The 57,261-nt window shown below is 44.9% G+C and carries 57 protein-coding genes; 31 read left to right on the top strand and 26 right to left on the bottom strand.

Annotated features, from left to right (window positions below):
• Positions 1-73 precede the first annotated feature (73 nt).
• The 5 genes from JGK14_RS02725 to JGK14_RS02705 all read right to left on the bottom strand — a co-directional run bounded on the left by JGK14_RS02725 (position 74) and on the right by JGK14_RS02705 (position 6,739).
• Positions 74-1,723: an ABC transporter substrate-binding protein gene (locus tag JGK14_RS02725; RefSeq protein WP_293217968.1), complete on the bottom strand. Its 1,650-nt coding sequence runs from the start codon at positions 1,721-1,723 to the stop codon at positions 74-76.
• 407 nt (positions 1,724-2,130) lie between these two features.
• A complete protein-coding gene (locus JGK14_RS02720) occupies positions 2,131-3,603 on the bottom strand; it encodes an adenylate/guanylate cyclase domain-containing protein (RefSeq protein ID WP_293323857.1) in 1,473 nt (490 codons plus the stop codon).
• 70 nt (positions 3,604-3,673) lie between these two features.
• Positions 3,674-4,018 carry a slr1659 superfamily regulator gene (locus tag JGK14_RS02715; RefSeq protein WP_293187071.1) on the bottom strand — a complete coding sequence of 115 codons (345 nt, stop codon included), beginning with the start codon at positions 4,016-4,018 and terminating at the stop codon, positions 3,674-3,676.
• Between the two features lie 46 nt (positions 4,019-4,064).
• The gene (locus JGK14_RS02710; protein WP_293187070.1) at positions 4,065-4,643 is read right to left on the bottom strand and encodes a DUF6272 family protein; all 579 of its coding nucleotides are present in this window, start codon (positions 4,641-4,643) and stop codon (positions 4,065-4,067) included.
• 152 nt (positions 4,644-4,795) lie between these two features.
• Positions 4,796-6,739, bottom strand: a complete 1,944-nt coding sequence (locus JGK14_RS02705; protein ID WP_293189261.1) for a PP2C family protein-serine/threonine phosphatase — start codon at positions 6,737-6,739, stop codon at positions 4,796-4,798.
• Positions 6,740-7,295: 556 nt separating this feature from the next.
• Between JGK14_RS02705 and JGK14_RS02700 the strand changes: the two genes are divergently transcribed.
• Positions 7,296-7,874, top strand: coding sequence for a hypothetical protein (locus tag JGK14_RS02700; protein ID WP_293187068.1), 579 nt, complete (start codon positions 7,296-7,298; stop codon positions 7,872-7,874).
• A 259-nt stretch (positions 7,875-8,133) separates the two neighbouring features.
• Here the strand turns inward: JGK14_RS02700 and mnmA are convergent, their stop codons facing one another.
• Together mnmA and JGK14_RS02690 are read right to left on the bottom strand one after the other, a co-directional pair.
• Positions 8,134-9,225 (bottom strand): tRNA 2-thiouridine(34) synthase MnmA, encoded by a 1,092-nt coding sequence (gene mnmA, locus JGK14_RS02695; protein ID WP_293189263.1) that lies wholly within the window; start codon positions 9,223-9,225, stop codon positions 8,134-8,136.
• 159 nt (positions 9,226-9,384) lie between these two features.
• A complete protein-coding gene (locus JGK14_RS02690) occupies positions 9,385-9,576 on the bottom strand; it encodes a hypothetical protein (RefSeq protein ID WP_325314735.1) in 192 nt (63 codons plus the stop codon).
• On the opposite strand from JGK14_RS02690, the gene JGK14_RS02685 reads away from it, so the two are divergent.
• The 3 genes from JGK14_RS02685 to JGK14_RS02675 all read left to right on the top strand — a co-directional run bounded on the left by JGK14_RS02685 (position 9,565) and on the right by JGK14_RS02675 (position 12,786).
• Positions 9,565-11,223 carry an NAD(P)H-hydrate dehydratase gene (locus JGK14_RS02685; protein ID WP_293187065.1) on the top strand — a complete coding sequence of 553 codons (1,659 nt, stop codon included), beginning with the start codon at positions 9,565-9,567 and terminating at the stop codon, positions 11,221-11,223. The two genes, JGK14_RS02690 and JGK14_RS02685, sit on opposite strands and share 12 nt — an antisense overlap.
• Before the next feature lie 289 nt (positions 11,224-11,512).
• The gene (locus JGK14_RS02680) at positions 11,513-12,043 is read left to right on the top strand and encodes a peptidoglycan-binding domain-containing protein (protein ID WP_293187064.1); all 531 of its coding nucleotides are present in this window, start codon (positions 11,513-11,515) and stop codon (positions 12,041-12,043) included.
• A 212-nt stretch (positions 12,044-12,255) separates the two neighbouring features.
• Complete coding sequence (locus JGK14_RS02675) at positions 12,256-12,786, top strand: peptidoglycan-binding domain-containing protein (RefSeq protein WP_293187063.1); 531 nt, start codon at positions 12,256-12,258, stop codon at positions 12,784-12,786.
• A 640-nt stretch (positions 12,787-13,426) separates the two neighbouring features.
• Here the strand turns inward: JGK14_RS02675 and JGK14_RS02670 are convergent.
• The 4 genes from JGK14_RS02670 to JGK14_RS02655 all read right to left on the bottom strand — a co-directional run bounded on the left by JGK14_RS02670 (position 13,427) and on the right by JGK14_RS02655 (position 17,484).
• The gene (locus JGK14_RS02670; RefSeq protein ID WP_293193989.1) at positions 13,427-14,629 is read right to left on the bottom strand and encodes a HEAT repeat domain-containing protein; all 1,203 of its coding nucleotides are present in this window, start codon (positions 14,627-14,629) and stop codon (positions 13,427-13,429) included.
• 410 nt (positions 14,630-15,039) lie between these two features.
• The gene (locus JGK14_RS02665) at positions 15,040-15,309 is read right to left on the bottom strand and encodes a hypothetical protein (RefSeq protein WP_325314734.1); all 270 of its coding nucleotides are present in this window, start codon (positions 15,307-15,309) and stop codon (positions 15,040-15,042) included.
• A gap of 2 nt (positions 15,310-15,311) precedes the next feature.
• A complete protein-coding gene (locus JGK14_RS02660; RefSeq protein ID WP_293187060.1) occupies positions 15,312-15,716 on the bottom strand; it encodes a hypothetical protein in 405 nt (134 codons plus the stop codon).
• 100 nt (positions 15,717-15,816) lie between these two features.
• Positions 15,817-17,484 (bottom strand): hypothetical protein, encoded by a 1,668-nt coding sequence (locus tag JGK14_RS02655; protein ID WP_325314733.1) that lies wholly within the window; start codon positions 17,482-17,484, stop codon positions 15,817-15,819.
• 144 nt (positions 17,485-17,628) lie between these two features.
• On the opposite strand from JGK14_RS02655, the gene JGK14_RS02650 reads away from it, so the two are divergent.
• The 5 genes from JGK14_RS02650 (at position 17,629) to JGK14_RS02630 (ending at position 19,963) form a co-directional block, all read left to right on the top strand.
• Entirely contained in the window at positions 17,629-18,003 is a 375-nt protein-coding gene (locus JGK14_RS02650; protein ID WP_293205076.1) for a hypothetical protein, read from the top strand.
• A 95-nt stretch (positions 18,004-18,098) separates the two neighbouring features.
• The gene (locus JGK14_RS02645; RefSeq protein WP_293224223.1) at positions 18,099-18,374 is read left to right on the top strand and encodes an HU family DNA-binding protein; all 276 of its coding nucleotides are present in this window, start codon (positions 18,099-18,101) and stop codon (positions 18,372-18,374) included.
• Entirely contained in the window at positions 18,371-18,760 is a 390-nt protein-coding gene (locus JGK14_RS02640; RefSeq protein WP_293205072.1) for a hypothetical protein, read from the top strand. The genes JGK14_RS02645 and JGK14_RS02640 overlap by 4 nt, the downstream gene beginning before the upstream one ends.
• 263 nt (positions 18,761-19,023) lie before the next feature.
• Entirely contained in the window at positions 19,024-19,239 is a 216-nt protein-coding gene (locus JGK14_RS02635; RefSeq protein WP_293187190.1) for a hypothetical protein, read from the top strand.
• A gap of 67 nt (positions 19,240-19,306) precedes the next feature.
• On the top strand, positions 19,307-19,963 hold the full coding sequence (locus JGK14_RS02630; protein WP_325314732.1) for a hypothetical protein: 657 nt from the start codon (positions 19,307-19,309) through the stop codon (positions 19,961-19,963).
• A 172-nt stretch (positions 19,964-20,135) separates the two neighbouring features.
• Here the strand turns inward: JGK14_RS02630 and JGK14_RS02625 are convergent, their stop codons facing one another.
• Genes JGK14_RS02625 through JGK14_RS02615 form a run of 3 tightly spaced genes read right to left on the bottom strand, consistent with a single transcriptional unit; the run spans position 20,136 to position 21,750 of the window.
• Positions 20,136-20,867, bottom strand: a complete 732-nt coding sequence (locus tag JGK14_RS02625) for a hypothetical protein (RefSeq protein ID WP_293217201.1) — start codon at positions 20,865-20,867, stop codon at positions 20,136-20,138.
• 3 nt (positions 20,868-20,870) lie between these two features.
• On the bottom strand, positions 20,871-21,203 hold the full coding sequence (locus JGK14_RS02620) for a hypothetical protein (RefSeq protein WP_325314731.1): 333 nt from the start codon (positions 21,201-21,203) through the stop codon (positions 20,871-20,873).
• Between the two features lie 7 nt (positions 21,204-21,210).
• Positions 21,211-21,750, bottom strand: coding sequence for a tyrosine-type recombinase/integrase (locus JGK14_RS02615; protein WP_293190384.1), 540 nt, complete (start codon positions 21,748-21,750; stop codon positions 21,211-21,213).
• A gap of 242 nt (positions 21,751-21,992) precedes the next feature.
• Between JGK14_RS02615 and JGK14_RS02610 the strand changes: the two genes are divergently transcribed.
• From JGK14_RS02610 to JGK14_RS02560, 11 genes are all read left to right on the top strand, one after another.
• Entirely contained in the window at positions 21,993-22,538 is a 546-nt protein-coding gene (locus JGK14_RS02610) for a hypothetical protein (protein WP_325314730.1), read from the top strand.
• Positions 22,535-23,362 (top strand): hypothetical protein, encoded by an 828-nt coding sequence (locus tag JGK14_RS02605; RefSeq protein ID WP_293212547.1) that lies wholly within the window; start codon positions 22,535-22,537, stop codon positions 23,360-23,362. Before JGK14_RS02610 ends, JGK14_RS02605 begins: the two co-directional genes overlap by 4 nt.
• A complete protein-coding gene (locus JGK14_RS02600; protein WP_293327859.1) occupies positions 23,355-25,454 on the top strand; it encodes a hypothetical protein in 2,100 nt (699 codons plus the stop codon). Before JGK14_RS02605 ends, JGK14_RS02600 begins: the two co-directional genes overlap by 8 nt.
• Positions 25,447-26,970, top strand: coding sequence for a hypothetical protein (locus tag JGK14_RS02595; protein ID WP_325314729.1), 1,524 nt, complete (start codon positions 25,447-25,449; stop codon positions 26,968-26,970). The genes JGK14_RS02600 and JGK14_RS02595 overlap by 8 nt, the downstream gene beginning before the upstream one ends.
• 179 nt (positions 26,971-27,149) lie before the next feature.
• Entirely contained in the window at positions 27,150-27,467 is a 318-nt protein-coding gene (locus JGK14_RS02590) for a hypothetical protein (protein WP_293190394.1), read from the top strand.
• A 47-nt stretch (positions 27,468-27,514) separates the two neighbouring features.
• Positions 27,515-28,108 (top strand): hypothetical protein, encoded by a 594-nt coding sequence (locus tag JGK14_RS02585; RefSeq protein ID WP_293217212.1) that lies wholly within the window; start codon positions 27,515-27,517, stop codon positions 28,106-28,108.
• Positions 28,109-28,217: 109 nt separating this feature from the next.
• Positions 28,218-28,580, top strand: a complete 363-nt coding sequence (locus JGK14_RS02580; protein ID WP_293185059.1) for a hypothetical protein — start codon at positions 28,218-28,220, stop codon at positions 28,578-28,580.
• Complete coding sequence (locus JGK14_RS02575) at positions 28,577-28,798, top strand: hypothetical protein (RefSeq protein ID WP_293185057.1); 222 nt, start codon at positions 28,577-28,579, stop codon at positions 28,796-28,798. The genes JGK14_RS02580 and JGK14_RS02575 overlap by 4 nt, the downstream gene beginning before the upstream one ends.
• 2 nt (positions 28,799-28,800) lie before the next feature.
• Positions 28,801-28,995, top strand: a complete 195-nt coding sequence (locus JGK14_RS02570) for a hypothetical protein (protein WP_293185055.1) — start codon at positions 28,801-28,803, stop codon at positions 28,993-28,995.
• Positions 28,992-29,441: a hypothetical protein gene (locus JGK14_RS02565; RefSeq protein WP_293217215.1), complete on the top strand. Its 450-nt coding sequence runs from the start codon at positions 28,992-28,994 to the stop codon at positions 29,439-29,441. The genes JGK14_RS02570 and JGK14_RS02565 overlap by 4 nt, the downstream gene beginning before the upstream one ends.
• Before the next feature lie 221 nt (positions 29,442-29,662).
• Entirely contained in the window at positions 29,663-31,531 is a 1,869-nt protein-coding gene (locus JGK14_RS02560) for a CapA family protein (protein WP_293217218.1), read from the top strand.
• 271 nt (positions 31,532-31,802) lie between these two features.
• Here the strand turns inward: JGK14_RS02560 and JGK14_RS02555 are convergent, their stop codons facing one another.
• A complete protein-coding gene (locus JGK14_RS02555; RefSeq protein WP_293185051.1) occupies positions 31,803-32,894 on the bottom strand; it encodes a bifunctional heptose 7-phosphate kinase/heptose 1-phosphate adenyltransferase in 1,092 nt (363 codons plus the stop codon).
• A 302-nt stretch (positions 32,895-33,196) separates the two neighbouring features.
• The gene (locus JGK14_RS02550) at positions 33,197-33,754 is read right to left on the bottom strand and encodes a response regulator (protein WP_293185050.1); all 558 of its coding nucleotides are present in this window, start codon (positions 33,752-33,754) and stop codon (positions 33,197-33,199) included.
• 1,011 nt (positions 33,755-34,765) lie between these two features.
• Here JGK14_RS02550 and JGK14_RS02545 point away from each other — a divergent pair.
• Positions 34,766-35,737: a lipoyl synthase gene (locus JGK14_RS02545; RefSeq protein ID WP_293185049.1), complete on the top strand. Its 972-nt coding sequence runs from the start codon at positions 34,766-34,768 to the stop codon at positions 35,735-35,737.
• A gap of 124 nt (positions 35,738-35,861) precedes the next feature.
• The gene (locus tag JGK14_RS02540; protein ID WP_293185047.1) at positions 35,862-36,008 is read left to right on the top strand and encodes a photosystem I protein PsaX; all 147 of its coding nucleotides are present in this window, start codon (positions 35,862-35,864) and stop codon (positions 36,006-36,008) included.
• Between the two features lie 241 nt (positions 36,009-36,249).
• On the opposite strand, the gene JGK14_RS02535 is transcribed toward JGK14_RS02540, so the two are convergent.
• On the bottom strand, positions 36,250-36,615 hold the full coding sequence (locus JGK14_RS02535; RefSeq protein ID WP_293196721.1) for a hypothetical protein: 366 nt from the start codon (positions 36,613-36,615) through the stop codon (positions 36,250-36,252).
• Between the two features lie 78 nt (positions 36,616-36,693).
• Between JGK14_RS02535 and JGK14_RS02530 the strand changes: the two genes are divergently transcribed.
• Positions 36,694-37,284: a DJ-1/PfpI family protein gene (locus JGK14_RS02530; RefSeq protein ID WP_293185044.1), complete on the top strand. Its 591-nt coding sequence runs from the start codon at positions 36,694-36,696 to the stop codon at positions 37,282-37,284.
• A 226-nt stretch (positions 37,285-37,510) separates the two neighbouring features.
• On the opposite strand, the gene JGK14_RS02525 is transcribed toward JGK14_RS02530, so the two are convergent.
• Positions 37,511-38,401, bottom strand: a complete 891-nt coding sequence (locus JGK14_RS02525; protein ID WP_293185043.1) for a carbohydrate ABC transporter permease — start codon at positions 38,399-38,401, stop codon at positions 37,511-37,513.
• Between the two features lie 59 nt (positions 38,402-38,460).
• Here JGK14_RS02525 and JGK14_RS02520 point away from each other — a divergent pair, with 59 nt between their 5' ends.
• The 3 genes from JGK14_RS02520 to JGK14_RS02510 all read left to right on the top strand — a co-directional run bounded on the left by JGK14_RS02520 (position 38,461) and on the right by JGK14_RS02510 (position 41,221).
• The gene (locus JGK14_RS02520) at positions 38,461-39,045 is read left to right on the top strand and encodes a GNAT family N-acetyltransferase (protein WP_293327179.1); all 585 of its coding nucleotides are present in this window, start codon (positions 38,461-38,463) and stop codon (positions 39,043-39,045) included.
• Between the two features lie 278 nt (positions 39,046-39,323).
• Positions 39,324-39,986, top strand: coding sequence for a phosphoribosylglycinamide formyltransferase (purN, locus tag JGK14_RS02515; protein ID WP_293327183.1), 663 nt, complete (start codon positions 39,324-39,326; stop codon positions 39,984-39,986).
• A 125-nt stretch (positions 39,987-40,111) separates the two neighbouring features.
• Positions 40,112-41,221 (top strand): class I SAM-dependent methyltransferase, encoded by a 1,110-nt coding sequence (locus JGK14_RS02510; RefSeq protein ID WP_293241976.1) that lies wholly within the window; start codon positions 40,112-40,114, stop codon positions 41,219-41,221.
• A gap of 120 nt (positions 41,222-41,341) precedes the next feature.
• On the opposite strand, the gene JGK14_RS02505 is transcribed toward JGK14_RS02510, so the two are convergent.
• From JGK14_RS02505 to JGK14_RS02480, 6 genes are all read right to left on the bottom strand, one after another.
• Positions 41,342-42,493 (bottom strand): Wadjet anti-phage system protein JetD domain-containing protein, encoded by a 1,152-nt coding sequence (locus tag JGK14_RS02505; protein WP_325314728.1) that lies wholly within the window; start codon positions 42,491-42,493, stop codon positions 41,342-41,344.
• A gap of 12 nt (positions 42,494-42,505) precedes the next feature.
• Positions 42,506-45,829, bottom strand: coding sequence for an ATP-binding protein (locus JGK14_RS02500; protein WP_325314727.1), 3,324 nt, complete (start codon positions 45,827-45,829; stop codon positions 42,506-42,508).
• 10 nt (positions 45,830-45,839) lie between these two features.
• Positions 45,840-46,406 carry a DUF4194 domain-containing protein gene (locus JGK14_RS02495; protein WP_325314726.1) on the bottom strand — a complete coding sequence of 189 codons (567 nt, stop codon included), beginning with the start codon at positions 46,404-46,406 and terminating at the stop codon, positions 45,840-45,842.
• A gap of 13 nt (positions 46,407-46,419) precedes the next feature.
• Positions 46,420-47,874, bottom strand: a complete 1,455-nt coding sequence (locus tag JGK14_RS02490) for a DUF3375 domain-containing protein (RefSeq protein ID WP_325314725.1) — start codon at positions 47,872-47,874, stop codon at positions 46,420-46,422.
• A gap of 115 nt (positions 47,875-47,989) precedes the next feature.
• On the bottom strand, positions 47,990-49,099 hold the full coding sequence (gene rlmN / locus JGK14_RS02485) for a 23S rRNA (adenine(2503)-C(2))-methyltransferase RlmN (RefSeq protein WP_293185035.1): 1,110 nt from the start codon (positions 49,097-49,099) through the stop codon (positions 47,990-47,992).
• A gap of 111 nt (positions 49,100-49,210) precedes the next feature.
• Positions 49,211-50,278 carry an acyltransferase family protein gene (locus JGK14_RS02480; protein WP_293185034.1) on the bottom strand — a complete coding sequence of 356 codons (1,068 nt, stop codon included), beginning with the start codon at positions 50,276-50,278 and terminating at the stop codon, positions 49,211-49,213.
• Positions 50,279-50,695: 417 nt separating this feature from the next.
• On the opposite strand from JGK14_RS02480, the gene lgt reads away from it, so the two are divergent.
• The 3 genes from lgt (at position 50,696) to JGK14_RS02465 (ending at position 53,542) form a co-directional block, all read left to right on the top strand.
• The gene (gene lgt / locus JGK14_RS02475) at positions 50,696-51,589 is read left to right on the top strand and encodes a prolipoprotein diacylglyceryl transferase (protein ID WP_293185033.1); all 894 of its coding nucleotides are present in this window, start codon (positions 50,696-50,698) and stop codon (positions 51,587-51,589) included.
• Positions 51,590-51,709: 120 nt separating this feature from the next.
• A complete protein-coding gene (cobM, locus tag JGK14_RS02470) occupies positions 51,710-52,489 on the top strand; it encodes a precorrin-4 C(11)-methyltransferase (protein WP_293185032.1) in 780 nt (259 codons plus the stop codon).
• Positions 52,490-52,705: 216 nt separating this feature from the next.
• Positions 52,706-53,542, top strand: a complete 837-nt coding sequence (locus JGK14_RS02465) for a dienelactone hydrolase family protein (RefSeq protein ID WP_293185031.1) — start codon at positions 52,706-52,708, stop codon at positions 53,540-53,542.
• Positions 53,543-53,608: 66 nt separating this feature from the next.
• Here the strand turns inward: JGK14_RS02465 and JGK14_RS02460 are convergent, their stop codons facing one another.
• Positions 53,609-54,808, bottom strand: a complete 1,200-nt coding sequence (locus tag JGK14_RS02460) for a glycosyltransferase family 87 protein (RefSeq protein WP_293185030.1) — start codon at positions 54,806-54,808, stop codon at positions 53,609-53,611.
• A gap of 286 nt (positions 54,809-55,094) precedes the next feature.
• Here JGK14_RS02460 and JGK14_RS02455 point away from each other — a divergent pair, with 286 nt between their 5' ends.
• Positions 55,095-55,577, top strand: coding sequence for a flavin reductase family protein (locus JGK14_RS02455; protein WP_293149208.1), 483 nt, complete (start codon positions 55,095-55,097; stop codon positions 55,575-55,577).
• Between the two features lie 42 nt (positions 55,578-55,619).
• Here JGK14_RS02455 and JGK14_RS02450 read toward each other — a convergent pair whose 3' ends face one another.
• Positions 55,620-56,156, bottom strand: a complete 537-nt coding sequence (locus JGK14_RS02450) for a pyroglutamyl-peptidase I family protein (RefSeq protein WP_293185029.1) — start codon at positions 56,154-56,156, stop codon at positions 55,620-55,622.
• Between the two features lie 157 nt (positions 56,157-56,313).
• On the opposite strand from JGK14_RS02450, the gene hisH reads away from it, so the two are divergent.
• Positions 56,314-56,949, top strand: a complete 636-nt coding sequence (gene hisH / locus JGK14_RS02445; protein ID WP_293185028.1) for an imidazole glycerol phosphate synthase subunit HisH — start codon at positions 56,314-56,316, stop codon at positions 56,947-56,949.
• The last annotated feature ends 312 nt before the right edge of the window (positions 56,950-57,261 follow it).

Genomic DNA, 57,261 nt, shown 5'->3' with positions numbered 1-57,261 from the left:
AATCATCACCCTGTTGTGCACAAAAGATGATAGAATTATGGACGTTTAAACTCCCAACAATTATTGTAAACAATTATTGCTTTTTCAGGAACCAAAAGGGAAAGGATTGCGTCGGTTCGAGACGGACACCCGTGATGCTGTTCTGAGCAAAAGTATAGTCCTTATCCTGCCAAAGAGGGATGAAAGGTACATCTTGACCTAGTATGTCCTGAATTTCGGCAAACAAAGCTTTGCGGGTTTGAGGGTTGGCTTCTTGGCGCTGCTTGGCGATCAGTTGATTTACCCGATCGCTATAATAAAACGAACCCTGCCCCTGACTGGCACCCTTTTCACACCCGCGGGCCGCCGAACCCGTCGCACAATCCAAAAACGGCTGAATGTAATTGTCAGCATCGAAAAAGTCAGCGTACCAATCCACCAACACCGCAGGATAAATCCCCTTCTCTATATTCTGAAATAAAGTCGGAGATTCAACGCTGTTAATTTCCACCTGCATTATCCCGTCCATTTTGAGTTGGGCTAAAGCTTTAATCGTACTCGCCACTAAACCTCGTTTTGTAGAACCGCTAGGATGCCAAATTTGAAAAATAAACGGATTGGCGGCCGAATATCCCGCTTTTTTTAGCAATTCCTTGGCTTTTGTCATGTTGGCGTCGCCGTACAGTTCTTTAAATACTGGCTTGTTAACGTCGAAGGTTGTGGGAATCAGGCTGTACAGAGGCTGGGCTTGTCCTCGGAGGACGCGATCGTTAATAAGCGGCCGATCCATCGCCGCAGCGATCGCCTGTCTCACCTCTAACTTATCCAGCGGTTTAGAATTGAGATTCAGCGTCATATAACTAACTGTACTGCTCTCCCCCGCGATTTCCTGCCATTTCCCTTTTTTTGCTCCCTCATCCAAGCTGCGAACTTGATCCGCATCCAGAGATAAATAAGCTACATCGATCGCACCAGTCCTAAAAGTATTGAACAAATTTGAAGAACTCGAAAGCAGCAAAATGTCAATACCTCTATTGACGGGTTTTTCTCCCCAATACTTATCAAAGGCATCAAACTTCAGAGAATCGCTACCGTACTTCGCAAGTTTGTAGCGTCCAGTTCCCACAAAAGTATCCGGTTTAAATTTACCGTCTCCAATCTCATAAGCTTTCGGAGAAATCGGACAAAGACCGGCAAATGTCAGCAAAGAAGGAAACGCAGCAAAAGGCTTTTTGAGTTGAAAAGTTAATTCGTATTCGCCCGTCGCTTTCACCGATTCTACTGCATCGCCCAACAAGAAAGCCGGACGACCGCCATTTTTGATAAATCGCTGCAAGGAAAATTCCATTGCTGCGGCGTTAAACGGTGTGTCGTCGTGAAAAATCACGCCTTGACGCAAGGGAATTGTATATGTCAATCCGTCTTTGCTAACTTTTGGCATTGCTGTCGCCAAGTGGGGGATTAACTTTGTCGTTCCCGACTCGTAGGTGTAGAGAGTATCGCCCAAATTTCGCAGCAGTTGTCCTGAGATGGTTTCGTAAGCGTCGGCGGGGTCGATCGTCCGCAATTTCAAGGTTGTGCCAATTGTCACGCGATCGTTGTTGGGCGAATTGGGCGAATTGGGCGATCGACTGGCACTCTGTCCGCAGCTTGCAGTTAACAAGCAGCAGAGGCAGAACAAAGCTATAACTTTAATTACTGAAGGTTTTATAGATATTCTCGGCTGCCGCTTGTTGATTTCCATCGTCTTTTATTGACACTCCAAATTAGTAATTATATTATCAGGACTTACACACTTTTAAATGAGAAACCCGGTTTCTTGGTAGATGCAATGTCGCGAAACCTCTTAAACTGCCAACTGCCAACTGTCAACTGTCAACTGTCAACTGTCAACTGTCAAGGGAGCATCTCATTTTTGTAAAAAGCATTTTTTTATTATAGTGCGAGCTGTCGCGAGCTCGCGTATTGTACTCGCGAGCGGGGACGATCGCACTATATATAAATGCAAAACTGAGATGCTCCCGATGCAATGTCGCGAAACCTCTTAAACTGCCAACTGCCAACTGTCAACTGTCAACTGTCAACTGTCAACTGTCAACTGTCAACTGTCAACTGTCAACTGTCAACTGCCAACTGCCAACAGCCAACTGACTAAATTTCCCTGAGGAGCGATCGCCAATCCCGACAGCGTTTCAGGTAAATGCGAGCTACCCGATCGCTCGGATTTTTCCGCAAACACTCTTCAAACAATTTTCCTGCCAATCGGTACTCATGGCGATCGCAAAGTAACATTGCTTCAGTATATACCGCCAAATTTGCTAGCTTAGCCGAGAGAATTTCCGGCGGATCGGCATCGAAGACCTCATATATTGTGACATATTGTAATTTTCCTTTTACCTGTACTTTATCCACAATCCGAATATTATAATCAGCCGGATTTCGCAACCGTTCCAATGTCTGCTGAGAAATTAACATAGGAACGCCATAATCTTTCGTCAACCCTTCAATCCGAGATGCCAAATTAACAGCATCACTAATCACCGTGCTATCCATTCTGCTTGTGCCACCAACTGTCCCCAGCATCAAAGAACCAGAATTGATCCCAATCCCAATTTTAATCGGGATGTAGCCCACACTTAAACGGTATCTGTTGTAATCATTCAGGATATTTAGCATCGCAATACCAGCTTTCACTGCATCATCTGCACAGTCGCTAAACAAAGCCATAATCGCATCGCCGATATATTTGTCAATAAACCCGTGATTGCTAGTAATAGCAGGCTCCATGCGCGACAGGTAAGCATTTATAAAATTAAAAATTTCTTGAGGAGTCATAGTTTCGGAAAGCGTCGTGAAATCGCGGATGTCCGCAAACAGCACCGACATTTCCTGCTGCACTTGATCGCCTAAACTGACATCAATAATACTTTCATATCCCAACAAATTGAGAAATTGATGTGGCACAAATCGCCCGTAGGCATCAGTTAATTCCGATTCAGCATCCAGAGATTTTTCTAAGCTTTTATTGACTTCAAATAATTCCTTAATAAATGTTTGGCGGTCGGCTTCAGCTTGTTTGCGTTCCGTGACATCTTGAAAAACTGCGATCGCAAAAGCAACTTTGCCACCGTCAAAAATTGGCGTCCCCCAAGTCTCAAGGGGGATTTTCTTGTCTAGTCTATGAATTTCCAGATCCTCAGCCGTCGAACTTTCTCCCGTCAAAGCTCGGACGAGCGGCAAATTCTGTGAAGGGTAAATAATATCAGTTCCCGCGATATAAAATTGATAACTTTTTGACAAATCATCAACAGAATTTAACGGCAACACCCCTTGGCCGAGTAACTGCTGTCCGGCACGATTGACGTAGTAAGGTTTACCTTGAGCATCGAGCACCGCCACGCCTACGGGAATCGCTTCCAGAAATTGAGCTAGCTTGATTTCGCCTTCCCGCACCGCCTCCAATGCCCGATAGCGCAACTCAGATTCCACCGTATCGGAATGTTCAGCAGTATTTTCCAGCAAGATTTCCAGATCCGCTTTTTCCTCCTTCAAGTCTTCCACTTGCTGGCGCAATCTTTCTATCTCTAAAAGTAGCTGTTCTCTAGATGGTTGTTCTTCCAGCATAACCCGAGAATTTGCGCCTCGACTAACAGAAAATTGCTCAACAGTCCATACCCTAAAAGTCATCATATGTCTATAGTAATTCAAACTGCAAACTCGGCATTAGGCGCTGGAAATTCTTCACAGATTTACCTTGCCAAGCTATACGTTGAGAACCTTGTACCGCCATTTGCACCCGAGCTTTTTTGCGGACTTCGATAATAAACTTCGACAGCATATTTATGCCTGAACTGTTCAAAAATTCTAACTGTTGCAAATTGAGGGTAATTTTTGCCGGTGCCAAATCGGCTACCTCCTCCAGCAACTGCACTATCGGTGCGTACTCTTGGGGCCCGCTCAACCTTAGAGATCCTCTAAAACTCACGGTTGCCGTTGATGGATCGTAACAGATCCCGTAATCTTCTGTTTTAATTTCCATTGCCGCAAAAAAAAGTCCCTTAGATATTATCGATCGCCAGCGATACTTATACTCTTAATTGCACCATAGTTGTCACCGTAATTACTTCCGGGTCTTTTTGCACCGTCTGGAACTTCCAACCTATTTTGGTGGTATAATCGCTCAGCATGGTTAGCAGGCCCAATCCTGAATTAGTAGAATTTTCGTCAGCAGCATTTTTTTCCAACCGCTCAATGTACAGCTCGCTCGGATCGGACTCCAGCAACTGCTGAATGTAAGCCTGAAACTTCCCTACACCTTGCGGAGGGATGGTGTTAGCAACTGAGAAAATCAGTCCGTCGCTCCTTAATTGCAGTTTAATGTTGATCGGGTGTTCCGATGTCTCATCATTAAACTTCATCGCATTCTCTAATAACTCATTAGCAATATAGCTAACAGCACTTTTAATTTCAGCTTGTCTGTCAATTGTCGAGGGGTCATCCTCGTTTCCAGGGAAAAAAGTCGTCAAGTAGTCAGCCAGAAAATCCGCCGACAAACCGTTGTTCCGCCACCGCTGCTTGAGGGGGATCGAACTCGGGGAAAATCCAATTATTAAATATTCGTGGCTGGGAGTCGGCTCGATGAAATCGCCGAAAGTCTGAATCATATTAGTTGTTATTTGTTAGTTGTTATTTGTTAGTTGTTATTTGTTGGTTGACTGTTGTTATTGGTTGTTGGTTATTGGCGAGTTGCTACCAATGCCCCATGCCCCATGCCCCATGCCCCATGCCCCATGCCCAATTCCCAATTCCCAATTCCCTATTTTTGTTTTAGAACCAGCAATGTGATGTCATCAAAAACTTTTTGTTCGCCGATGTGCGATCGCACGTCGTCAATTACAGCGTGCCTGATCTCTGTAGCCGTTTGCTGCCAATTAATCTGTATTACCTTAATTAACCTATCTAAACCATAAAGCACTTTATTCATATTTTTAGCCTCCGTAATCCCATCAGTGTACAGCACTACCACATCTCCTGAATGCAACTGGACAAGGGTTTGGGCCACAAAATCAGCAATATCTTCATCCAGCCCGATCGGGAAACCCAAATCGATTGTATCAAACCGCTCGGCAGAACCGTTACACCGCACGACAATCATTTCTTCGTGCTGGCCGCTCAACTTCAGCATTCCCTCGTGATAGTCTAGCAAAGCAAGGCTAGCGTTCTTATCCCATTTCATCCGCTGCATATTATCGTAAATTACAGTGTTAATAGCGGTTAAAAATCTTACCGGATCGGCTTCGTTGTAGGTGAGCAAAGTTCGCACTGCTGTTTGAAGCATAATCATTAAAACACCGCTCTCCAATCCGTGTCCCGTCACGTCGCCAATACCAATTTTTACTTTACCTTCGTGCTGGAGTACATCGTAATAGTCACCGCCTACTTCATCAGCAGGTTCCATAAATCCTGCAATATCTAAGCCAATAACTTCCTTCAATTCTCGGTCTTTCGGCAGCAGCATCTGCTGAATTTTGCGAGTGACATCTAGTTCGGCACTCATCCGCATATTTTCGGATTTTAGGCGATCGTTAAGAACAGTAATTTCTTGATTCGCACCAACCAAAGCCTCGGCAATCTTGTTAAATGCACCCACAACTTGCCCGAGTTCATCTTTGTTATCCAAAATAATTTTGTGGTCAATATTGCCACTTGCCATATTTTTTGACGCTTCCTCAAGCACAAATACAGTTTGCATGACTGCTAGGTAAAAAGATACAAATAAATAAACAACTATTGTTAAAATAATTAGAATAAAAACATAAATTAAGTGTTTTCTAGTAACTAAAGCATCTATACGTTTTTGCAGGAGAAAGTCTAATTCATTGACACTTTTGTCCCACAGTTCAAAACTCGAATTCAGAACTCGGTCGCTGCCATCGAGATAGGTATAATATTCGACTGTGGCTGTGGGATAAATTAGTTTATCTAGTTGCCCAGTTAGTTGCTCTACTACTGAGTTAAATTTTATCAAATCTTGGCTTAATTTCGGTCGCAGATTCCCGTGAGGATTGTTGCTAAATCCTACCTCCATATTGATTGCTAAATCCTGATTGAGTTCTCTCAATTTGCCCGCAAAAGTAATCAATTTCGCTCTTTCCTCAGGTGTGGCATCGGAACGCAGGCTACTTTTTTGAGAAAATAGCCTAATTTCTGACAATAATTTTTGCATTTCTGGAATTTTCAACAAAGTTGCATCCATCAAATAATAGGTATCTAAATCTGGGTCTAATATGAGATTGGAAGTATCGCCGACGTGAGCGCTCAATTTATTAATATCATATGCGATTTTTTGATATACAACATCGTAAGTTTCTAAACTCCACTGGCTCCGATGAAGTTTAAATTTTTGCCAATTTTGATAAATGGTATTAAATTGCTCGCGGGAAACTAAAGTTGTTCCTAACTGGCGGTCGGTATTTGCCAGGGATTGAAAGTCCGCGTCTATCTTAGCTTCAAAATTATCCCAGGACTCGTGCTGGCTTAAATTTGGATTTAAACCCTGATAATTTAACAGGTGAAATTTCGGTATGTATTCCCTCAACTGGCGCAGCGGACGCAGGTATTGATTGCCGTAGATTTCTTTTTGGGCAAAATCAACTCTGGTGTTAATTTCGGAAATCAGCAGGTACATCATCAAGACTAACGGCATCGCAAATAGAAAACCGATCAAGATGAATTTTTGAGGATAGCTGATCCGATTCATTAAATGGATTCCTAGGGATTTTCTGTTCATAATCGATATATTTCAACAAGATGTTACTAAAAAATTAGCGATCGCTACTAAGTTATTTTCGGGGACGATCGCTCTTGAAAACCTAAATCCTCTAATTAATCAGCGATAGCTTGCTTAATTTATCATGCGTTCCCGTCCTGTTGCTACAGATTGTACGGCATCCCTTGGCTCTCACTGGCTCAGTTCGCCTCCCCTTGTCTACAAAACCTTCAGAAGTTTGGGCACGATGAATAGTCATTTATACTGAGATGTTCCCCCAAAATCATTTTTGTTTCAGCAGATTTACCTAGCGATAAATTTTGCTCAATACTATACTAAAAGTAAAAATTAAGTAATAACTGGTAGTGCAAGTTTCCTGAAACAGAAGTGGCAGCAGGGAGTATAAGATACTTGTGCCGCACGACTCTGTTAAGTCGGTTCTGCACCAAGGAACAAACAGCACCAGCAGCAGTGTCTATATCGGTATCTGCATTTGAGTGCTCCGGAGCGATCGCGCAAGAGTGTAAAGTGAGGCAGAGGGCGTACTATGAAACCAATCTCCGAAAATAACTCTCAAAACAATCAAAACCGAGGTGAAAAGCAGCCTAATCCTTTAATCTTGGCTTTGGTGCTGACGGGAATTCTGGCATGGGAAATGTATCCGGCGCTAATCCACACCGCTGCGGCTAACGCGGGCGCCCTCAAACAGTCCCTCGTTCAGGTAGAAAACCAAGATGAGCAAACAGCGCAGCAATTTCCCGCTGTCGGGGATCAAAAAAAAATCAGCTATTCGGGATTGGTACTAAATAGTCTAATTTCCGAACCGGGCAATTTGGCTGAGGGTACGCGCCAAAATCCCCCGAACCAGTTGCCCGCAAACGTTGCAGCCGCAGTTCGCCAAGAGTTGTCGCGCTCGACTGGGATTGCTGCTGACAAGTTGAAAGTCACTGAATCGAGCCGGCAAAGTTGGCCGAATACTTGTTTGGGACTCGCGAAATCTGATGAAATTTGCGGCCAAATGATTGTTGAAGGTTGGCGGGTTGTGGTTTCTGATGGCGGCCAAACTTGGGTTTACCGCACCAATGCTAGGGGGAATGTGTTGCGCTTGGAAAAGAAAGTTAGTTAAGGGAATTTGACCCTGTGAAATGAACAATAAATTTCCTTTTGGAACAGGCAAGATGCCTGTTCCACAAAGACTAGATTTTATTGTGGTAGATTTCTTGTGGGGTGGGGACGCGAGCGGGTGCATCTGGTTTTTTGAAGAGGGCGAAGCATGACCGCATATAAGTTATTAGTTATAATCTCCTATTTTATGCGGTCATGCTTCGCCCCTACGGATATATTCGCTTGCATTGAGATGCACCCACGCGAGCCATCCCCTAACATCAATTTGGGAGTTTTTTTCTTTCAATAATCCCGCCGCCTAAGAGCACATCTGAGTCATACCAAACTGCGGCTTGTCCGGGGGTAATGCTCAACTGCGGTTCGTCAAAAATTACCTTGACTCTTGTACCGCTTGCTTTTTCGTCTGCTTCGGATGATTCTACGGGAATAATTGTAGCGGGGACGGGTTGCGATCGATAGCGAATCTGCACGGAAGCCCGAATCGGAGCGATCGGCCCAGCGACAGAAACCCAATTTACTTTCTGGACATTGCAGTCAGATTCTACTGCCAACTGGCGATCGCCCACAATTACCCGATTAGCACCAGCATCAAGTTCAATCACATACAGCGGTTCCGGTGCGGCAATCCCCAGGCCCTTCCGCTGGCCGATAGTGTAGTGGTGCACGCCGTCGTGCTGTCCGAGTACGCGGCCGGACTTATCTACAATGTCACCCTTTTGCGGCGCAATGTACTTGTCGAGAAAAGCCCGCATCGAACCGTTACTTTCCACCAAACACAAATCCTGACTTTCCGGCTTATCAGCGGTTGTCAAGCCAAATTCCGCCGCAATTCTGCGAGTTTCAGTCTTGGTGATTTCCCCCAAAGGAAACTCCGTACCCGCCAGTAAATCCTGTGTTAAATCGTACAAGAAATAAGACTGATCTTTCGCAGGGTCGATCGCCCGCAGCAACTGATAGCGATCGGTAGCAGTATCATAGGTAATGCGAGCGTAGTGCCCCGTAGCAATCTTTTCAATACCCAGCTCTTCGCGAGCGTACTTGAGCATCGGCCCGAACTTCACAGTTTTATTGCACTGCGAACAAGGCAGAGGTGTAACTCCTGCACTGTAACCGTCCACCAAAAAATCGACAATACTTGCCTGAAAGACCTCGCGGCTGTCAACAATGTGATGGGGAACGCCCAAATCTTCGCAAATTTTAGCGGCATCGACCATTCCCTCAGAGCAGCATTGACCTTTGCCTTTCATCAACCACAGCGTTAAACCCACCACTTCATAGCCCTGATGGTGTAAAATTGCGGCTGCTGCGGAACTATCGACCCCGCCGGAGAGGCCTACGACAATCTTGTTCATGGTTCGGAAATAAATTGCTATTTTACTGTTTTACTGTTACGCAAGTTCGATCGAGCTAATTGATTATACCACAAAAATACTACAACCTGCTACTGCTGTTAGCTGAAATTTTAGCACTAATAAGTAAATCCACCTAATTAAGCCTCAAATCCCGATCGCTCAAAGGCTTGCTGTGTATTTTTTCTTCCTTCTTCCTTCTTCCTTCTTCCTTCTTCCTTCTTCCTTCTTCCTTCTTCCTTCTTCCTCCTTCTTCCTTCTTCCTTCTTCCTTCTTCCTTCTTCCTTCTTCCTTCTTCCTTCTTCCTTCTTCCTTCTTCCTTCTTCCTTCTTCCTTCTTCTTATGACTATTCAAAAATTTGTTGTCACCGCCGACCAAATGCGGCAAATAGAAAACAGAATCTTTGCGGCTGGAATGCCCGTAGCAGCTTTAATGGAAAAAGTTGCACTCCTGATTTCTAGACGCATTCAGGTGCTTTTGAGGGAAGAGGGAAGTTCGGCAACGGATTTTGAAACGGATGAAACGGATGTAACGTATAGAAGGAAAAGCGGTGAAGGGCTAAAGATTGTTAATTCTCAATTCCCAGCTATTGGGGTGTTAGTTGGGCCGGGACATAACGGCGGCGATGCTTTGGTTGTGGCCCGCGAATTGCACTTTAAAGGATTCCCAGTAGTTATTTACTGCCCATTTTCTAAACTCAAAGAACTTACCAAAAGTCACGCTGATTATGCGCGTTCTTTAAATATTCCATTTGTTGAGAACATCGAACCGCTGAAAAACTGCGACTTTCTCGTAGATGGTTTATTTGGTTTTGGGTTAGAACGAGAAATCACTAACCCCACAGCCGCCGCGATTGATGAAATCAATAATTTAAACATCCCGATTTTTAGTATAGACATTCCGTCGGGAATCAATACAGATACTGGGGCTGTATTGGGTACGGCAATCCGGGCAAAACATACATTATGTTTGGGATTGTGGAAAATGGCTTTTCTACAAGACAAAGCTTTAGAATATATTGGTAAGTCAGAATTAATTGATTTTGATATTCCCGTTGCAGATATTGCAGCGATATTGGGCAATTTTCCAGCAATACAACGCATTACTAAAGCATCGGCAATTCAGCATTTACCATTACCCCGATCGCCAATTTCGCACAAATACACCAACGGTCACTTACTAATTATTGCAGGTTCGGCCCGTTACAGCGGAGCCGCAATTTTAGCCGCATTGGGAGCAAGAGCCAGCGGAGTCGGAATGCTGTCAATTGCCGTCCCTGAGTCGATTAAACCGATGTTGAGCAGTCATTTACCAGAGGCATTAGTTATAGGATGTCCCGAAACCCCAAACGGTGGCATTAAGGAGTTGCCGGTAGCAATTGATTTGGGTAGCTACGATGCGATCGCCACAGGGCCAGGTCTGACATTGGAAGCCGCGATCGCTGTAGAATCTGTACTGGAGTGCGATCGACCTCTGGTTTTAGATGCCGACGGTTTAAATATCCTCGGTCAACTCGGCACAGTTCCCATTTTGTCGGAACGCCGAGCAGTGACAATTATCACCCCTCACCCGGGCGAATTTAAGCGTTTGTTTCCCGAATTAGCGGGCCTCAGCGGCGATCGAATTGCCGCAACTCAAGCAGCGGCAGAGCTTTGCGGTGCAACAGTATTGCTCAAAGGAGCCAGAGTTTGCATAAGTTGGAAGGAGGATGACGGCGATTCCCTAGGGGATAGCTACGCTTCACGTACCCTTACCTATCTCAATCCCGAAAGCACCCCAGCCCTCGCCAGAGGCGGCAGCGGCGACGTTCTCACCGGCTTGTTAGGGGGATTGTTAGCAAGTGCGATCGCCCGTAAATCCCCCCCCCAAGAAGTGGCAGTAACAGCAGCGTGGTGGCACGCTCAAGCCGGAATCGCCGCAGCCAAAGAACGGACAGAATTAGGTGTAGATGCCTTTACTTTGACACAGTATTTAATTCCTACCTTGCGAGAATTACAGTAAGGGCGATCGTCCCATTCGCTGTAATGCTCGCCCATTAGTGCGATCGTTCGGACTTCTGTCCTCGGATTTGGATAAGGACAGAAGTCACTACAAACCTCTTGATTTGGTTTGATCGTTCGGACTTCTGTCCTCGGATTTGGATAAGGACAGAAGTCATCACTACAAACCTCTTGATTTGGTTTGTCACTCAAATGAGTGACACTCGAAAAAGTGACTGTGAAGCCATCAATCGCACCAGTTATACCTGAAATATCAAAGAGCACAACTTAAATATTGAAAGGAGCACATTATGTACACCGAAGAAAAAAGCACGAACAATGAAACAATGGCGATCGCCGCCGATACTACAGCTCAATCAAATTTTGCAGTTGGTCTAACAACAGGACTCAACAAACCCACTTTACAAATCGGTTCCACAGGTCAAGCAGTCAAAGAACTAGAAACTCTCCTAGCTCATTGGGGATATTATTTCGGCCCGATTGACGGTATCTTCGGCGTCCAAGTTCAAAAAGCAGTCAAAGGCTATCAACACCGCGTCTTCTTAATGGAAGATGGGATAGTCGGTTCTATAACTTGGCAAGCACTATACTCTGGTGCACCTGTGAATATGCCGACACTGATGAATGGCAGTTCTGGTAATGCTGTGAAAATTGTTCAAAATGTCCTGAAATTAAATGGATACTATTTCGGCTTTATTGACGGATTTTTTGGCCCGATGACAGATGTAGCAGTCCGCCATTTCCAACTCAGCAAGGGTTTAGTACAAGATGGAATTGTCGGCTACAGAACTTGGCACGCTCTTAGCAAGTTACCCCACTAAGTTGCGTTGGGTGCCCACAAACACCTTACCAGTTAGTTTGTAGTGAGGACTTCAGTCCTCATAAAAATCTGAGCACTTATATTCCTCACTACAAATACACTTAGCTAACTCAAATGAGTGACACTCAAAAAAGTGACTGTGCAGCCACAAATCTCACCAGTTATACCTGAAATATCAAAGACCACAACTTAAATCTTCAAAGGAATCACATTATGTACACCGAAGAAAGAACCACGAATAATGAAACTGTAGCTATCGTCGCCGATGCTACTCCTCAATCAAATGTTGCAGTTGCTGCAACCGCCGCACTGAACAAACCTACTTTACAAATAGGTTCCACAGGTCAAGCTGTCAAGGAACTACAACAGCTTCTCTATCATTGGGGATATTATTCTGGCCCGATGGACGGTATCTTCGGCGCCCAAGTTCAAAAAGCAGTCAAAGGCTATCAACACCGCGTCTTTTTAACTGAAGATGGGATGGTTGGTTCTATAACTTGGCAAGCACTGTATTCTGGTGCACCTGTGAATATGCCCATCTTGATGAATGGCAGTTCTGGTAATGCTGTGAAAATTGTTCAAAATGTCTTGAAAATCAATGGATACTATTTCGGTGCAATTGATGGATATTTTGGGACGATGACAGATGTCGCAGTGCGCCAGTTCCAAATCAGCAAGAATATACCACAAGATGGAATTGTCGGTGCTAAAACCTGGTACGGACTCAGCAAGTTACCCCACTAATCATCGGTTTAATTATTGATAGAATTTACGCAAAACCTCTATATGTAAAGTGTACAGTGTACTTTACATATAGAGGTTTTCGGACGGAAATTTATTATAAGAAACACAAGATTCAACTCCTCATTACAAAGACTTTTGACTTTGCAATTCCTCAGTAAACCGTATTGCTTTATATATATGAAAGAGCGCTGAAGCGCAACTACATACCAGGGTACGTAGTTGCGCTTCAGCGCTCTTTCTTTATAGATATATACGGTTAAATCTCGAACAATCTGACTTGCAAAAAATGCCTGTATTGCCTATAAAATCAGAAACAGTTCTGTGGAGTTTTTCCATGCCTCGATCTAATATTTTTCTCGCCTTCTTGTCAAGGAGGTTGAGCAATTACCAAAAAGAATTGGTTTAAAGCCCTTGCGCCCGATCGGGAGAAATTAAAATCAGACTATTCATTACTCTAATCCTCTTCCTTCTAGGTAGAGGTCGTTGTCATACCAATTTACTATGAAGCTGCATAGAACATAGACAAGCTGAAAACAAAGCCAGGTTTCGATTTTGTTACCCTGCGATTATATGCAACTTTATGTAAATTTGGTATCAACTGTCAACTGTCAACAGTCAACAGTCAACAGTCAACAGAACATTAATCATCCCTCCCAGAACGCGGACGAATGCGATTCAACTGATTAATTGCCCAGCGAGCTGTTTCCTGAACTTCTGCATCTGGATCGTCCGTCGCGCGGTGCAACAAGTGACTGATTTGATTCACCAATTCGTAAATCCGTGTCAAGTCGCGAATCGCATTTTTCCGCACTTCCGGGTTTTCATTTTGCAATGAAATTGACCAGGCATTATTCATGGGTTTGAGCGTGCGAATGCCAATTTCTGAGAGACTTGCCAGAATTAAACTGTACTGCTTAGAGTCAGAATTTCCTAATAAATTCAGCAACGGCTCAACGGCTCTGGAATCTCCCTGCTGCCCGAGTTCCCAAATTGCTTTGCGCCTAGAGGCCGGATTGAGGTGCTGCAAATCTTCAATGAGTGTTTCAATAATATCAACTTTTTGTCTGACTTCCGTTTCGGGAAGGGAAATATCTTTCTTCCGATTCGCTAGTGCATCGGCTCGATTAGTTGTTTCTGGAATATTGAAACCTGAGTCGCTGTAGCCGTTGTTGCGATTTTCGTCTGTGGCGGTGTCGGAATTAATTCGATCGCCCTCTACCCCTGCATCCTCGGATTCTGATTGCCCAGATTCCACGATAAACGGTAAAGGCAGATCGGTGCTCTCGATCTTGTAGCCCTTGGGGAAATTGACAGGGTAGGGCAATGCTGGTAGCGGTTTGAGTCCCCCAGAAGAAACCTGTTGCTGTCCCATTTCGTGCCTGTTTCTCTGAGCATCGGGATTGGTGAATCGAGAGTTTCTTTGGTTTTGGCGATCGCCTCGAACCCGTCTTCGCTTAGAATTATTTGACTCGCCACTGCTAACTAATTTCAGCATGATCGCTACTGCCGCTGCCGTGACGACAACTGCTGCCAAACCCAACATTAACAACCCCCGCTGGCGTGACAAAATGACAATTATATTGGAGATTGGTTTCGGGATTTTGGAATTAGATTTTTGTTTTTTAGACGGCTTAGATTTGTTTTTATCGGGCGCTGGAGAGGATTGTGGAGGATTGGAGTCCTGGCTGGAGTCCGGGGGAGAGTCTGCTTGAGCAATTTCTTGGGAAACCACCTGGTAGGAAGCAATGACAATCTGTTGCCTTCCCTCCGCACTGGGAATGAAGGCAGCGCCCAGGCAGGCAATGCAGGTGAACAAACGTAAAGTGGAGCGGTAGTGCGCCATAAGACTCAATTGGGTTTTTGAGAGGCAACGCCGCATGACGAGCTTTAGTGTAACCATGAGTTAGCTCGATCCTAGCTGCTATGCGCCCAACTAACCTACAAATATCACGCCCGATCGCGAAAAATCATGGTTTGAGGTGGCAGCGAGCCGGATCTCAATCACGCAATTGCGTCAATAACGGCGGCGGCAGATAGGGGCATCTTGGAAAGTTGATTGTCAGCGAAGCATCAGCTACGTGCTGTGCAGACGCTGCGATGCCCGCGATTGTTGCTCGCTGCGGAGGCGCGTGCCATCACCTGTGAGTTTAACTGTTTCGTCGCTGTTGCGCCGCTTTTGTCTTCACTGTAACAACGTTTTACTAATTTAAAGACCCACAGGTAGATTACTCCTGTGGGTCTTTAAATTGGATTTTAGATTTTAGATTTTGGCGATCGCCCTAAAGCCAGCTTGCAGTATTCGGCAAAATCTACATATTTCTGCTTGTACAAGCGGTAACGCTGCACAGTGTAAAGCATGATTCCTTGTCGCACGTAGTCGAGGAACGAGAGTTTGATGCGCTCCGTGAGGAGTGAAATATCGTTATGCGGTGCTTCGCCGAGAATTTCATTCTCGAAGTCCAGAAGCGGTTGAAATTCCGCTTCTGACGGCTCGCACCAATCGTCGGAGAAGTCAATGTACATATTTAAAATTCCGACTGGTTGTTGACCACTTCAATTTCATGCGATGACGCATCTTGTAGCAAGAATCTCTTGTCAAAAGTCAGTCTCTGTGCGATCGGGTCAATCCCCAGTTTTTCTAAGAAAAACCTCAAACTTTCGTAATGTTGAGTGGCCTTCTCAATGTCTCTGATAAGGGTTTTTAGCGTGTAAGCTTTATTTTCTATTTCGAGTTCTAGCGCGCGGGCATTTTTTGCTAGGCGAGTCTCGGCGTCAAGACTAAGTAGCAATTGATCGATCTGGTCTTTCAACTCTTTGTAACCATCAGAAAGGTCATCTACGTCGCTGCTGACTTCGATTCTTCCGTCTTTCTGAAGGTTTTGCCAGTTGTCCTTTTTGTAGACGGGGATAGAAATCTTGATAAAAGCCATTGTTTTTCACCTGTTAGTTGGAAGGAGGAGAAGAAGCGATCGCCCTCGCTCAAAAAGCGATCGCAGTATAAGCATGATGGAAAGAATATGGGTCAACCATTTAGAAGCTTGCATCACCTCCCGGAGGCGCTCGCTCGCTCAAAAATGTTGCGCTGCGGGCGAACTTTTTAATGCGGTTTGCCCGATCGCCCGCAACGACAGCTATCGGCGGAAAACTGGGGGGTTTTGGCAAAGGCCGGCGAGCGAAAATCCCTGTGTCGGGCGGTTCGTCAGTGTCGATCGGGCGATCGCACCAAGCGTCAAATGTGGGAATGGAAAAGTTGCAAGTGTCAAAACTTTCGTGAGCGCAGCCCCCGGAGAGGATCAGCATCGAGGAAATTTCCAAAGTGATGGAACTCGTTTCGATTGTTTCGATTGTTTCAGGCTCGTACTCGTCCAAACAAGGGGTCCATTCAACCATTGATGCTAATTCGATTTGAATCGGCTCCGTGCATTGCGAATCGAGCTCCGTGCATTGCGAATCGAGCTCCGTGCATTGCGAATCGAGCTCCGTGCATTGCGAATCGAGCTCCGTGCATTGCTCAAAAGATTCGTCCCCAAAGCGATCGCACCAAGCGTCGTAAGCAGCCCAAAAACTAAACATACAATCGTAATCGTCAGGGTCGGGCGGCTCCTCAATGCCTGAAAGCTCAAAGTCAAGCAAGCTCAGTTGTCCGTCAGCATCGACTTTGAAGTGAATCTGCTCAGGCTGCGGTGGCGCGTAGCGAGCGAGGAATCGGTCAGAGAGCGCGATGCCGACAGGAATTGCTTCGGAACTGGGGGAAGTTTCGGTTTGCTTTAAAGCACTTTGGGTTACTTTTGGCTCACTTTCAGCGGCGGGGGAATCAGGAATGATGAGCGCTGAAGCTTTGAATAATTCCAAAAGTTGATGAGCGATTGATTTTTTGCCGGTTTGCTTTAAAGCACTTTGGGTTACTTTTGGCTCAATTCGTCCCCTGTCGCCACTGCCTCGGTTCGGAGGGCGATCGTCGGTGAAACTTGCTACATAGGCGTCAATCTCGGCGACGTGAGCCTGCTGGAATTCCTCAACGTCGAAACTGACACCGGGGGAATTTTCCACTGTTTGTGCGATCGGCTCAGGGGCCGGCTTGGGATAAACGATGCGGCCGAATTTGGATTCGATCGGCTCGGTAGCTGGTTTGGCCGGTTCAAAAAAGAAGGAGTCATCACTGGTTTTGGTGAGCGTCGTTCCACCTGCCGTCAATTTATCGCCTACGGAAAGAACTCTGGCTCCACCTGCTTCAATCAGTTCATCAATGGCTAATTGAAGGCCTCTATAGGGTGCGGGTTCTTCGATCGGCTCGGTGGCTTGAACTTCGATCACCTCCGCAACCGGTTCGATTTCGACACCGGGGGAATTTTCGACTGTTTGTGCGATCGGCTTGAGACGGCATAAGTAGCGAGTGATTCGCCCGTCCTTAATTGGCTTAGTGGTCGGTTTGGAAATGATGCGACCGAATTTGAATTTGAATTTGATCGGCGGCTCCTGGGCTTGAATTTCGATCGCCTCCGCAACCGGTTCGACTTCGACACCGGGGGAAACTTCCAGCAGTTTCAGCAGTTTCAGCAGCGGGGGCTGCACACTGGCAATGGCATCAATCCAGTTTTGGCGGCAACGTTTGTCGCCCGCTGGGAGCACGTTAAGTTGCCAGCCGATTTCCTTCAATTCCTTAAAAGTCTTCTGTTGTAACTGTTCCAGTGTGTACATAGGTTAGGGAAAGGGCGAGTATGCAGTCTCGCCCGGTATGCAGGGTATGCTCAACAACTGCACGTGCTGAGATACTTTTTATGATTGCACGTGCTAAAATGAATGTCAATAGTCGCACGTGCAATAATTGAGGGGAGTCTTAATATGGCTAGAAACTATGAAAAATCATGGAAAAAAGACCACAGTCAACGCCACAGTCCGATTGGAGCCGGAAGATTGGCAAGCACTGGGGGACAAAGCAAAAGCGATGGGGATGGAATCCAGGACGGAATTGATTCGACAGATTGCACGGGGGTACATAGAGACTCGAAAGGCTTTGTCAACGAAGGAAAAGCAAGTTTTGGGAAAATGTTAAGCCAGTTGAGAGAATTGCAGCGTTCTCACCTGGCTTACGTTGAATCTCATGAGGAAAGGCTTCAGTTGAGATTAAAAGCGGCACAGGAGCATCACCAGAATGTAACGGATCAGATGAGGCAACTGGAGCAAGAAATACTTTGCCTTTTAGGAGAAACAGTCTGATAGCAAAAAAGCCAGTATCCGTGTGGGGTGCTGGCTTTTGCGTTACTAACAACTAATAACTAACAACTAATAACTCAAAAGGCGATCGCCAAACAATGAACAAATCCCAACTAATTGATGCTGTTGCAGACAAAACCTCAACCACCAAAAAGCAGGCAAACGCCATGCTGGACGCCATTCTAGGCACAATAGTTGACACCGTTGCCGACGGTGAGAAAGTAGTCTTAGTCGGATTTGGCAGTTTTGAGAGTCGTAGCAGAGTAGCCCGTGAAGGCCGCAATCCCAAGACTGGAGAAGCACTTAAAATCCCTGCTGCCGTAGTTCCGGTATTCATACCAGGCAAAAACTTTCGAGAGGCTGTAAATCAATGATTGACACAGAAGAAGCAAAAACCCTATTAGGTGGCCCGAAGCAAGAACTCCCACACAATCCCCAGACGCCAGAGGAAATACTCGTGGCGATGAAAGCCGCGAGCGCCAACTACTACCGCGAGGCGATCGCCACCAACTGCCACACATTTATCGAATTCACCGGCCTGATTAACGAGTACATCAAAATCTGCGAGCGGAACCTCAAGAAGGGAGTTGATTTTACCCAGACCAGCGCTCACACTGATGGGCCCAGACTGCACGTAGAGCAGTGGGAATGTGACCACATCAACGACAAACTCCGCTGCATATTTCCAAACCTGAGAATGGTGAAACTAGACGACCTGAAAAAACTAGACGATTCCGAGAAGACTGCTACAGATAAATGAGGCTTTCATGAAGCGGTCACTTATCTGTAGCAGTACAAAGTGAATTTGACATTTGACAGCTAGGCTACTGATGCTGATAACTGCCCTAACAAGTAGTAATAAGTGGGTTCGAGACCTGCAAGATTCTAAGGGTAAGACGTGACGCTGAGAACGAGAGCTAGCGTGACACTTCGGAGAGAACGAAGCGCTAAACGCTGAGCGTACCTGCTGGCGTGACAGCCGGGAGAGACCGGCAATTAAACAACAACAAGGACGTTAAACCCATGAATCCAGTTCTCACAAGACTGCTGAAACTAATTATCGAAGCCCAGCAATCTCAAGACCGCCGCTTGGCAATACTGGAAGAAGAAGAATCACGGGAATCGACAGACGATGCCAGCCTGCTGCAAGAAATTGAGTCTCTGCTAGGACTGTTGGAAAGCCCCATGTCTAGCAACCCTTTCCCAGGCATTCCCCCAATGCCTTCCGACATCGTGTAGTCAACTGACAATAAGCCGATCGCTCTTTTGGGCGATCGGCTTTCACATTAAATTTTGGATTTGGGAAATGGTAACTGCTCAACTTTCACTGTTCGCCACTTCCCCCGCGGTCGGAACTCTCTACAAAGCCGGTGACTGGGTGAAGCTGCGAAAGAAACCATCAAGTGCCGCCGCTTGGGTGAAGCGAGGCGAAGTATTCAGAATAGAGTCCGTCCATCCCGTTGATGGGAGCATGAGGTTTTGGAATCCGCACATAAACGAATGGGGTTTCTTGTACCCCGACGAAGTTAGTCTCGTTCCAGCCCCAAATGATTCTGTATCAGAGGCTATCACCCCTGTCGAAGTTGATACAGAATCAAATTCCCCAAATGATTCTGTATCAGAGGCTATCACCCCTGTCGAAGTTGATACAGAATCAAATTCCCCAAATGATTCTGTATCAGAGGCGATCGCCCCTGTCGAAGTTGATACAGAATCAAATTCCCCAAATGATTCTGTATCAGGGTGCAAAGCTATATCCACCTACCGACCGCGTGGCACGGCCCGTAGTGGCGAATACTTCCGATTCTCCTACCGCGATGGTTCGCGTATGCGCCACATTCACATCCGCGGGGGAAATACGGATTCGCCGATCGCGCAGGCAAGAGTTGAGGAAGTGCGATCGCTCCTAGCGGCCGGGGCTAAGTCTGCGGAAATTGTGGAGATGCTTCGGGGCGGGGCGTAGCGTAACAATCTCCTCAGATCCATATTCAACTAACTCAAGTGCCCAATCTTTGGCAATTGAATTTGCGTGTTCGGGCGATCGACAAAAATTATTCGAGATTCTGTGAACTTCCCCACCTGAGAATTGCTGGTGGCGCGAAATATTTTAAACGTTCGGAACCCTTTCATGACTGTTACTGTCGGTAAGTGATCAGTGCAGAAAATGGCCGGGATACGAGACTCGCCGACTGATCCGCAACATTAGTGATAAATAAATTGGGTCCGATTACGGCCCAGTCAAAGCGATGTCTTGTTGCTCCCAGACCATTTTGATTGTTTGCCTGCACGATCGCTCCGGACGTTGCCCGGACAATGACCTGCACGGATACAATTTTGGCAGGGTCGAGTCCATGGGCGATGTCTACGCCTAGTCCTTGCCCGGCTGGGGTAATACCCTCAATCAGCCTTGTTTTTATTACCACCCCGCCGTCAAGCATCAAACCATTTGCACTGCCAGCAGTCTTCGTTCCAATATTTCCGTCATGGACTAAAGAGACGTTTAACCCGTCAGCACTCTGAAGCCGAAGTAAATCGTTTCCATAGCCAGCGTGGTAAAGGCTTACTGCCGACAACCCGCCTTTGTGAAAGGCAAGAATGGGGTTGCTACCGTTATCGGTTGTCAGTTCGAGGTGGTTACTACCTCCAAAAAAGCTTGTGTAAGTGATTGGCGGATTATTCTTTAAAATCCGCTGCCCTCCAGCCAGACTGAGGAATCCAGCCACTATTCTCTGCCACAGACTAGGGTGCGGGTTACTTTTTGCTTCGTGCGCCGCGATCGCCTGGGCTACTTCGGCGTCCGTCGCGGTTGTTGGCGGAAGATCCGCATCAGTAATCGTTTTCCGGTTCAAATCAATCAGTTCGCCCATTGATTAGATTAGCGTCCCCTCGGAAACTTGAAGAGAGGCCGTGCCTGACGCGGTGATAACAGAGATAACGCCTGTGTATCTAGCAGAGGTAAAGTCTTCTTTCCAAAGGAAGCCTGAAGGAATCGGCGTGGTGTGAAGAGCCGGAGTTACTACAGATCCTTCCCTGAGGAAAACGGTGGCTGGGCCTGCGTTGTAAATAGAATAATTTGCCCTGTTCGCGTTAGCGGCAAGAGCTACCCCCACGGTTGTCGTGGCCGACACAGTAGCAACAGCATTGGCGCCGCGCAAGTCTTCGGAAATATTGACTACTGAGTTTGAGTTGACGTTAATTAGCATAATTTAGTTAAAAATTGGCGATCGCATTTTTTCGCTGTTCTTCTGAGATTTCGATATACCGGCTCAACGATGCAAGGCTGGCGTGTCCAGAGAGGGATTTAATCAGCCCAGGGCTACAACCGAGATTGTTTAGCCGAGTAATAAACCCGCGGCGTGCCGAATACAAGGAATATCCCTGATTTTCAAGCCCCGCTTTTTTCAAAGCCCGCCGGAAAGCTCGATCGATCGCCTGCCGACAAAGATGGTCATTTTTGCGAACGCGAGACGGAAATAAATAGCCATTTTCCAAGCATTCAAAATCCCTAAGAATTCTTTCTAAGTCTACGTGACAAGGGACTTCTCTGGTTTTTTTATCCTTCCTAGTCGTCGCGCTATAGAGTATTTCCGAGCGCACGATACGCCGGGATGGATTTACGTAAAATTGAGAGACCTGGCTTTTTAGAATGGCATCTGGTCTCTCACCAGTGTACCAAGCAATAGCTAAAAAGACCTTGTGAATTTCCGTAAATAAATGTTTGCTGATTAGTTCGTAACTGTCTTGATTCATGGGCGTAGCTTGCCCAAACCTAAATATTTTCACTTGTTGCTGTTTCCTTTGTACTGTTAGACAATTGACAACCTTTCAACACCCCTTTTTAGTGTATCCACTCAAAGCCTTGTTGGTAGGCGATCGCAAAATATTAAGAAGTTGCTCTTTTATCTAAAAGAGCAACTTCTTAAGAAAAAGTTCAAGTCCAATCAAGTGTCAAAAAGTTAATAAACTAGAAGCATATTTATGTTTTCCAAAAAATGGCAGTACATACAGCCGGTGCCGGTGCCACAGTAACTGGCGTTTCTCAATCTGCCCCCACTGGGCCCGCCAGTAAAGAGCGGTATGTTTACGGACTGCTGGCGAGGCTAGAACAAGAGGAAAACAATTTAACCAAAATTGCCGGTCGCACTGATTCCGTCACAATTAGCGTTAACTTGTCCACAAAAATAGCAACCGTATCGCTGGTGTTAAATATTCAGGCTGCTGCTGCTGTCACGGGGCAGTTTGCCGCAACAGCAACCCATTACTTGACAGGTTCCACCTTCACCAGCGGAACTGGTGGCAGCAGCACGGCGCCGAACTTGTCTCAGGCAGTCATGCAGGGAATAGTAGATTTGAAGCTATTAGAGTTAGACCCTGTTAAAAATCCAAATAACGCCAGTAACCTCCGTCGGTGTCAGCTTGTACTAGCCTCTTCAGGCGGTACTAATTCTACGTTTAGCGCCGATATAGATTTTCCTGTGGAAATTTTACAGTTGCCCGGTGGTGGTTCTGTAATCGAAGGAAAGGACTGGTTGCTGTGAGCGATAATTCACTTAGCGGGACGAGAACTTTCCGGCGCTCAATCACCAGCGCTGACGGCGCTAATATTATTGAAATTCTCAACTGCTCTGAAACTTTTGCCGGATACGCAGCATTAGAGTCTAGTTACTATATCGAAAAAAGTTTCTATTTAGAAACACTCAGTGGCGCTATTTATCTTCCTTCTTTAATTCAAGCTCCTTTTCCCGAGCTGTATCCTGAGATGAATTCGGCAGAAAAAATAGCCGAAATGCTGAAAATAGAAAAAGATTATCCCTTTATTGGATTGCGCTTTCATGCCCGCAAAGGCACGGGAGCCTGGTCAACCTTATCAACAGCTAGGTTGCAAAATAAAGGTCGAGAAACCGCAATTCCATTCGTGATTCCATATCTAACTATTAACCAACTCAAACTACTTAGCCCTGATGACAGATTGGGAATTTCAATAATCAATTACGGCTCTGGTGTATTAGGAGCGGGCGATTATATTAATTTAGAAGGTGACTTTAGGTTCAACGTCGATTTAATAGCCAAACCAGTAAATAAGATTGTCGGCACTGCGATTCCTTACGGAATTAATATCCCCTCAACAGCCCCTACTAGGTTTAGGTTGGCTAATGCAAACAGGGCGATTTTCTATGCCACAAATACGGGGAATGCTGATATTTGGATTGCTGGCAATTCGAGCGTCGCGGTAGGTTCAGGAATCTACCTAGCAGCTAACGGTGGTGGCAATCTAACCGAGGAAACGTTGACAGGGGAACTTTGGGCGATCGCCGAAGGCAGTCCATCTCGCATTTCAGGAATAGAGGCGAGCTATGTCTAGGGTTAGCTCCAAATCCAGTCTGTCGCCGAGTTCGACTTCGGGGTCAAGCGCGATCGACCTCGGGAAGGATAGCGGCGTCAATATGGGGGAGAAAAGCCAAACCTCTGTAAGTACCGGAGGAATTGGAGTCACCCGCGAGGTAGCAAATATTGGGGGGGTTTCCGTGACTGGTGGAGTCAGTGTTGATGTCAGCCCAATTCGCCTAGATATCAGTGGCAATCCCGACTATGAAGATCCTTCAAAAAGCTCAATTTCAATAGGTGCCGGCGCAGAGGTTCCGGGCGGGGTTTTGGGTGTGAGCGGGGGAGTCACAATTAATACAAGTACGGGGCAAGTAAAGGGCGGAAGTATTGGTGGTGAGGTAGTTGGAATTGGAATCAATATTTCTAAGTCTTCTGAAGGCGTAGGGGTCGGAATTTCGCTGCAAATTCCCTTTAGTCCAATTAGTTTTGAACTTGGATTCGAGTTTCCCGATAAGAAGGAACCAACACCAACACCAACACCAACACCAACACCAACACCAACTAACAACAAAATGCCTTCGGATTGGCAGCCATCAATTCCCTCGTCTCCAAACTCTTCTGTTCAACCCGGTCTGTACTATGTCCGAACTACAACTATTTCGGCTGATGGCCGGTATTGGTACGACGAAGGCGACGGCACGAGAAACTATCAAATTGTACCGCCTCAAACTGGAAAATTAAAACCACCTTTTGTTTCACCAAGTACGGAACCATCCATTTGTGCAAACGTTACTCAAGCAAATATTGATAGAATGATAACCTATCCCGGGGTCATTGTATTTAGCTCAGCAGGTAGTGACCCGGCGTATTTTAATGCAAATAAAATTACTCAAATACAAATATTGTCAGAGGCTAAATATTTGTTTCCTTTTGGGCTTGTCAGTCTAATTAGAGAGACATATTACCGACGATGCGTAACAATAGCTAATCCTTTCGTTCCGTCTGTAGTCCCTGGGATTTATTTTGTGAAAACTATCTATGCACCCAATCAATACGATTATCCGAATGGCGCGGAGGGGTATACTTGGAAGTTTGAAGATTACGAATTAATATCAAAAACCGAAGTAAAGTTAGTCAAATGTCGGGAAGCTTTACCGCCACCTATTCCCAACTCTCCCCCCAACCCACCACCCAGAAAAGAAATGGACGAATGCTGTCGCGATTCCATCAAACTGCTGCGCCAAATTCACAAAAGATTGGGAGTTAACAAATTTCCCGGTGAGCTTCCCAGCACAATTATTCAAGAAGTTGAAAAAGGCCAGCCAGCAACAGAACCAGTTCAAGAAAAAATCGAAGATTTTGCCGACCTCTTGATGTGGATGTTCCAGCGGGATGACGAACGCTGGGGTCAGTGGCAAATTCAAATCGACGTAAAAGATACCGATTTGACAAAAGAAGGTGACCAAGGCAAACAGATTAAATTCCCGAACTTGGCAGAGTCGATAGCCGAAATGGAAGGGCAACTACTAAGCCTGCAAGCCAACGTAGCAGCCCTGGTTGCCATGTCAACCCGCAATCTTTGTGAATCTGGAATGGGGCGACAGGAAGCAATCAAAGCCTACTTGGCAAGCATGGCAATCGCAAAATACATGAACTTCCCTTATGATGAATCGGACATTGAAATGCCATCAACGTTTACCCCAAAAGCCGAGTCAATTGATGAACTCATCAAAGAAAGCATAATCCACGTCAAAGGTATTGAGTACACAAACAAAGAAACTCAGCGAGATATTTTATTAGATTTATTGCAGGCAGCAGCAATTACTAGAGCGGTACATTGGCGGCAAGTCGATCCTAAAAAAGATATCAAATCACAAATTTTGGAATCAATTAAAGGTAGCGCTGACTTAAGTGACAAGCTAGAAAATCCTTTAGCAAAGGAGGACGATCCGAGTAAACCCAAGCATTCTAAAGATTGGGAAGATTTCCTCGATCAGGTAGAGGATGGATTTGGCTTTGAGACAGGAATCGAAGACGCGCAAACCCCCTACGGTCGATCCAGAGAGCGCAGACCGCGCATCAGACAGATTGGCGACAATATAGGTCAGGCAGGGAAAGCAAATGGCTGATGCAATAAAAAAGATTGGTTTAGTTCTGCGCGATTTGGCTAGTCGAAAAATGCGGGAATCTTCGACTGGTGGCAATATTATTCGCTCTTGGTCAGCAAGCGCTACGACTACTTCTCAAGACAAAGGATTTTTAGAAACTATTTGGGACGGCGCAACGCGATTCGTCGGTTTTTTGGTCTCTGGAGTTGTTCAATTAATTTCATTTAGCTGGACTAAGCTGTGGAGTTGGATTGTCGGCGGCGTTCAATTTATTGCCAATTTCAATTGGAATATTAGCGACGAAAGTATCGACAAACAAATTGAGGGTTTGTGGGATGCTTTCGGTGGCCTCTTGGGCAGTGCGGTAGGGCGGGCGATCGGCTGGATAGGATGCGGTCTAGTTCCGGCTGCGGCCATTATGACTTTCAACGAAGCGCTGGCAACTCACTTGCTAAAAGAAGTTGGCGAGCAAGCTTTAGATGAGCTACTTGATGCCGCTAGTGAGGTAATTCAGGCTGGCTTTAGGATGGGGGTGCAAGCTTCATTCTTGTGGCTCTACAAAAACGTTAGGGCTGCATTAAAGAATCCAGCAAACCCCCTGGGAATTGCTCTTAGAGGCTTTTTTGGAAGCGAAAAAATAGATAAATGGGGAACGGGGGAAAGTTGGACGATCGCAAGTGCTATTGAAAATGCAATTGAATCTATCCCCAATACTTTTTTGAGGAATTTTGTTGAGGAAGCTTGGGAAGAAGGAACGGAGGCCTGTATAGAAGCCGGCTATGCCGTCGCGGGCGGCATTGATGCTTGGCTGGCAATGCAAAAAGTGGCAAACAATTCGGTGCTTGGTGTCGATCGCACCATAGAAATTACTCCAGATAGATCGGTTCCCGACGAACGCATTGTCTTGTCTGGCCCTGAAGCCGTGATGAGGCCGACTGTGGTCAACGTCTTAGCAACTCACCAAATGCTGGGCAATCGTGACGTGGGAGTTCTCATCAATGGAACTCCTGTTGACGACTACGTGCGGCCGAACTTTCAAGAACGCTATCTAATTATTGAATTCAAAGAAAAGCAGCAGCCGCCCTGGGTAATGCCGGACGGCAAACGAGCTCGCAAGCGACAGGTGACAATTCCCGACGTTAAGCGCGACTTGACTTGGGACAAAATTAAGCTAGCTGCCAAGCTGTACACTAGCGGGCAAAAATTGGTGACGGCGCAACTCAACAACGGCCGCCAGATGCAGGTTTACGCCAATACCGAAAATGAGGGCTTGAACAAAATCGAAGAGTTGTTGGCGCTTTCCACTGCCGAAATTGTACCGAATGGCGTTCGCGACTCGGGCTACACAAGTCCAACCGCCCGACGCAGGGAACAGCCTTACATCGTTTACCCGTCAAAAGCCGTTTTGGTGTGGCGGCGACGCTCTGACGACTTGCAAGGTCGGGAAGATTTGTCCGATCGCGTCTGGGACGAGCAGAGGATCGAGATGGATTTGTGGCCTGAAAATGAACCCATCAATTTACCCGTTCTAGGGTAGCTCAATAAAAATTTACAATAACCGCTATTCATTTATAAAACATTTTGTACAACCCTAGGGTTGTACAAAATGTTTTGTAGCTGGAAGCCACAAGCCACAAGGGTTTTAGGCATTGACAGATTAACGCAAATAATTACAATGAAAATAACCCAGCAAATAACTGAAATTTCTCAAAAAACATGAACGACATTACTCTTGCGGAAATGATTGCAGCCATTGAAGATGAAACTTTAAAAGCCTGGTGGGAACAAATCGGAAATCTTCCAGAAGAATTTACGATGTGTGAATTTTTCATGAAATCGCTGCATGCGTGTTCAACTGCGGCTGCACTCAAGAATGAAAGTCAAGAAGTGGGGCAGAAAATTCTCGGTTATCCGGCAGCAATTAATGGGGCTGTAGAAACCAGCAAAAACAATCATTTGTTTTTCCGAAGAACTGCTTCAATCACTTCGCTGGTAGTGATCGATCTTGATGGTTCTATTCCTTCAAACGGGTAAAGTAACTATTGGCAAATAAATCAAATCAACAACTAAAAAAATAATCAATGGCAAGACATAGCTTTCTAGTTAAATATCGCAGAAGTGGCGCTGACGGAACAGGTACTGACGACTTTCGGACAACTTGCAGTTGCATTCCCCGCGTAGCAAATTTTCTTGACATCAAAAGCAGAAGTTACACTCCGAGCCCCGAAGATGTGACAGACAGAGCAGGTTACACAAGAAGCTATATCAAAGCAGACGGAAGCACGGGGGAAGTAACAGTTCCAGCAAGTAAAGCGGTTTACCTAGCTTTTGGCCGTCCTAACGCAAGAAAAGTTTCTTTAACCACTGGCTTGAAAACAACTAAGGGAAGTAAACGAAAATTATCTTTTACGTTTCCCTCATTTTTGACAGTTGCCGAAATAGCTGATGTTTTGGGCGAACTGATTCCCGCTACCAAAATTGCAACTACTGCAACGGTAGGGGCTGGAGAAATTGAGCCTTTTTTCTCAATTAAAGGCGGAAGGACTTATCCTATTGCCTCTGCAACTGTTGCAGCAGCCTCAGCAAATCCAGATGTTGCTACCACAGAAACCGAACAAGTAACTATTGCAACTACAACAAAAAGCCGGAAGAAAAAACCTAAAACTACACCCTAACTAACAAGTATTTGTATGGCGGTACGGCGATATGTACGTACCGCCCGAGCAATTAGAATGGTACAAAGACGATTTCAAAGGGGTCGAGGAATTTCTAATTGATTAGTAAATGAGTCTTGACAACCAGTCTAATTGGGAAGTTATTTACAGCGGTACGCATTCTGCTGCGGTAGGGCTAGAACAAGGTATTGGCAGGATTTTGATTCCGGGATCTTTTTCTCAGCACATCATTAGGGCTTATGCCAGTTCTTCGGTGGCAAAGCCCCGCTGGTGGCTGGGAGGAACTTTAACTCAAGTATTGAATAATGGTAGTGCTCAGGTTGACTTTGAAGGGTCACGCTGGCAAGTGCCTCTAAATAGAACTACGCTAATTTCACTTCCTGAACTCACTGGGGAATATCGGATCAAGTTTGAGCCTGCGCCGTGGCACAAGCAAATTCAGTTAACCCTTGAAATTTACAATAGCCCATGAATTTTACTTCTACTTTACTAACGATTGATTTGGCTGTAGTAAGCTGCATTCTTGGGTTGATGGTCTTAGTCTGGAAGTCTCTAACGGAAATCCAAAAAGGGGCGGTTGCTGTTGCTAAGCATCAGACAGAAATAGAGAAAACTCTAGAATTTCACGAAAAAAGACTGGATAGTGTTGAGCAGTGGATTGCAGGAAATTCTGGATTGAGAGAGCGTTAAGAATGCCAAGAATTACTGCCAGAGCTTTACTCGCAGTTCCAGATCCAACTTTAATAGAGTTGGTTGATGCGATAGCTAAATTGTCCGAGGACAAAGGTTATTTGCAGGGAAAACAAGGATTTACAGAGACGATCGGCGAAACAGACTATTTGATTGGTGCACTGCGCGATCGCATTATAGAAATTCAAAGCAAATGACACCACACAAGCTGATTTTTACAATGCAGTTAAAACCTGCCACTGAGCTTTTGGACGGGAACTTGCAACTGATTTATCCCGACGGAAAGCCGATCGACTACCTTGCAACTTCCGGCTGCGCGGGCTGGCAACAGCCTGGGGACGAATGGGAGCGTGGCAAGGGGCCGATACCGCAAGGATTCGATTATGAAATTCCTACAAGGCCTTATTGGTCGGACACCCGCGGCATAGAGGGGCTGTTTTTCCACATCACCCCCGATCCGGTTGTCTCTCCCGGCGGGCGAACTCGATCAGAGTTAGGAATCCATTTCGATGCCAACGTTCCCGGCTCTGCTGGGTGCATTGTGCTGAGAAATCGATCTGGATGGGAGAAGTTTTGTCAGAGGATGGAAGCGATCGGGCGATCGGGGATAAAACAGATTCCGTTGAAGGTGGTCTACGCGTAAGTCATTACTGGGGATTCATCTTAACGGGTACTCGGACAAGGGGGATTTGTAGCGGCAAGGAGAAATCTGGTTTTTGAGTGTATTTCGGGCTGCGACACCGAATGTTTTCAGTATGTTTATTTGTACCTAGTTAGTTAAGTTCAGTCGATCGGCATTTAATCGTGTTTCGCAAATCTGATATAAGATCGAGCTAAATTTCTCGTGTGAGAGTAGAGGCATTTGTGAGCCAACAAGATATCTTAAATTTAGCAAAAGAAGGCGATGCCAGGGCGATCGCATTTCTGATCGGCCAAGCACTCCAAACCTTCGGCGTCACGGCTAAAGGCAGCTTGGAAAATAAAACCCTGCACCTCCTGCTGGAAGCAGAACAATTGCCCGCAGAAGAAGCCTGTCTCCGAGTCGCAATCAAAGGGTTGCAGCGACTGCAACCAAATAACATTTACGGATTAACAGTGTACGGGCGGCGCGAAGGCGAGCAATTGCCCGCTTGGACTCAGACGGTAGAATTAAAACAACGCTCCTCTTGTGCACCCGCAACCGCAGCCGCACCAGTGAGTGTAGCCACACCCGTAACCGTAACCGCACCAGTGAGTGTAGCCCCTGTCAAAATTCCTGTAGCTGTCGCCAGTGTACCCACTGCCCCAATTCCTGTAATTTTGCCCAAAATAGAAACACCTCAAAATATCACAACCCCACCCATTCAAATACCAGAAAAATCCCCCCGCAAATCCTATAGAATCCCAACTCCCAAAACCACAAACCAACGCCAACAAAAGCCATCACAGCCGCCAGATACAATCCCAACTCCCAAAGCCACAAACCAACGCCAACAACAGCCATCACCGCTACCAGATTTAGCCCGTCGTAAAACTAAAAAATCTTGGCTGTCAGTCGGTACTCTCAGCCTGATTTTCGTACCGATAGCAGGCTTTGTACTCGGTTCTCAATTCAATAAATCCTCAAGCACCGCTACAATTAACCATGTCATCTCAAAGCCTGCGGTACAAAAAGTAGGCGCGGCAAAGCCATCCCGCAAGGAATCTATCCCAGCGTCAGCATCCGCCGCCAAACCCGCATCGCAATCACCATCCCAGGCAGCAAAAATACCTGCAAATTTGCCCGCAACTGTCAGCATCAAAGCAGTTGGCGACATGATCCCCGGCACCAATTTCCCCTACAATAAACTCCCGGAAAATAAGGAGCGCTTATTTGAATCGGTAAAATCCTACCTACAAGGAGCCGATATTCTGTTTGGCAATTTTGAAAGCACGATGACCGATTATCCTTACAGTTCCAAAGGAGGCGGCGGAGGAATGCTGTTTGCCTTTAGGACGCCTCCGAGTTATGCCAAAATCTTCAAAGATGTTGGTTTTGACATCTTGAATATTGCCAACAATCACTCCTACGATTTTAACGAGCAGGGATTTAAGGACACGATCAAAAACATCGACAGCAACGGCATGAAGGCTGTTGGCAAAAGAGATCAAATTGTTTATCAAAATGTCAAGGGCGTCAATGTTGCTTTTATCGGTTTCAGCAACTACGGCGAAGTTCACAATTCCTTGCTGGAACTGAAAGCGGGGGCAGAAGTTGTCAAAAAAGCGAGGCAAAAGGCTGATATTGTAGTCATCTCAGTTCATGCTGGAGCTGAAGGAACCGGAGCTCAGAATGTGAACAATAGAAATGAGTTCTTTTACGGAGAAAACCGGGGAAATATGGTGTTGTTTTCGCGGACGATGATTGATGCGGGAGCAGATTTGATTTTGGGACACGGCCCCCACGTTACAAGAGCTTTGGAACTTTATAAAGGGAAATTGATCGCGTATTCCCTGGGCAATTTCATGGGTTATCGCACTTTGTCCACAGCCGGAGCACTGGGTCAATCTCTGATTTTGGATGTAAAAATGACTCCAAAAGGGGATTTTGTTTCTGGTAAGATTATCCCCATCGAACTTGACAGGCAAGGTATTCCCTCTGTGGATGAAGATTTTACGACTGTGGGGTTGATTCGCCGTTTGACAAAGAACGATTTCCCTAATACTGGTTTGATGATTGATGACAAGGGACAAATTTTGAAGAAGAGTAAGTAATTATTGGAAATTGGGAATTGGGCATTGGCCAAACAGGTCATTGGGAATTAGTGAGTAGGGTGCGGATCCTTCACAAATTCCCAAAGAAGATAGACAATCTCATGGATCCGCACCACATAATATTCAGGTGCGGATCCTTCACAAATCTCTGCTGTTCTATCAAAAAATTCACAGCGACGCACCCTACAAAATGACTAATTACCAATCACCAATTACCAATTACTAATAACTAATAACTAATAACCAATAACCAATAACCAATAACTAATAACTACTCATAAACCATTGCTTTCAAAGCTTCTTTCATTTCCTGTGCTGTCGTCGTCGCCGTACCGAATTGACGCACGACAATGCTAGCGGCCAAATTGCCCAAAACTGCTGCTTCCCAACCGGATGCACCGACGCACAAAGCTAAAGTCATTGCTGCTACGACTGTATCTCCAGCACCAGTTACATCGAAGACATCAGTCTTGTTAAAAGGGGGAATATCCCAGCTTTGAATGGCAAATTCCCCGTTTTCACAAGTGGATGTTGGAGGGGGTGAATTTTTGATTGGTTCAACCTTCACCCTTTCAAACAAACTCATCCCTTCTTCGCCGCGAGTAATCAGGATTTTTTGAGCTTGAGTTAAGTTCAATAAATCGCGTCCTGCTTGCATTAAAGTTTCAGGGTTTTTGATAGCATATCCGACTGCTTGCTCGGCTTCCGGTAAGTTCGGAGTAAACAGCATCGCTCCAGAATATCGCTGCAAATTTGTTTGAGCGTCTACAATTGTTTTGCCGGGAACCACTGCCGATTCGATCGCCAAACGAGTCAAAACTCCGTCGCCGTAGTCAGAACAAACCACGGCATCGACTGTCGGAATTTGCTGCCGGATGTAGTCTGCTAATTGCAATTGCAAGTCTAAATCCGGCAACTCGTCAGATTTGCGATCGACTCGGACAATTTGTTGAGTCACCGACTGCCGCGCGTGCCCGGAAATGCGAGTTTTGGTAACGGTTGGACGCTGCGAATCGATTAAAATCCCAGCCGTATCAATTCCCGCCGCCTCAAAAATACCGCACAAAGCCTTTCCCTGGTCGTCTTTTCCTACCAAACCAGCAACTTTTACTTTGCCTCCCAGTTTGGCTAAATTGTAGACAGCATTTGCGCCACCTCCGGGTAATTGCCGAGTATTCTCGTAGCGCAAAATCAACACAGGTGCTTCGCGGGAAATTCGCTCTACTTGTCCGGTAAGAAACTCGTCCAAGGTCAAATCTCCGATCGCTAATACCTGGGCTCGATCGAAGCAGTCTAATCTTTTCAACAATTGCTCAGTTGAGGCACGCAGTTGAGGCAAAAAATCGGAATAGTCGTTAGTCATTAACCAAAAAAATGAGACTGAGGAGTTGATAGTTGAGCGTGGCACGAGCGGCAATTAAAAAATCTTAATAAAGATTAATAATTGATTTCCTCCCTGGTTTGATTTTTAACTTTTAATTGATTTTCCCACTGAGATTGTGAGAAATCGGTTGCAGGCGGTTGGCTATCGCGCGCGATCGACAAATTTAGCAAAAAACTGCGGAGAGAAGGAACCCATTGAAATAAAGTGAGAAAGTTTCACCGTGTAGAAGTTTCCTTCTACATGAGTGTCTTCTGCACGAGTACCTGTAAAAGACCGCAGAATTATTTCGATTTCATCTGCTTGATGATCGTAATCACCTGAGTCATTTGTTTTTTGAGTGCATCAATTTCCGCTTGCATTTTCGCCATTTGCTTAGTCATCACCTGAATTTCGGCAGCACCGGCTCCAGAACTCGGTACAGCAGTGGCGGCGGCAGGGGCTTCTGGTACTGGTTTCTTTTTAGCCAGTACCATCGCCGATTTGATCGCCTCGGTTAGCTGCTTTTTCTCAAAAGGTTTAGCGATGAATGCAAAGAAATGCTTCTCGAAGGGTTTTGGAATTTTCTCCATCACCTCTTCTTCGCGCCCCGACATGATCACCAAAGGTATCTTGCAAAGCACCGGATGGGCTTGCACTTTTTGATACACTTCCCAACCACTGACTTTGGGCAGTAGGAAATCTAACATAATTAGATTCGGTCGGGCTTCACGGATCAGTTTGAGTCCTTCTTCGCCGTCTTTTGCTTCTAGAACTTCAAAGTTACCTTGAGGTAACATCTCTCGAACTCGAACGCGGATGACTTTACTGTCATCGATTACCAAGATTTTTTGACCAGCCACGACTGACTCCTTCAGTAATGAGTGTTGAGGGTCTCAGGGCCATTGAGAGCCACTGAGATTTTTTGAATAGATCGGAAACCAATTTCAAAGGCATTGTCAAGGTGCCTCGCTTTGGCTAAAAACAACTATCTTTCGATGCTGCAATCGCGCTTACGTTATCCTTTTCAAATGCTTTCTCGGTCTATCACTTTGGCCAGTTCGGTACGCTTCCCATCCTGCTGTTACTTGCTCTTTTTGTTTAACGCCCCAATGCGTTTACTAAGTGGCCGGAATTTCTCCGTACTAGGATAGTTCGTTACGCAGACAGATTTACTTACTTGCCTCTAGATTTTGACACTCTCCGACTATAGTGGAACGGAGATTCTTAAGAAACAGCCTGGCGATTGTTCTTAAAGGCGCTGTCAAATCGCCGCTACACGTTCAACCTCACTGACTTTCGCCACGATCGCCATGAGCATTACGTCTACTTTTTTGCTTTATGCTTTCGTTCGCACTTTTCAACACGAAGCCAGTTCGGTACGTTCCCCATCCTGCGTTGCTTGGCTGTGCTGCAAGTCTTTCCCAGTCTAAAATGCTGAGGGTGTCTTACTGCCTGGAATTTCACCGTTCTAGGAATGGTTCAGCAAGTTGATACGCCTACTTGTTTAGCACAATTCAATTCTAATCTAGAGTAATGGCAGCCTTCAAACGGCTGCTGCTGCGTTTCATCCCCGGCTTGAAAGACCGAGGTTTGCGCGTGATGCGCTATAGACTACATACCACGGGGACTAAAGTCCTCCGAGTCGCTTTCCTCTCAGGACTGAATGAAGTCTCTGAGTTTGCCGCTTCCCGTGTGGTCTTGTGATTTGCAATCTTTAGTATATCCCTAAGAGAATTCTACCTAGAATTCTGAACGAGTTTAGTTTAGCTGCAATTGATCCGGATTCTGATTTGGGGTCAGATTCCTACAAGTTGAGGGACTTTGATTTCGGATACGATCGCATATATTAACTCGATCGCCATGCAGGTTTTATGTCGCCCCAAACTCCTCAAACTCCTACTGTCAAAGCAACTGCCGCTCAAATGCGGAGCGAAATCGAGGCGATGCCGGATTGGCTGCGACGGCCGATTGGCAAAGCTAGCGAACTTTCCGCAGTGCAGAAAATTATCAAACAGCGGCAAATTCATACGATTTGCGAGGAAGGCAGATGTCCCAACCGGGGCGAGTGCTACGCCCAAAAAACGGCGACTTTTTTGTTGATGGGGCCGACTTGCACCCGTGCTTGTGCTTTTTGTCAAGTAGATAAAGGTCATTCTCCGATGCCCCTCGATCCCGAGGAACCGCAAAAGGTGGCCCAGGCGGTGCAATTGTTGGGTTTGCGCTATGCAGTGCTGACTTCGGTAGCGAGGGACGATTTGCCGGATGGAGGGGCGGGTTGGTTTGCGTTGACGATCGCCCAAATCCGGCACTTAAACCCCGATACTGAGGTTGAGGTACTAACGCCGGATTTTTGGGGAGGCATCGGTAGGGGCGGTGCCCCCGTGCCCGCCCCCGGGGAGAATTCCGGGCTTGATGAGTTGCAGCGGGAGCGGATTCGGACGGTGGTGGAGGCAAAACCGGCTTGTTACAACCACAATATTGAGACGGTGCGCCGATTGCAAGGGCCGGTGCGGAGGGGGGCTAAGTACGATCGCTCGATCGACCTTCTGCGTATCGTCAAGGAATTTGACCCAACTATTCCCACCAAATCCGGTTTGATGTTGGGGCACGGGGAAACCGAGACCGAGATTGTGGAAGCGATGGCCGACTTGCGGGATGCCAAGTGCGATCGGCTCACCCTCGGTCAATACATGAGACCATCTCTAGAACACCTCCCAGTCCGCAAATACTGGACGCCAGCCGAATTTGACCGTTTCGGGTCGATCGCCCGCGAGATGGGGTTTGAGCGAGTGCGATCGGGGCCCCTAGTCCGCAGTTCCTACCACGCCGGAGAGAGCCATTGAAATCAATCTGAATTCAACTCGGTATCAAGTCCTAGTTACAAAAAATAACACTCTTAGATTGTGTCATGTGCGACGCTCTCTGCTATTTGTGAATACAGTGACTTGTGAATTAGGAGCTTGAATTATGGCAGACATAGCAAAGAACCAATTAAAATCCGACTCCGTGATGAAAACGGGCAAATTCCCTTACACCTTTCGCGCAGCCTGGTTTTTGGGTCTGTTAGGTATCAATTTGCTGGTTGCAGCCTATTATTTCCATATCATTGAATAGTTCTGCAAGTTGACTTTTAGCAGACCCTGCTTTTGGGAACCTCAAAGTCGGAGAGGGGGAGAGAGGGAGAGGGGGAGATGGGGAGAGTGGGAGAGTGGGAGAGTGGGAGACTTTTTCCTTCTTACTACTTACCTTTTCTTTCTTGCTACTTACTTTTTCCTTCTTCCTTCTGAGTATTTCCCTCTTCCTTCTAAGTATTTCCCTCTTCCTTCTTCCTTCTTCCCTCTTCCTTCTTCCTTCTCTAAGGATTTCTTGATGCTTCTAACTTAGACAAGCGCTCTTGAATTTTGAGCACATCCTGCTTAGTTTCAATTGCCAAAGTTGCTAAATTGTCAAACATCGGGTCTCCCGAAAGCATTCTAGAATTTGTCCTGCCCGAACCTGGGCGGTTCGGAGACTGAGGCCGATTAACTCTAGAACCTTGAGACTGCAAACTGTTGATTTGTCCGCGGAGTTCAGCAATTTGACTTTCTAATTGAGTAATCCGAAACTCTAATTGACTGGTCAATTGAGCCGGGGTAAAAATTGGCGAAATAGTAATTGCTAACGCGCAAACAAGACACAAAAAACCGATTTTTAGGGCGCGATGGCGAAGATTTTTCGGCATAGCTTTAATGATTTAAATCATAGCATTTATACTCTAACAAATCGCTGCTATTTTTGACCTCTATCAGAAGTATGTGTTATGCCAACTAGGAACGTAGTTATTTTCATGTTCGATGATGTCGAGGTACTGGACTTTGCCGGGCCTTTTGAAGTGTTTTCGGTGACATCAGAATTAAATAAGGATTCACGACCTTTTGCAGTCTCTACCGTAGCCGAAAATCCCGGTGCAGTAAGCGCCCGCAACGGTTTGAGCGTAAATCCCGATTGTACTTTTTCCGATTGTCCGCCACCCGATATTTTAATTGTACCGGGAGGACTAGGCACGAGAAAGTTAATCGATAATTCAGCCGTGATTAACTGGATAAAAGATTGTTCGCAAACAGCAGAATTAGTGCTTTCTGTCTGTACGGGTTCGCTGCTGTTGGCAAAAGCTGGCTTGTTGGAAGGTTTGGCCGCAACTACACACCATGGGGCATTGGATTTGTTGAGAGAATTAGCTCCGAATACAACTGTTGTTGAAAATCAGCGATTTGTCGATAACGGCAAAATCATTACATCTGGGGGAATTGCTGCGGGAATTGATATGTCTTTGCACGTTGTCGGCAAGCTTTTGGGAACAGCGCAAGCCGCACAAACAGCAGATCATATGGAATATACAATTAATAATTGATAATTGGGAATGGAGTATAAAAATTAGGTACGTTGTTGGGCTTTAGCCCTCTTTATATATACGTCGAAAGAGGGCTAAAGCCCAACAACGTACCTTTGTGTGTAGTTGGGCTTGAGCCTCCTTTATATATACGTCGAAAGAGGGCTAAAGCCCAACAACGTACCTTTGTGTGTAGTTGGGATGCGAACCCTCTTAATTTGACACTAATAGCTGTGTCCCTAGCTCATTAAGAATCTTCGCCCCAAACTCGAAGCTGAACATAAACTAATATCAAAGCTATCGCCATCAGAAAAGTTGCTGCTGCGGCTGCATAGCCAAAATCGAATTGGGAAAAAGCTTGCTCGTAAATATAATAAACTAGCAAATTAGTAGAGTTCAAAGGGCCGCCGCCGGTGATGACATAGACTTGCTCGAAACTGCGTAGAGTAAAAATAGCTGTAGTAATGGTAGCAAATACTAAAGTCGGCCGCAAACCGGGTAAAGTGATGTGCCAAAATTGCTGCCAACCATTAGCTCCATCCAATTCTGCTGCTTCGTAACGATTTACCGGAATTGCTTGCAATCCTGCTAAAAATACTACCATATTAAAGCCTAATTGTTTCCAAACAGTGAGCAGAATTATGACTGGCATTGCCCAAACTGTGCTGCTGAGCCAAGGAATTGGATTTAAGCCGATCGCCCTTAGCATATCATTCACCGGGCCTTCGGTCTGAAACAACCACCGCCAACCCAAGCCAACAGCCACTAGAGAGGTAATCGAAGGGATAAAATAAGCAGTGCGGAGAGCTCCTCGCCAAGCAAACGAGCGATTTAGCAAAACTGCCAAACCCAACGGAATTATTAAACTAGGAATGACTGTCGCGGTTGTAAAATAGATCGTGTTTTGGAGAACTTGCCAAAAATCCGGATTTGTGAGCAGGCGCGAGTAGTTATTGGCGCCAATCAAACGCACTCCCGACTGGGTAAAGCTGCCTCTGGTAAAGCTAAGGTAGAATAAATAGGCGATCGGCCCAATCAAAAAAGTACCCAGAAACAGTAAAGCCGGGGCCAGAAATGTCCAAGCTGCGATCGACTCATTGTCCAACCAGTTAAAACGCCCAGATTTTATCGGAACCATTGGCTTGTAAATTTTAGCTTTTAGTTTTAAATGGTATCACAATATAGGTCAATGTCAAAATGAAATTGCTCGATATATTAGCAAATATACCCATTATAGAAACTGAAAGGCTCCTGCTCCGAAAAATCACTTTAAATGATGCCAGCGATATGTTTGAGTATGCTTCCAACCCGGAAGTCTCCGAATACACAATGTGGTCAACCCACACCTCCATCGAAGACACTAAATACTTTCTTAAGTCTCTGACAAAAATGTACAAAAGAAAAGAGCTTGTAGATTGGGGAATTGTCCACAAAGCCGAGAAAAAGTTTATCGGGACTTGCGGATATGTGGAATGGAGCATGACGCACAGCCGCGCGGAAATTGGCTATGCACTTTCTGCGAGATATTGGAGAGAAGGATACATGAGCGAGGCTGTCAATGCAATTATTGAATTTGGCTTTCGGGAGATGTTGCTAAATCGAATTGTGGGTAGATGTGAAGTTAACAATATTGCTTCGGCGAGGGTGATGGAAAAAGTGGGGATGCAGTTGGAAGGGATTTTGCGACAGCAGCTATTTGTCAAGGGCAGATATTGGGATCTGAAAATTTATTCGCTTCTGAGGGAAGAGTTTTTTAATGGTATTGTTGTAGAATCTGATTGAATGTTTTTCAGGCTATTTAAACAGTTGACAGTTGACAGTTGACAGTTGATAACAATTTTTTATGAGGCTGCTCCCAAATCCGATCCCCCCCTAACCCCCCTTAATAAGGGGGGGGACAAGATTTTTCTCAAAGTCCCCCTTCTTAAGGGGGATTTAGGGGGATCCGATTCTATGCAACTTCACATTAAATTGGTATGACAGTTAACCAACAACCAACAACCAACAACCAACAACCAATAACCAATAACCAATAACCAATAACCAATAACCAATAACTTATGACGGTTAACCCAGTATCTACTAATTCCACTGCCAGCCTGATTTCTCCTGAGATTGGCTTTCCGGCGATTGCTCCGACTCATCCACCGTTAAAACTAGGAATTTTAGCTTCTGGTAGCGGCAGCAACTTCGAGGTAATTGCCGAAGCCATCCAACAGGGACAACTCAATGCTGAAATCCCAGTATTAATTTACAACAATCCCGAAGCTAAAGCTGTCGCCAGAGCGGAAAAATACGGCATTCCCTCGATTTTGCTCAATCACCGCGATTGCAAAAGCCGCGAAGAATTAGATACAAAAATTGTTAAAACTTTTCAATCCCATGATGTAGAATGGGTGGTGATGGCGGGTTGGATGCGAATTGTTACCAAAGTTTTGCTTGATGCTTTTGCAGACAAAGTTATTAACATTCACCCCAGTTTGCTGCCGAGTTTCCCAGGCATTCGCGCCGTTGAGCAAGCACTCGCCGCTAAGGTGAAAATAACGGGATGTACGGTGCACATCGCTCATTTGGAAGTAGACAGCGGGCCGATTTTAATGCAGGCTGCGGTGCCGGTATTGCCTGATGATACGCCAGAAACGCTGCACGCGAGAATTCAGGTGCAAGAGCATAAAATTATGTTAGGCGCGATCGCACTTATTGCCGATCGACCTCCTGTTTAATGTCTGAATCTTGGCAGCAGACAATTATACCAAATTTCGCCACCGAGAGCAACCACCGAGGTTATGATTGTCCGTAATGTCGATCGCACTTTTCCGCAAATTGCGCGGTTATCATCGAAAACATTGTGACTAAAAACCCTACCAGTGCCGCATCTTCCCCAGAATTGCCTGTCAGCGACTCGCCCGAAACTGGCCCGCCGCTGACTGATTCTAATAGCCTGAAATTAATTCTCAAAGAAAGACTCAAAAAGAACATCGGCATCAAGGGAGAATTTTATCTACCTTGTTTGCCATCAATGCTAGACGACTATCTAAAATTACTCTCAGACTTCTTAAAAGTTCTCGGACAAAACCTCGACGCTGCCCAAACCGAAAATTTGCGAACATTAATCGCTAACGCCTTAACAGAAGGATTCAAAAATTCTCCCCACGCTAATCTCATCGTCTCATACTTTCCCGCCAATCCCCAAACTGGCTTAGGCGGCGGGATTACTCTGAATACCAAGATTCAAGTCGAATCGATGGCCCAGAAATATCATACCTGGCCGGATATTCGCCCCGAACCTTTATTTGGCAGCCATCCCGATGCTAAAGTCATGGCAATTGTCGCCGAATTAGGGGAAGCGGGTAAAGCAGCTATTTTAGATGTCGGTGCGGGCCCAGGGCGCAATAGTCTGCCTTTAGCTAGGTTAGGACATTCCGTGGATGCGATCGAGCTAACGCCGATATTTGCCGAAAAACTCTCAGCAGCAGCCACCGCCGAAAAGTTGCCGATTCATGTCATCCAAGGCGACGTTTTAGATCCTTTATTGAGGATGAAAACCTATCGGTACAAATTAGCGATTGCTACCGAAGTTCTCTCGCACTTCCGCTATCCCGAACAAATCCGCTTATTTCTCGGCAAAATGTCCGATGCTGTGTTAAGTGGCGGGTTTATCTTGTTCAGCACTTTCTTAGCTGTCGAGGGCTATGAACCAGATGAGATGGCAAAACAAATGTCAGAATTGTGTTGGTCTTATTTAATTACCAGACAAGAATTGGAAGCAGCTATCGAGGGTTTACCGTTAGAAATTATTGCCGATGAATCGGTGATTGAATACGAACAAAAACATTTGCCTGATTCTGCGTGGCCGCCGACGCCTTGGTTTGTCAGTTGGGCGAGTGGGCGCGATTTATTTCCGGTGCAAGAAACGCCGCCGTTGGAGTTGCGGTGGATACTGGTTAAACGCTTGTAGAGTGTGTTGTAATATCATGTCATCTCGCACAAACACAATCAAAAACGTTCGTAGTGAGGACTTTAGTCCGCATCAAATGAGAGAGGACTCGCATTCCTCACTCTGTTTTTTTAGGTGGACTTACCGATCGGCCAAATTATTCAACCTGCCAATTACAAAATCCTTCCGTAACTTTTCCTGTTCTAAACGAATTGTTCGCTTGGATAAATCAGCAAATAAATCATACTCCTCCGGTGTCAGGTAAGATAAGTTAGCAACCTTGCATACTGTTCCCGGCACAGCAAATTCCTGAAATGTCTCGAAAGTTTCTCGATCCATCATAACAGAAATCGTTTCATAAAAATAAGACCTTAATTGCGAAAGAATCTGGAACCCTTGGGCATCCAAATCGCCCCAGTAAATTATTTGACAATGCCTTAGCCACTCAACATCTTTTAAAATAGCTACATTAAATCCCTTTCCCCAGAGCGCAAAGCTGTTGCTTAGATCGGGTAAGGTGCGAAAATTCATCAGATTTTCAGTAATAATAAAGCGGTATCCTTTAAGACTGCGACTTTCAAAGTCAGAGATTAGTATGCTCATCTCCGAGGTGCTAATGCCATACTTCACCTGTAGGTTTTGATCCAAAGCTCTGATAGTTACCGATGGCTCAGCATATCGCAAACCAAATCGCTTTTCAAAATCATTTTCTTCTGGATTAATAGCACCGTCTGGCAGGATAGCTGACAGCAATTCATTCAGAATACCTTTATTTTTTTCGATGAACTTGGTGTGAACATTTATCGGTAGTTCGCGAAGATAAAGGTGCGGTTTGGGATACTTCTGGAAATACAGGCATACCCGCAATAAATCCTCCCATTTTCCTAAGTTTTTGATTACTTTTTGAGGATTTTGATTGAGCCAGATATTCAATTCTGGAACTTCATTTCTCATCCTTGCTACAGCTTGTTGAAAATCAGCAACTTCTGGTTCCTTATTCAGGAATTTGAGATAATCTGTCTCTGTTTCAAATGTGATTCTGGATGGTAACGACTGCATATCGAATTTGCGAGTTTTCCGCTGGATAAGCTCAACTTGATACCCGTAGCCAAGGTACTTTTTTGAGCCTTTCAGAAGTTGCTGTACAGCATCTTCTAACTTCGGGTAGTCGTCGGGAATTTTGCGGCCGGCGGGCCAATCTAGCGGGAAAAAAGGTTCTCCCAGGAGCAAGGATTGCAGGAATGGAGTATAAAGTCGATCGGCTTTCTTTCTGATTTCGTCGGGTGTAATCATAAACAGACACAGTTAATTTGAAGCCATTTGTTTTAGACGCAGCTTTTCTATGGGAATATTACGAACCTTGGAGTCGTTCTCTTCAATACTGTTGTGAACATAGTAAGCAGCTCCTACATAGTTCTCAACAACGTAGATTTTGTCTTTGGGCGTAACTACCAGAAGCTGAAGATTTAATTGTTTAAATAACTCCATTGCATACTTTGCATTTTCTTCATCTAACTTGCTAAAAGCTTCATCAATGACCACAAGACGAAATGACTCAGATTTTGTTTGATCTTGTACTAATCCGAATTGATGGGCAATAGCTGACGCTAGGATGGTGTAGGCTAATTTAGCCTTTTGCCCGCCCGATTTTCCCGAGGAATCGGAGTAATATTCCTTCTGAGTGTGGTCATCTTTATTTTTGACGCTGACTGAGAAATTAAGCCAATTACGCACATCGGTGACTCTTGCTGTCCACGACTCATCTGACTTGAGGCGATCGATCAGGTCTTTAATTTTTTCAAAGCTAGCTTCGTCAGCTTCAGAAGTTTGCTCAACGCCTACATCACGATAGCACAACACCTTCAATTGATTTTTAAATTCCTTAATTTGGGTGTCTCGGTTAATTTCCGATTGGACTTGTATATAAGTCGAGTCTGTATACTCAATCACTTTTAAGGATTGATTTATCTCGTAAATATTTTGTTTGATTTCACTTTCCCAGTCTTCTAACGCCTCTTTAAAATTAGAAATAGCGTCAGTAATTTTCCGGTCTAGCAGTTCTTTAAACTTTTGTTCCTGTGCGGGTAAACCCTCTATTTCTATCCTTTGTAGCATCTTTTTAAACTCAGGAATCGATTCTAATGATGCGTCAACATTGGCCGTTTCTTCGGGATACTCTCGCTTGTAACTATCCATCTGTTTGTCAATGCTTCTTTCCAAAGAAGTTAACTTGCTATTTGCGTCGTTTATTTGACTCTGGTAAGACTCATTTACTTCAGCTTCCGAAGGATGGATGGTGAGGAGCGTCAGATTTGGATTTTTGAGACTCTCTTCAATTTTAGGAGTATAAATCTGAATCTTTTCGGATGTGCATGACTTCGATCGCCTGTCGCATTCATCCCTCTGTTGTTGGTAAGCGTCGATATCGCGATCGAGATTAGCAATCTTTTTGTCAGCGCCAGTTTTATCTGCTTCCTTTTTCTGAATGTCAGCGCTGACAGCAGCTAGTGTTCTTTTCAAGTCATTTAGGCGATCGCAACTTTCCTCTAACTCCTGCTTTTGCTCTACTAGCTTTTGCTTCTTGCTAGCATCCGGTTTCCAGTCGATCGCAGAAAAATCATTGAATTCTAATAACTTTTCTAGCAGCTTCTTTTGATTGTCGCACTCTTCTTGTGCTGTTTCAATCTCCTCGATCGCTTTTTTTACTAGATCAATCTCTGCTTGACTATCCTTCAATTTAGCTTCACAATCCTTGATTTTCTCAGAATTGTCCCATCCCAAAATATATTGACTTTTGTCATTGATTCGATGGCGATCGTCTTTTTCATGTCTATTCCCCTTTTTCATCAAGCCATTTTTTCTAATAGCATAATTCTCCCGCTCGAATCTATCTAAATCTTCACAACAGATGCAGCTACCAAATGTGTTTAATAAATCATTAGTCAGCCAAGTAATATATTCATTATTAGGTTTAATGTCCAATTTGTTAAACAAAGAATTCTTATCTAAGTTTCTAGTTTCCTGAGCAAAATTTTTAGTGCAAAGTTTCTCATAAACTACGCGGCCCCGCAGATTAGTTCCATCGACATATTTAGTGAATTTATGGTAATGCCTTTCAGGAACTAGGAGCCTCAGTCCAAAGTTGTGCAGCAGTTTTTCGATCGCCCCTTCCCACTCGCCTTCTCCATCCTTTACCTTCAGCAGTTCGCCGACAAAAGGAATTTCCGCCTCAGCAATTCCCAAAGCAGTTAATATCTCTTTTCTGATTTGCAAGTTTACACGAGGAATCTGATTTCTTCGCTGTTTTAAAGATTGTAGTTCTTCGTCTAACTCAGTGTAAATCTTTTGAAGTTGTTTCTTCTTAATTGTTTCCTCATCGCGTTGACTTATTAAGTTTTTAATTTTTTCGGTAACAGTTTTTTGCCTTTCCCCCGCCTGGATAGCAGAACCATTAAATGTATCCCGGTCACTGTAAGCTGGAAATCCTATACCTTCAGCAATCTTAGTATATTTTTTGGCGGCTATTCTATAATTATGTATCCGTTCCTCTAAAGTCTTAATTTCCTGTTCTAAATCTTTTATTCGCCGTCCTTTATCGTCATTTTCAATGTCTACTTTTAAATTTAGCTCTTGCTGCCGCAAGCGTTTTACAGCCCCATTTATTTCTAATAAATCATGGTTGAGTTGAGTATGTTCCTGTTGTTTTTCTACCATTATTTCCTGCAACAAACCTATTTTACGTTGAGCAAAATAGGCAGGAACAACTCGCAATACTTCCTGCGATTCATCCAGATTACGCTTGACCTTTTCGTACTGGTCAGAATCAGCAATTAGCGGCCTTAAAATCTCTACCTGTTTCTTTGCTTTCTGCATTGCTTCATGGGAAAGCGTTAAATCTTTATAATATTTAGTTAGCCCTTGTATTTCCTCCTCAAGATTAATTTTGTTCAGCATATGACCGCGCACAAAGTCATTTAACTCTCCAATTTCTTTGATGCTGACAGTCTGATTAAATAAATCGAAAGCTTTTTCAGATTCCACACCAAAGGTTTTGCGAAAGTGTTTGCTGTAGTCAACAAATGTGTCAAAGATTTCTATTTTTGGTTGCAATAAAGACGCTAATTGCTTTTTTAATTCTGGAAAGTTTTCAAAATTATTGAAGTGCTCGGCGATGCTGAGTTTACCAGCAGCAACCACAAACAACTTTTCAACTTTCTCTTTTACACACAAAACCTGAGCCAAGGTGACGTGCTGTTGGCATCCTTTGTTAAAGAAATAAGCGAGTAAAACTGAATAATCATCTTTGGTACGCAGGTACTTCGGTTTAGATTTGTGGTCATCTTCACTTTTAATTGTGCTGTAAGCTCCGAGTACATAGGTCTTTTCATCTCGCTCTCGCTTTCGCTTTTCTGAACCTGAAGCCAAGTTATAATTCCGCTTTTTATTGGGCACCAGCAATGTCAGCAGTGCGTCAACCAACGTCGATTTACCCGAACCATTAGCCCCCGTGAGCAAGGAAGTGTAACCGCAGGGGGCGATCGTACCCTGATTAAAAGTTCCCCAGTTTAATACTTCAAGCCGATGTAAGCGGTATCCAGCTTTGGAATTGTCCTTTTCAAATTCAAGCATTTGATTTGTCCTACGCTTTTAACTCTTCTTTGATTTCCTTCAATTTGTCAGCGGGAATTTTAGCTTTGAGGATGCGGCGAACCTCATATTCGCCTTCTGTACCCTTTAACTCTTTTAAAAAGTGCAACTTGACGGCTCGATCGATCGTACTGTCAAATTTTTTCACAAGCTGTACGTCATTAGTTTGCTCTTTAAAAAACGGACGCATTAAATCATGAATTTTATATTTAGACACAATGCAGCGAGTCGAATTAGAGGTGCTGGCCTCAAACTCTAGCAATTCCTCGCGCAATACAACACATAGTAGCGTAACTTCCCAACTCAGGGCAACTCTCTTAACCAGCCTGGGCAGTGTTTTTGCTTGCTCGTCGTCATCCTCGCGATCGGGCTGCTGTAAATAAGCATACCCTTCTTCTTCATCTAAATAAACTGTCACGCCAATTTTCCCGAAGTATTCTTTGACGTTTCGTTCGTTGTTCAATAGCAAATCCCAATCACTGTCATCCTTATACAGAATACCCTTTAGTAATTTGATGATTGCGGGTGCGTAGGGTGCTATAATGTCGTTTTCTATCATATATTTGCTATGTTTATCTTTTAAAAATAACTTGCGGTAGTGTCAGGTGCATGAGGTTTTCCTTGTCTGAGTAACTGGCGATGTCTATGCGATCGCTCGCGGAGTCATCGATCGCGTGTTTTGTGTCTTGAGAGGCGATCGCCAAATAAGCAATAACTTCAGATAAACCATTTTCCACCGGATACCTCTCAATTATTTCAGCTAGCGTTGCCTGATGTTGACTTTCCAAGATTGCAGCAATCCGCTGCTTCAATACTTCCTCATCCACATAACAATAATTTCGGAGTTCCTCAAGTTTCTCCCTCGATAAATCGACATTTTCCTCGCTAAACTTGTAGCTTTTAAAGATTCGCTCTTCTGTGGGTTTCCACCTCGGTCTTTCCATCACCATTTGCACTTCCGGGTCGCCTTCTATCCAGATAAATTCCTCAGTTTCTGGAGGATTATCCACCACGGTAAGTGCTAACTTTTTAATTTGGGCAATCAGTTCTTTCACTCGCCTGTTCTCTGCGATATGCTGTTGGGCTAGCGTTTTTCGCAACTGTTCGGCAAGACGATAATTTGATTTAATAATTTTGTCGCTAGCTTTAATTAGACTGCGTTTAATTATTCGTAGTATGGGATTTTTTTTACCCAAATCTTGAAGTTCTGGCAAGCCATATACCCCATCAATCATTTTTTCCAATTCTTCCTGTTTGGAAGGATCTGCCAGAAAATTTCGGAAGGCATAGAAGCTGCGCCCCTGATCGGATTTTCTAATTTCTTCATCCGCATCAATTACCTGTGCGACAACTAACCCCTTTCCCCCCTCTTCTTTTAGCTGTGCCTTTTTCACTTTGTCCGTGATTGCTTTAAAATTTTGCTCGACTTCTCCAAAGTCAGCAAGCAGCCGGCGCGCCACATCATTAGCTTTAAGAAACCACTCTTTGAGCTTAGCTTCGCTGTAGCGCTCAACCTCACCAGTTTGTTCGATGGTGTCGATTTCTTTCTGAATTGCTGCTTTTTGTTTTTCTAATTCCTCCAAACGCACTGCTGGATCTTCTGTACTTTTAGTGACAATTTCTTTGAGAAGTGCAAAGATCTCTAAAAACTGGGATTCAGTGCCAATAAACTCTCTCCTCTTCAAATCTTCCAGCCAACCAATCGCCCGATTAGTACCTGGTGCAAGTTCAAAAACCGGATCGTCATTCTTCGTCTGATAATATTTCTTCAAGAACTGATGATCGCTATTGCACCAGGTGTCCAGGTAAGTCTGTGCTTTCCCACAATATCGTTCTGGTTCGTGTTCGCACAGCTTCTCTAAATAATTTTCAAGTTTTTCTACGAGTTCAGATTGGGAAACGGTAATCTGATTTGAATACTTGAACTGGCGATATAAAAAACTGATAATTAATGGTGCGTTGTCAGTTCTTAAAAGCTTGAGGCTAGGCTCATTTTTTAAGTCATATTCTATGCTGTCATGTTCCATATTTAGAGGATTATATTAACACTTTAATTGTCTTAAATTTCGATCTTAAGTATTGAAAATTATGAGTGCTATTAAAATTATTTAAGTAGCACTCATAACTCATAAGTCTTGAAACTTACACCTCAGAAGCCCGCAATTGTCCGCAGGCGGCATCTGCTTCTAAACCACGAGAATATCGCACGCTAACTGCAATTTTCTTTTCCTTCAAAACTGTAACAAAATTGTTAATTCGATTGGGAGTTGGCCGCTGATATTCAGCTTCCTGAATCGGATTGTAAGGTATCAAATTGACGTGACACTGAAAGCCGCGCAACTGACTTGCTAACTCGGCGGCGTGTTCCGGTAAATCATTCACATTAGCTAAGAGTACGTATTCAAAGCTTAACCTACGTCCAGTCGATCGCACATATTCGCGGCATTCTGCCATTAACTCACCCAAAGGATAAGGGTGGGCGCTGGGAATCAACTCTTCGCGCAGTCTTTGATTGGAGGCGTGGAGGCTGACGGCGAGGGTAACTTGCAGTTGATGTTCAGCTAGTTGGGTGATGCGATTGCGGATTCCGACTGTGGAAATGGTGATGTTTCGCTGTCCAATTCCTACGTCTTGATTCAAACACTTGACAGCAGCTACGACATTATCGAAATTTAGCAGGGGTTCGCCCATCCCCATAAATACGATGTGGCTGACTCGGCGGCCGAAATCTTGCTGTACTGTCAAGACTTGATCGACGATTTCGTGTTTTTCTAAGTTGCGCTTGAAACCGCCTTTTCCCGTAGCGCAAAAGTCGCAGCCCATCGCACAGCCAACTTGGGCTGAGACGCACACTGTCAGCCGTTTTTCGGTGGGAATGCCGACGGTTTCAATGATTTGACCGTCTGCTAATTTTAGGAGATACTTTACGGTGGAGTCTGGTGCGACCGATCGCAAATGAATAGTCGATCGCCCGATCGGAATTTTAGCAACAGTCTCGCGCCATTGTTTCGAGAATACAGAAATGTCAGAGATCGATCGCGCCCCTTTCTCATAAATCCACTGATACAACTGTTTCCCGCGATAAGCCGGTTGTCCCTGCTGCTGTACCCACTCCGTTAACTCAGCCAAATTCGCGCCCAACAACGGCGGAATTTTACCAGACTCAACAGCCAAAGCATCAGTCTTGCGAGACTGATTCGCATCCCTGGAATTACCAGAAGAGTACACCTGAGAAACGGAAGTAGGAGACATAGGTCATCAGAAAATTTAAAACCACCCTCTATATTAAAACTTTTCGACCAAAGCTGCCACCTATCGGTGACGAAATTGGCGAAAATAGACTTGGTAAATTTTTTGTGGCACTTAACTTGATGAGGATGACAACTGCTTGCGTAGCTTTCCGCATGGCATCTCTATATACCTATATATTGCATAGGCTAATATCAAGGAAATCAGCATACTTATCGCTCCTTGCAAAACCACATAAACTTGAGGTAAATAAAGATAAACAGCCTTAATTACAGTATGGTGTACTAAATAAAGCGAGTATGAAAGCAAACCGATAAACCGCATCCAATTCCAATTGAGAATTTGAAATACTCCCCAATCGGGAAAACGGATAGCAGCCATAAAAAGACCATGTAGTGCAATACCTTGAATAGTGTAACGCACTGTACTTTCAAATTCACTAGAATCACATATAAACGATAAAATAATTACAGTAATTCCGGCTGGTAGTACGAAATACTTCCACAGTCTATCAGAGCCATAGGGAGCATCTAATACTGGGTTGCCATTGACCGCTAATGCACAGCCAAACAATATACTATCTATTCTCGTATCTGATAAAAAAATGATGCTATTTTCATCTGCTCCCCTGCCAAACACTAGAACACATCTCCAAATTAGAATAGCTAAGCAAATCCCCCAAATAATTAACATTTGCCTTTGGGGACTCACACGCATTTTGAGTAAACTTATGTAGAGAAAAGGGAAAAGACAGTAGAAGTGTTCCTCCACCGCCAGAGACCAATATACCTGAGTACCAGGAGCTACTCCGGAACCACCAAAAAAAGTTACATAATAGTTATAATAATGGAGAGCCTGGCTTAAAAAAGCTGGTAGTTGTATTTCTCCTTCAAGTACACCTATCCAGGTCAAGATAGATGCTAGGAATAAAATTACATAAAACCCAGGCAAAATTCGCAGAATACGTCGTAAATAAAAATGTTTTAAATTAATGAATTGGTTTTGTTCATATTCACGTCTCAGCAAAGTTGTGATCAAATATCCACTTAAAAAGAAAAACACTGTTACACCAAAGGCCCCAGGGAAAATATTCTCGCCCCCTGCATGAGATAAAAAGACAATGAAAAAAGCAATCGTCCTAATTCCGTCCAAGGAAGGAATGTAAAATTTGGATTTTACCATAATCTTTTTTTAAAGAATATTATTTTTTTGATTAGTGCATACTAACACCCATAGTTTTTTTATGTCAAGCCCGACTGATGCTTACAGCCTATCCCCAGTTTATGAAGTGCAGTATGGAGGGCAGTGCCTTGTCCCAACGGGAATTGCTCGATAAGCGGGTGTACTTCCTAAACCTGCAACCTGCTGTATATTCCTGGAGGCATTGCAAGGTAATTCTGTGATTCTGAGTGTAGCCTTTGAGTCCGTCGTGTCACGTCAACAAGGTTGCAATAACAGAAATCTCGACAACAAAGTTAATTTTCGGCGAAATTCCCCAAATATTGCGTGTAAATGACCGCAGTCACCTAAAATAAACTCTGTAGTTTGTGAAAGGGTATGCAAATTTGACAGCTTTCCACCAAAAATAATTCAACTTTCATGGTGCTAAATATTCTTGCGCTGCCTTTAGGTTTTCAATTCACATCCCCGGGCCCGATTATCTTTCAACTCGGCCCCGTAGCCGTTCGTTGGTACGGGCTGTTGATAGCTTCTGCCGTTTTGATTGGGGTCAGTCTGTCCCAATATTTGGCCGAAAAACGCCGCGTTAACCCGGAATTGCTGGGCGATTTAGCAATTTGGCTGGTTCTGGGCGCTATTCCTTGCGCTAGAATTTATTACGTGGCTTTTGAGTGGCAGCAATACGCCCAGAGACCTGAAGATATTATTGCGATTTGGAAAGGCGGAATTGCCATTCACGGCGCAATTTTGGGCGGCACGATCGCAGCTTTGATTTTTGCGAAAATCCAGCGAGTTTCTTTTTGGCAATTGGCCGATTTAATCGCACCTTCGGCAATTCTTGGTCAGGCGATCGGACGTTGGGGAAATTTCTTTAATTCCGAAGCTTTTGGCAGTCCTACGGATTTGCCCTGGAAACTCTATATTCCGGCAAACAGTCGCCCGATCGCCTATGCTAATTTTGAATACTTCCATCCCACTTTTCTCTACGAATCTCTGTGGAATTTGACAGTATTTGGGTTGCTGCTGACTTTGTTTTTCCGCGATTTGCAGGGCAAAATTAGGTTAAAAACAGGTGCTTTGTTTTTGGTTTACATCGCAGCTTACAGTTGCGGTAGAGTCTGGATTGAAGGGTTGCGAACTGATAGTTTGATGTTCGGGCCGCTGCGGACGGCGCAGATGGTAAGTTTGACTGGGATTGTGTTAGGTTTTGGCGGGTTGGCTTGGCTTTATTTGCTCGATCGACCTTTGCCAGATGTTGTATCAGCCACGGGCGATCGCACAAAGGTTGCTCCCAAATCCCCAGAGGATCAATAAAAAACCCCAGAGACGTTAGTCTCTAGGGTTCAAAACCAGGGTGCATCTACCATCCCTTACTTCCAACCAAAATAGGTGCATCCGGAAACGCCAGTAAATTTCGCAAATTTTTTATCAGCAATGAGTTTGACAGAGATTCAATCCCTAATTCCAGGCGTATACATTGTAGGTGCAGGCCCCGGAGACCCGGATTTGTTGACTGTTAGGGCTCAAAAATTGCTGGCCCAGGCCGATGTCATATTATTTGCCGATTCCCTAGTTCCAAAGCAAATTTTAGAGGGGGTGCGCGCGGATGCTGAAGTTATCCAAACGGCAGATAAGACTCTCGAAGAGATTGTACCTTTGATGGTGGATCGAGTGCGAGCCGGCAAAAGCGTCGTCCGACTGCATTCGGGCGATCCCTGTCTCTACGGCGCAGTCGGCGAACAAATGCACGCTTTGGCTGAAGCGGGAATTGCTTTTGAGGTAATTCCGGGAATTAGCGCTTTCCAACTTGCGGCGGCTAAACTTAAAATTGAGTTGACAGTTCCCGGAGTTGTGCAGACAATTATTTTGACCAGAATTAGCGGCAGAACTGAAGTACCAGAACGTGAAGAATTAGCTGGTTTGGCGGCTCATCAAGCGAGTTTGTGTCTGTATTTGAGCGCCCGCCATGTCGAACAGGCTCAAGCTAAGTTGATGGAATATTACCCGTCTGATTTGCCTGTGGCGATTTGTTATCGGTTGGGCTGGCCTGATGAGAAGATTGTGCTGGTTCCTCTTGACAAAATGGCGATCGCCACTCGCGAACATAATTTGATCAGAACGACGATGTATGTGATTAGTCCGGCTTTGGGAAAAGAGGCCCAAGGGCGATCGCGCTTGTACCATCCAGAGCACGATCGGCTATTTCGTCAGTAGTTATTGGTTATTTGTTATTGGTTATTTGTTATTGGTTATTTGTTATTGGTTATTTGTTATTGGTTGGTTCCTATTCCCTATACCCAATGCCCTATACCCAATGCCCAATGCCCGGCGCGGGCCTTCTTCCCAATAACCAATGCCCCATTCCCAATGCCCAATGCCCCATTCCCAATGCCCAATGCCCTATTCCCTATTCCCTATTCCCCATTACCAATGAAAGATTTAACTCGCAGACAATTTATCACTGTCACCGCATTAACCGCCGGATTTGCATTAGCAGTTCATCCTATTTCTTTGGCAACTATTACCACAGATGCAACGAATTTAGTTGCAGGTGAAGTTAAAATCCCCGTGAAAGACGGGCAGATTCCAGCATACAGGGCAATGCCGGCCAGCGGTAGCAATTTTCCAGTCATTTTAGTGATTCAAGAAATCTTCGGGGTTCACGCGCACATCCAAGATATTTGCCGCCGTTTTGCTAAATTAGGTTATTTGGCGATCGCCCCAGAGATGTTTGCCCGTCAAGGTGATGTTTCTAAAATCACCGACATTCAAGAAATTGTCAGTAAAGTTGTCTCCAAAGTTCCCGACGCTCAAGTCATGTCCGATTTAGATGCTACCGTCGATTGGGCGCAAAAGTCAGCCAAGGGCAATATTGATAAGTTAGGGATTACCGGATTTTGCTGGGGTGGCAGAATTGTTTGGCTGTACGCGGCACACAACCCGAAAGTCAAAGCTGGCGTGGCTTGGTACGGGCGTTTGGCTAGCGATTCTACGCCTTTGACTCCCAAACAGCCGATCGACCTTGCAGCAACTTTGAAAGTGCCAGTATTGGGGCTTTACGGTGGCAAAGATGACTTAATTCCCAACGATACAGTCGAGAAAATGCAACAACTTCTCAAAACTGGTACCAGCGGTTCCGAAATTGTGCTTTATCCAGATACACCCCACGGTTTTAACGCCGACTATCGCCCCACTTATCGGGAAAAAGAAGCCAATGATGCTTGGAAAAAGCTGCAAGATTGGTTTAAAAAGCACGGAGTTGTTTGAGAGTTTTGAGCAAGGGAGTCGCCAGTGGACAGTTAAAAATATCGTCACTGGTAACTCGACCCAAAATCAAGCAATTTCTTGTTGCAATCCCTCACTCGATTTAGATTTCATGCTGAATAGAACAACACCAACTACTAGAATTAAAACAACAATTGTTCTCCAGTGAATCAAAAAAGGCAAACCCGCTGCTAAAAATATCCGTCTCGGAAAAAAGAGCAGAAAAACTAAGGCAATACTGCCGAGCAAAGCTTTGCGGTTATTGCTGCAATACAGCCACAGCGAAGTCAGAATCGGGAACAAACCTACATAATCGTAAACGTGAGTATATCCCAGAAAGGTGAAGGATATACCCATCAGCAGAGCCAACACATCTTCGCGATTAATTCTATTGCGAAACACCCACAGCACAACCGCTAAAATTACTGCCACAATCTTGATAGCCGGTACCTTCAAGCCTAAAGAAGCGAAAAGACTTTCCATACCAACTTTATCTTGAAACCCCGGTTGATTGAAAGGCAAAGAACTATAGCTGTCTAGAATTCCTTGATGCCATGCTGCCAGCATCCCAACTGGCCCGCCGTACAGCACCAATGGGTAAGCGCTCATAATTATAACCGTTGCCAAGGCTACAGCTAATATTTTCCAGTTCCGTTCTAGCAAAAACCAAATACCCAGCAATAAGCATAGTTGCGGCTTAAAACTGGCTATACCCAAACAGATACCTGCCAATACAAATTTTTGCCGTTGGCTGAAGAACCAAGCAGCCATTGTCCCGGCAAAAGCCATCAAAGAAGTTTGACCCATCCACACAACGTGGGCAGTGAATGGGTTGCCGATAATCATCGCAGCCATCACCAAACTGCCGAGTTGATTTTGACTGTTATTTTGATGTTGGTTGATGGTGCGAACTGTCATCGCAATAATAGCTGCGATTGACAGCAAGTTGAGTAATAGCCAAACGAATTTGGCAACAGGGTAATCGAAAAGACCGACAAACATAAACAATGCGGCTGATTGAGGAGGATAAAAGAAAGCCGCATCTTGAAGCGTGTCAATTTCTTTTATTGTCGCTACACTCTGAGTCAGCATATCGTGGTTGTAGGGATTTAAACCCTTCAGCCAAGCACGCCCAGCAGCGTAAAGTACAGAACCGTCAGCATTTAGCTGGCCATCTCTGCCAATCCCTATTATGCCGAAACAAATTAGAGATAATATACTGACTGCTACAAGACCTAAACCAAAGTTCCGTTTAAACGATTCTGTCATCGAATTATCTCCGGTTTTGTTAACTAATTGAGTGACTGCGTTTAGATTCTAAGATTAATAGCTAAAGTCTTAACATAGTATATAGTTGGTTGTCAAAACATCGGAAAAACTCAATTTAAGTTAATAAAAATAAATATTGTGGCAAGCAGAAAATTTGGTTGTGAAAAAACTAATATTGGCAATCTCAAGATTCTCCGTGTGGCGCATCGCCCTTAAGACAGTTGGGTTTGTGGACGGGACATTGGTAAACTGGGCGGTGTAGAATTATCGATCGACAGGTAAGCCCGTGCTAGACGAACAAGCTAAAAAGACCCTCCTCCGCAAAATCCCTCACGGATTGTACATTTGCGGTGTCAAAGACGGGGAAGAAGTCAACGGTTTCACCGCTAGCTGGGTGATGCAATCTTCCTTTACCCCTCCCTTAGTCGTCAACTGCGTCAAGCAAGACTCCAAATCCCACGCCATGATCAAAGCTAGCGGTGTGTTTGCTTTGAGTTTCCTGGAAGCTGGACAAAAAGAGTTAGCCCAGAAATTCTTCAAGCAGCAGCGCCGCGTTGGCAATAAATTTGAGGATGTAGAATTTTATCTAGGCGCCGAAACCGGTTGTCCGATTATTTCGGATACTCTGGGTTACATTGAGTGCAATGTTGTTGGTGCTGTGGAACACGGAGATCACACGGTTTATGTCGGTGAAGTTATCGGTGCCGGTGTTCATCGCGAGGGCGATCCGTTGCTATTAGAAACGACGGGCTGGAATTACGGCGGTTAACAACTTGGCAATTGGCAATTGGCAATTGGCAATTGGCAATTGTCAGTTGTCAGTTGTCAGTTGACAGTGGTTAATTGTTAGGCGATTGACAATAGATAAAAAATCGCCGACAATTTTGTCAGAATTTTCTAATGTTAAAATTGGCACGTGGACGAAAATACATTTAGCGGGAAGTTGAGCATTGCGAATATGTTTTAAAACTGCGTAATAGAGAGCTTCACAAACATATTTTCCGGCTTCGTAACTGATTTCTGTGGTGCATAAATCAGCGACTAGCGGTTCGAGATTGACTTTTGTTTTCAGAATGTCTGTATCGCAGCAAGCGCAAGATTCTACGGTTAATTTTTCCCGGCTTTCGGCCATGCCGCAGCAGATAATGGTTTCGGGTTGGATTTGGTTGATTTGGGCGATCGCCAAATTCGGCGCTTCCTGAAAATCTACGGGCAGTTTTCTCAAAAAAGTTAGCGAATCAGGCAAAGATTGAATTTGGGAAATTTTGGCTAATAAATCGTCGGAAGAGTTGGATTTCTGATGGGGAAGCCAAGTATCAAATGATGTTAATAAAAATTTTGTTGTCATAAATGATTGGGAATTGGGAATTGGGAATTGGGAATTGGGAATTGGGAATTGGGAATTGGCAGCAACATATAACCAATAACCAATAACTAATAACAACTGACTAATGACTGATTGTATGCAATAATAGCGATATTGATAATATAAGGCAAGTAAGTCAATGTCTGTCATCGCAGTAGTGGACTATGACATGGGCAATCTGCACTCTGTCTGTAAAGGCTTGGAAAATGTGGGTGCAGTGCCAAAAATTACGGATTCTCCTGCTATCATCGAGCAGGCTGATGCGGTGGTTTTGCCGGGAGTGGGTTCCTTCGATCCGGCAATGCAGAATTTACGATCGCGCAATTTGATAGAACCGATAAAAAGTGCGATCGCCTCGGGAAAACCTTTTTTAGGCATTTGTTTGGGTTTGCAAATCCTGTTTGAAAGTTCGGAGGAAGGCGTAGAACCAGGCTTGGGCGTTATTTCGGGCAAAGTCCGCAGGTTTCAGTCGGAACCGGGGCTGACAATTCCGCACATGGGATGGAATCAATTAGAATTTGCTCAGCCGAATCAACCGCTGTGGGAAGGTTTACCCTCCGATCCTTGGGTTTATTTCGTGCATTCTTATTATGTCGATCCGGTTGATTTGAAAGTGCGATCGGCTATGGTGACTCACGGAAGTCAAAATGTGACGGCGGCGATCGCTAAAGATAATCTGATGGCGGTGCAGTTTCACCCGGAAAAGTCTTCGAGTACGGGATTGCATATGCTGTCAAATTTTGTCAGTCTGGTGAGAACAAAAGTTGCTGCTTAGGTAATAGATATCTTGCAAAATGTCTATTAAATCCAGGTACGTAGTTGCGCTTTAGCGCTCTTTTGGGGATATCGGAAAGAGCGCTAAATCCCAAATTACGGACTTCTTAACACAGTCAAAAATATGTTGACTATCAAACGTCGGAAAGAGCGCTGAAGCGCAACTACATACCTCATACCTCAATTAATTTTAATATTTGCCGAAAGAGCGCTGAAGCGCAACTACATACCTCATACCTCAATTAATTTTAATATTTGCGGGAAGAGCGCTTAAGCGCAACTACATACCTCATACCTCAATTAATTTTAATAT

The organism is Microcoleus sp. PH2017_28_MFU_U_A (assembly GCF_020738035.1).
Classification (GTDB): Bacteria; Cyanobacteriota; Cyanobacteriia; order Cyanobacteriales; family Microcoleaceae; genus Microcoleus.
This window is presented reverse-complemented; position numbering and strand designations above follow the sequence as displayed.

Coding starts and splice junctions, on each gene's coding strand:
- JGK14_RS02725 (WP_293217968.1), bottom strand. CDS start 1,723: ATGGAAATCAACAAGCGGCAGCCGAGAATATCTATAAAACCTTCAGTA.
- JGK14_RS02720 (WP_293323857.1), bottom strand. CDS start 3,603: ATGCTGGAAGAACAACCATCTAGAGAACAGCTACTTTTAGAGATAGAA.
- JGK14_RS02715 (WP_293187071.1), bottom strand. CDS start 4,018: ATGGAAATTAAAACAGAAGATTACGGGATCTGTTACGATCCATCAACG.
- JGK14_RS02710 (WP_293187070.1), bottom strand. CDS start 4,643: ATGATTCAGACTTTCGGCGATTTCATCGAGCCGACTCCCAGCCACGAA.
- JGK14_RS02705 (WP_293189261.1), bottom strand. CDS start 6,739: ATGAATCGGATCAGCTATCCTCAAAAATTCATCTTGATCGGTTTTCTA.
- JGK14_RS02700 (WP_293187068.1), top strand. CDS start 7,296: ATGAAACCAATCTCCGAAAATAACTCTCAAAACAATCAAAACCGAGGT.
- mnmA (WP_293189263.1), bottom strand. CDS start 9,225: ATGAACAAGATTGTCGTAGGCCTCTCCGGCGGGGTCGATAGTTCCGCA.
- JGK14_RS02685 (WP_293187065.1), top strand. CDS start 9,565: ATGACTATTCAAAAATTTGTTGTCACCGCCGACCAAATGCGGCAAATA.
- JGK14_RS02680 (WP_293187064.1), top strand. CDS start 11,513: ATGTACACCGAAGAAAAAAGCACGAACAATGAAACAATGGCGATCGCC.
- JGK14_RS02675 (WP_293187063.1), top strand. CDS start 12,256: ATGTACACCGAAGAAAGAACCACGAATAATGAAACTGTAGCTATCGTC.
- JGK14_RS02670 (WP_293193989.1), bottom strand. CDS start 14,629: ATGGCGCACTACCGCTCCACTTTACGTTTGTTCACCTGCATTGCCTGC.
- JGK14_RS02665 (WP_325314734.1), bottom strand. CDS start 15,309: ATGTACATTGACTTCTCCGACGATTGGTGCGAGCCGTCAGAAGCGGAA.
- JGK14_RS02660 (WP_293187060.1), bottom strand. CDS start 15,716: ATGGCTTTTATCAAGATTTCTATCCCCGTCTACAAAAAGGACAACTGG.
- JGK14_RS02655 (WP_325314733.1), bottom strand. CDS start 17,484: ATGTACACACTGGAACAGTTACAACAGAAGACTTTTAAGGAATTGAAG.
- JGK14_RS02650 (WP_293205076.1), top strand. CDS start 17,629: ATGGCTAGAAACTATGAAAAATCATGGAAAAAAGACCACAGTCAACGC.
- JGK14_RS02645 (WP_293224223.1), top strand. CDS start 18,099: ATGAACAAATCCCAACTAATTGATGCTGTTGCAGACAAAACCTCAACC.
- JGK14_RS02640 (WP_293205072.1), top strand. CDS start 18,371: ATGATTGACACAGAAGAAGCAAAAACCCTATTAGGTGGCCCGAAGCAA.
- JGK14_RS02635 (WP_293187190.1), top strand. CDS start 19,024: ATGAATCCAGTTCTCACAAGACTGCTGAAACTAATTATCGAAGCCCAG.
- JGK14_RS02630 (WP_325314732.1), top strand. CDS start 19,307: ATGGTAACTGCTCAACTTTCACTGTTCGCCACTTCCCCCGCGGTCGGA.
- JGK14_RS02625 (WP_293217201.1), bottom strand. CDS start 20,867: ATGGGCGAACTGATTGATTTGAACCGGAAAACGATTACTGATGCGGAT.
- JGK14_RS02620 (WP_325314731.1), bottom strand. CDS start 21,203: ATGCTAATTAACGTCAACTCAAACTCAGTAGTCAATATTTCCGAAGAC.
- JGK14_RS02615 (WP_293190384.1), bottom strand. CDS start 21,750: ATGAATCAAGACAGTTACGAACTAATCAGCAAACATTTATTTACGGAA.
- JGK14_RS02610 (WP_325314730.1), top strand. CDS start 21,993: ATGGCAGTACATACAGCCGGTGCCGGTGCCACAGTAACTGGCGTTTCT.
- JGK14_RS02600 (WP_293327859.1), top strand. CDS start 23,355: ATGTCTAGGGTTAGCTCCAAATCCAGTCTGTCGCCGAGTTCGACTTCG.
- JGK14_RS02595 (WP_325314729.1), top strand. CDS start 25,447: ATGGCTGATGCAATAAAAAAGATTGGTTTAGTTCTGCGCGATTTGGCT.
- JGK14_RS02590 (WP_293190394.1), top strand. CDS start 27,150: ATGAACGACATTACTCTTGCGGAAATGATTGCAGCCATTGAAGATGAA.
- JGK14_RS02585 (WP_293217212.1), top strand. CDS start 27,515: ATGGCAAGACATAGCTTTCTAGTTAAATATCGCAGAAGTGGCGCTGAC.
- JGK14_RS02580 (WP_293185059.1), top strand. CDS start 28,218: ATGAGTCTTGACAACCAGTCTAATTGGGAAGTTATTTACAGCGGTACG.
- JGK14_RS02575 (WP_293185057.1), top strand. CDS start 28,577: ATGAATTTTACTTCTACTTTACTAACGATTGATTTGGCTGTAGTAAGC.
- JGK14_RS02570 (WP_293185055.1), top strand. CDS start 28,801: ATGCCAAGAATTACTGCCAGAGCTTTACTCGCAGTTCCAGATCCAACT.
- JGK14_RS02565 (WP_293217215.1), top strand. CDS start 28,992: ATGACACCACACAAGCTGATTTTTACAATGCAGTTAAAACCTGCCACT.
- JGK14_RS02555 (WP_293185051.1), bottom strand. CDS start 32,894: ATGACTAACGACTATTCCGATTTTTTGCCTCAACTGCGTGCCTCAACT.
- JGK14_RS02545 (WP_293185049.1), top strand. CDS start 34,766: ATGTCGCCCCAAACTCCTCAAACTCCTACTGTCAAAGCAACTGCCGCT.
- JGK14_RS02540 (WP_293185047.1), top strand. CDS start 35,862: ATGGCAGACATAGCAAAGAACCAATTAAAATCCGACTCCGTGATGAAA.
- JGK14_RS02535 (WP_293196721.1), bottom strand. CDS start 36,615: ATGCCGAAAAATCTTCGCCATCGCGCCCTAAAAATCGGTTTTTTGTGT.
- JGK14_RS02530 (WP_293185044.1), top strand. CDS start 36,694: ATGCCAACTAGGAACGTAGTTATTTTCATGTTCGATGATGTCGAGGTA.
- JGK14_RS02525 (WP_293185043.1), bottom strand. CDS start 38,401: ATGGTTCCGATAAAATCTGGGCGTTTTAACTGGTTGGACAATGAGTCG.
- JGK14_RS02520 (WP_293327179.1), top strand. CDS start 38,461: ATGAAATTGCTCGATATATTAGCAAATATACCCATTATAGAAACTGAA.
- purN (WP_293327183.1), top strand. CDS start 39,324: ATGACGGTTAACCCAGTATCTACTAATTCCACTGCCAGCCTGATTTCT.
- JGK14_RS02505 (WP_325314728.1), bottom strand. CDS start 42,493: ATGATTACACCCGACGAAATCAGAAAGAAAGCCGATCGACTTTATACT.
- JGK14_RS02500 (WP_325314727.1), bottom strand. CDS start 45,829: ATGCTTGAATTTGAAAAGGACAATTCCAAAGCTGGATACCGCTTACAT.
- JGK14_RS02495 (WP_325314726.1), bottom strand. CDS start 46,406: ATGATAGAAAACGACATTATAGCACCCTACGCACCCGCAATCATCAAA.
- JGK14_RS02490 (WP_325314725.1), bottom strand. CDS start 47,874: ATGGAACATGACAGCATAGAATATGACTTAAAAAATGAGCCTAGCCTC.
- rlmN (WP_293185035.1), bottom strand. CDS start 49,099: ATGTCTCCTACTTCCGTTTCTCAGGTGTACTCTTCTGGTAATTCCAGG.
- JGK14_RS02480 (WP_293185034.1), bottom strand. CDS start 50,278: ATGGTAAAATCCAAATTTTACATTCCTTCCTTGGACGGAATTAGGACG.
- lgt (WP_293185033.1), top strand. CDS start 50,696: ATGGTGCTAAATATTCTTGCGCTGCCTTTAGGTTTTCAATTCACATCC.
- cobM (WP_293185032.1), top strand. CDS start 51,710: ATGAGTTTGACAGAGATTCAATCCCTAATTCCAGGCGTATACATTGTA.
- JGK14_RS02465 (WP_293185031.1), top strand. CDS start 52,706: ATGAAAGATTTAACTCGCAGACAATTTATCACTGTCACCGCATTAACC.
- JGK14_RS02460 (WP_293185030.1), bottom strand. CDS start 54,808: ATGACAGAATCGTTTAAACGGAACTTTGGTTTAGGTCTTGTAGCAGTC.
- JGK14_RS02450 (WP_293185029.1), bottom strand. CDS start 56,156: ATGACAACAAAATTTTTATTAACATCATTTGATACTTGGCTTCCCCAT.
- hisH (WP_293185028.1), top strand. CDS start 56,314: ATGTCTGTCATCGCAGTAGTGGACTATGACATGGGCAATCTGCACTCT.